Below are 56441 nucleotides of genomic sequence, written 5' to 3'. Positions count from 1 at the left end.
CTTCCTGCGATTCTGAAGACCGGCGCATCCATCGCAACCAAAGCCGGAGCGGTGAATCGGGTCACGCGGGTTGTTCTGGTGGACCGCGTGGCCAGGGTTGGCGTCTCCTGCGGAGCCGGGCGCAGCCTGCGGCAGCGGCTACAGGGGGGGCGTCAGCAGGTGGCTGATGGCGGTCTTGAGTTTCATCGGGCGCACCGGTTTGTGCATCAGGGTGTGGCCCAGTTCGCGCAGTTGCTGTTTGAGGTCGTTGCTGTAGTTGGCGGTGATCATCATCGCTGGGATCGCCAGGGCACGGCGGGCGTTGATTCGTGCCACGGCGTCGATGCCGTTCTGCTGGTGGTCCAGGTGGTAGTCGGCAATCAGCAGGTCGGCGTCGGCGCGGTAGTCGTCGACCTGGCGCGCCAGGTCTTCTTCGGACAAGGCGGTGATCACCTGGCAGCCCCAGCCTTCGAGCAGGGTGCGCATGCCGGCGCAGATCGCCGCGTCGTTATCCAGCACCCAGATCCGCGCGCCGTGCAAACGCTCCAGCAGGGCGTCGCCCAGCTCCGGGCGCGGCGCCGGCAAGGGCGCGCTGGCGCTGATCGGCACCTGCACGCTGAACACCGAACCGCGCCCCGGCCAGGAGCGCACGCCGATGCGGTGCCCGAGGATCCCGGCAATCTTCTCGACGATGGCCAGCCCCAGGCCCAGGCCGCGATCCTGGTCGGGGCGCTGTTCTTCGCCGCGCTTGAATTCCTGGAAGATTTCTTCCAGGCGTTCGGCGGCAATGCCCATGCCGCTGTCCCAGACTTCAATCGACAGCCAGTGCCCCTGGCGCCGGCAGCCCAGCACCACGCGGCCCTGGCGGGTATAGCGGATGGCGTTGCTCAGCAGGTTGCGCAGGATCCGCGCCAGCAGCTGGATGTCGCTGCGCACCAGGGCCGAGCAGGCCACGAAGTGCAGTTCCAGGCCTTCGCTGCGGGCCACCTGGGCGTACTCGGCGGCGAGGTTTTCCAGCAGTTCGCTCAAGGCAAAGGGCGCGATGTCGGCCTTGATCACCCCGGCATCGAGCTTGGAGATGTCCACCAGGGTGCCCAGCAGGTTTTCCACGTCTTCCAGGGAGTTGCTGACATTGCGCACCAGGGCGCTGCTGGCCTGGGGATCGCGACGCTCCAGCAAGGCGCTGGTGAACAGCCGCGCGGCGTTCAGGGGTTGCAGCAGGTCATGGCTGACCGCGGCGAGGAACTTGGTCTTCGACAGGTTGGCCCGTTCAGCCTCGGCCTTGGCCTCGCGCAGCCGCGATTCGACCCGGCTGCGCTCTTCGATCTCGCGCAGCAGTTGCTGGTTGAGGGTGGTCAGTTCGGCGGTGCGTTCGCGTACCCGCAGCTCCAGGTTCTGGTAGGCCTGATGCAGCGCCTCGGCGGTGCGCCGGCGTTCGGTGATGTCGCGGATCAGCACGAAGATCCCCACCACTTCGCCATTGGCCAGGCGGTTGGGCACGTAGGAGCGCAGCATGTAGCGCTCCTGGTTGTTGATGTTGGTTTCGGCGAATTCGAAGGTCACGCTCTCCCCGGCCAGGGCCCGTTCCACATAGCTCTCCAGGCGCTGGTAGTGCTGTTCGCTGTGCACCTCGCGCAGGCTCTGGCCGAGCATCACGCCGCGGGGCCAGCAGTACCATTCCTCGTAGACCTTGTTGGTGAACTCATACACCAGATCGGCATTGAGGTAGGCGATCAGCGCCGGCACATGGTCGGTGATCAGGCGAATCCAGCGCTCGCTCTCGCTCAGGGCCTCGGCGTGCTGGTAGCGCTCGGTGATGTCGGTGAAGGTGTTGACGAAACCGCCGGTGGGTAGCGGATGGGTGCGGATCTCCAGGACCCGGCCGTCGCTCAGGCGCTGCTCGCATTCATGGATCACCCGGCCATTGCCGTCGCGGCTGGCGGGGGTCAGCAGGCTCAGCTCGCTGTCGCCGATGACCTCGGCAAACAAGCGGTGCGCGGCCACCGGGGCCAGCCCGCTGAGTTCCAGGAAGCGCCGGTTCCACAGTTCGAGGATGCCCTCGGCATTGACCATGGCCACGCCCTGGGACAGGTTGTCCACCGCCCGTTGCAGCAGGTGGGACTTCTGCGCCACCGCCTGTTCCCGGCGCAGGGTTTCGCTGTGCTTGACCTCGGTGATGTCGGTGAACAGGATCACCCGCCCGCCTTCCCGGGTCGGCCGCTCGCTGACCTGCAGCCAGCGGCCGTTGTGCAGGCGATACAGCAGTTGTTCGTCGCCAGCGCTGCGCGGTTCCTCGCTGAACAGCCCGGTGCTGGTCATCAGCCGGCGCACTTCCGAGAGGCGCATGCCGGCCATGATCCGCACCCGACTGTGGCTCCAGAAGGCGCGGAAGCGGCTGTTGAACAGGACGATGCGCTGCTCCTGGTCGAACAGCACGAAGGCGTCGGAGATGCTCTCAATGGCGTCGATCAGGTGCTGGTGCGCCGTCTCGGCCCGCAGCCGCGCCTCGCTGAGCAGATGGTTGCCGGCCTTGAGCTCGGCCATGGCCTGGTTCAGGGCGTCGGTGCGTTCGCGCACCTGTTCGGCCAGCACCACCGAATGCTGGAACGCCGCATAAGGGTCGTTGCCGCGGGTGATGCCCGACTCGACCCGTTCGATCAGCGCCGCGTTGATCCGCCGCAGCTTGCGGTTCTCGCGCTGCAGGCAGTCGAGCTGCGCTTGCAGCTCAGCGGCGGGCCGGAGTTCGACTGCGGGCAATGGCGACCCCGGTGAAGGTCTGGTTGATGTGCATGCCATTGAACTGTTCTCCGTAGGTGTTGAAACCCATCACCCGTTGATCCCGCAAAAAGGTCCCGATCTCATCCAGGCTGCCGCGATCCTCCAGCTCCAGGCGGCGCAAAAAGCAGTCGCAGCCGATGGTCAGCAACAGGCTGCCCAGGCGCTGCTGCAAACCGTCGAACAGCTGTTGCAGGTTGGGCAGCAAGGGGCCGGGGGTCATGGCGGTGAGGACGATGCCGTTCTCCACCGCGCAGTAGAAACTCAGGCTCAGGTCCGGATGCACCTGCTGCACCGCGCGCACGTAGTAGTGCTGGTTGATGCGCACCGCCAAGGGGTGGGCGGCGAACACCCGATGGTCGAGCTGCGCCAGGGGCACGCCGATCAGCCGTGCGTACTCCTCGGCGGCCGGTTCCGCGTTCAGTTCATAGACCCGGCGCGAGGCGCTGTCGGCGCCGGTGACCACCAGTTTTTCTTCCCGGGGCTGGATGTGGTGGGTGGTGAACACCTCGAAATCCAGCCAGGTGTTGACCAGCACCACCACCGCCGCGCCGCTGTGGAACTCGCCGCCGTAATACACGTGGGTGTGGGTCAGGTAGTTGTCATCGCCGGCCGAACCGCCGAAATGCGGAATGTCCCCCAGGGCAGCGCTGAGGGCAGCCAGGACCATTTCCTCGCGGCTCGACAGGCCGTCCAGCAGGGTCAGGGCGAAGCTGTTGCCCTTGATCGGCGCCAGGGTGTTGCTGCGGCAGCGGCCCACCAGGCGTTCGACCATCTGCTGGGCGTCGATCAGGCTGAAGTGCTCCATCTGGTCGATCAGCTCGGCGGCGATGGAAAAGTGCCGGTGATCGAAGCCGATGGCGGTCACGCAATTGCGCCCGTAGCCCAGGGGGGTGATTTCCCCGGCGCTGGTGCAACCCACCAGGGGGATGCCGCCAAAGCTCTGTTGCAGGGCCGGGCCGAGGGTGTGCAGGGGGTATTCGGCGGAGCAGAAAAACAGCACGAAGCCCAGGTGCGGATGCAGCAACTGGCTGGCCAGGTCCTGGGCCACCTGCTGCGGATCGACGGCCTGGGACATGGCACTGACCACGCCCTCGCTCTGGGCTTGCTGCATCGTCGCCTCCGGCGCCGGTTATCTGAGCAATGAGTGTACGAAGCCGGCCCCGGGGCACGAATGCTACTTGGGTAGCGGGTAGCCGGTTCCATGGGCGTAGGTGCTGGCTTGCGAGCGAAAGTGTCGGCCAGTTTGGTGCAAGGCTGGCGGGCCGCTTCGCCGGCAAGCCGGCTCCTACGGGACATGCGGGAGATATGGGGAATGGAGGGGGCGCCGGCCCGGGCGCGATGCGCACGCCAGGGCCGGCGCTGGGGTTACCAGGTCAGTACCGCACCCACGGCGAAGGTGTCGGTGTTTTCGTTCTGCGCATTGGTCTGGTGGCCGTCGATCTCGAACTGGTTGTACTCGGCCACCAGCTTGAGGTTGTCGTTGATGTCGTGGAACAGCGCCACGCCCCGGGTCTGGTAATCGGCGCCGCTGCCGACCACGCCGTTGCCGTCGTCCTTTGTCTTGCCGTAGGACAGCGCCAGGCGGTTCTTGCCCAGTTTGTAGGAGCCCTGCAGCAGGTAGCCTTTGCTGTCGACATTGCGCAGGGTGGCCTCGCCGGCATTGTTGGTGAAGAACGGGTTGATGCCCTTGGCCTGGAACCCGGAACCGGTCAGGGACAGGCCGCCCATCTTGGCCTGCAGGCCATAGCCCAGGCCCTTGGAGGTCACCGACTGCACGTTGGGGTCGGTGTTGTCGGAAGTCTGGTAGCTGCCGTTGAGCCAGCTGTAGAACTTGGCCCCGCCCAGGTCGAACTGGTAGGTGACCTCGCTCTCGGTGCGCGGGTTCTTCTGGTAGGCCTTGCCCAGGGCGCTGCTGTCGTTGGTGTCCACCGGGTCGAGGATGCCCACCGCCACCCGCAGGCCGTCCATCACCGGGCTGCGGTAAGTGATCTGCGACGACGGAAAGGGATAGGGGTAACCGCTGCCGATGTTGCCGAACGACACCCCGCCGCCGTCCACCAGCCCCAGGCTGTCGCTGACCTGGCCGTACCCGGCGAGCATTTCATCGAGCAGGATGTTGGAGCGGGCGAACAGGCCGAAGTCCTTGCCGATCAGCACCTCGCCCCACTCCGGGTTGGCCACGGTGCCGTAGAACTGGCGCACGTCGATGGCGGTGTCGGTGCCGTTGGTTTCGCTGTCGTTGATGGTCACCCAGAACGAGGCCCGGGCGCCGAGCTTGAGGTCGTCCACCTGCTTGCCCATGTTGAAGCCCAGGTAGTTGGGCAGAAAGCCCATCTTCACCCGCGCCTGACGGCGGTCGTACTGCTCGCCGGCGCGGTCGACGTCGCTGTTGACGTAGAAGGCGTTGACGTAGCCGTCGGTGGAAAAGGTGGTCTGGTCCTTGTCGTACAGCATGATCTCGGCTTCGGCGACAGTGCCCAGGCCAAGGGTCGACAGGCCGACGAGCAGGGCCGGAATCAGAGGGTACTGGCAGTTCTTATTGTTATGCATGGCGCGCTCCGCAAACGGGGACGAAATGTCGGAGGCGATTATCGAAAGGGCCCCAGGGCACTGACAGGCTGCCTTGGAGGCAGATTGCCAGTGCTTTGGAGGGGCTGGCAGGGAGCGGCAAATCTGATCCACGACCGGACCGCTACCGGGCCCACTACCTGGAGTAACACCAAGGGCTCATGGCCCCGGGTGCGAAGGGATGAAGTCCTTAAGTCGTCGGCCGTTCAGTCGTCGCCCGTCTTATCGTCGCCCGCGAGCGCGCGCAACCGCGCCAGCTCGGCGGTAGCCAGGGGAATGCCGTGCTCCAGCGATTTGGCCCGGGTGCGGTAGCGCCGGTCGCCGGGCATGCGCTCCAGGCCCACGGCTTGCATCTGCCGCACCAGCTCGCCGCTGCGCTGGGCAAAATGCCCGCCGCCCAGATGGTTGGGGTCGATGACGATCAGCAGTTGCCCGGTCCACGGCGTTTGCGCCCCGGGGTGTTGTGACCAGTCGAACTCGAAGGAGAAGTTGCCACCGGTCAGCGCCGCCGCCAGCAGCTCCACCATCATCGACAGCGCCGAGCCCTTGTGCCCGCCAAAGGGCAGCAAGGCGCCGCCGTCGAGAATCGCTGCCGGGTCGCAAGTGGGCTGGCCGTCGCGGTCCACCCCCATGCCCGGCGGCAGCTGCTGGCCCTGGCGCTTGGCGATCTGCACATCGCCGTGGGCGATGGCGCTGGTGGCCAGGTCGAAGACGATGGGCTCGGCGCCCTCGCGGGGGGCGGCGAAGGCAATCGGGTTGGTGCCGAACAGCGGGCGCTGAGCGCCATGGGGCACCACGCAGGTCATGCTGTTGACCAGGCTCAGGGCCACCAGGCCTTCTTCGGCGAAGGGCTCGACATCCGGCCACAGCGCCGCGAAGTGGTGGGAATTGCGAATCGCCAGCACCGCGATCCCGGCGCTGCGGGCCTTGCTCAGCAGCAGCGCGCGGGCCGCGGCCAGGGCCGGCTGGGCAAAGCCGCCTGCGGCGTCCACCGCCACCACGCCGGGGGCCACATCCTCCACTTGCGGCACGGCCTGACCGTTGACCCAGCCACTGGCCAGGGACGACAGGTAACCGGGGATGCGGAACACCCCGTGGCTGTGGGAGCCATCGCGCTCGGCGCGGGCGCAGTTGTCGGCCAGCACCCGGGCCACCTCGGCAGAGGTGCCGTGGCGAAGAAAAATCCGTTGCAGCAAGTCGGTCAAGGCCGGCAGGTCGAGGTACTCGGCATCAGCCTGCGCCACGGTCGCGTGGTTCGCGTCGGTCATTGCAGCTCCATTGGAATTGTTATTGGAAGGGGCCTGACTATCGCGTCACGCCAGTTAACTGTCAAATGTTGACTTCATGACAGAAAACCTTCATTTTCCGTTTCCAGCGGTCAATAAAAACAAGGAGCGGCCATGAGCCAGCCCATCAAACAACGCCTTGAAAGCAGCTTGTCCAGCGCCACCGCGTCGGGCCGGGCAATTGCCAGCTACATGCTGGCCAACCTCTACGAGCTGCCCTTCCAGACCGCCGCCGACATCGCCGAAAAACTCGGCGTCAGCGAATCCAGCGTCGGCCGGTTCTGCCGCGCCATCGGCTACAGCCATTTCAAGGATCTGAAAAACGACCTGAAGAACGACCTCGGCGAAGGCCCGTGGCTGGTGGGCGACCGCCTGCAGGAATTTCGCCAGCAGCCCAACCCGGCGGCCCAGGGCCTACCGCGCAGTTTCGAGCTGGAAGTGGCGGCGCTGGTCAAGGTCTACGAATACAGCCTGACCCCGGCCTGGCAGACCGTGGTCCAGCGCCTGGCCAGCCGGCGCCGGGTGTACGTGGCGGGGTTCCAGACCGAGCGCGGCATCGCCGCCTCCATGGTCCACCTGCTGCAATACCTGCGCGACGGCGTACACCTGGTGGACGGCTCTGCCGGGCATTTCGCCGACGTACTGCTCAGCCCCGCCGAAGACTGCGCCCTGGTGGTGTTCGAGGCCCGGCGCTATTCGCGCCACGCCCTGACCCTGTGCCACAAGGCTCGCGAGGCGGGGATTCCGGTGACCCTGGTCACCGACACCTTCTGCGACTGGGCCGAGCAGAACGCCGACGAGGTGTTCCGCGTGCCCACCGAGTTCAACCTGTTCTGGGAATCCACCGCGGCCATGCTGTCGCTGGTTCACCTCTTGATCAACGAGGTGTGCAAGCACCTGGGCCCCGAGGTGGAAAAACGCCTGGAAGCCACGGCCGCCCTGCATAACGAATTTGTTGGCTACACATCGTCCACCCGCGCAAAACAATAAATAACCGAGGTGCTCCATGAACAACGTCGTCCGCTTCGCCAGTGCCTGCGCCCTGGTCTTCGCCGCCTCCGCGGCCCAGGCCGAAACCCTGAAGATCGCCACCGAAGGCGCCTACCCGCCCTTCAACTACGTGGACTCCAACAACCAGCTGCACGGCTTTGACGTGGACATCGCCAACGCCCTGTGCAAGCAGATGCAGGTCGAATGCCAGATCGTCGCCCAGGACTGGGAAGGCATCATCCCGGCGCTGCTGGCGAAGAAATACGACGCCGTGGTGGCCTCGATGATCGCCACCGACGAGCGCAAGAAAAAGATCGCCTTCAGCAACCACTACTACCGCACCCCGCTGTCGGTGGCCGTGGCCAAGGACTCGGACATCACCGACGCCCAAACCAACTTCAAGGGCCGCACCGTGGGCGCCCAGGCCTCCTCGACCCAGGCCATCTACGCCGAGGACCACTACGGCCCGGCCGGCGCCGACGTGAAGTTCTACCCGACCCTGGACGAAGCCAACAGCGACCTGGCCGCCGGACGCGTGGACGGGGTGATTGCCGACAAGTTCCCGCTGCTGGCCTGGGCCGAAAGCGCCGGCAAGGACTGCTGCAAGATCATCGGTGACGTCAACGGCACCACCGCCGACGCCTCGATCGCCGTACGCAAGGAAGACAACGCCCTGCGCGAGCGCCTGAACAAGGCCCTGGACGCGATCGTCGCCGACGGCACCTACAAGCAGATCTCCAGCCGCTACTTCGCCTTCGACATCTACTGACCGCCCGCCTTTGCCGCTGCCGTTGCCCCCGCGTTCCCTTGAGCGCGGCGGCGCCCTGCACGGTTCAATCCTCCAGAGGGTTCGCGCATGTTCGAACAGCTGTCACTCCTGTCCTTTGCCAGCGGCGGCTGGGGCTCGGCCCTGCTTGCCGGGGCCCTGGTGACCATCGCCCTGGCCTTGGCCTGCGTGCCCATCGGCCTGCCCCTGGGCTTGCTGGTAGCCCTGGCCGCACGCTCGAAAAACCGTTGGTCGCGGGCCTGGGCCACGACCTTTTCCACGGTGTTTCGCGGCCTGCCGGAGCTGTTGACCCTGCTGATCATCTACTACGGCTGCCAGATCGCCGCGCAGAAGATCCTCGGCGCCCTGGGCTACCCCGGTGAAGTGGCGATCAACACCTTTGTCGCCGCGATGATAGCCTTCAGCCTGGTGTTCGCCGCCTTCTCCAGCGAGATCTGGCTGGCCGCGTTCAAGACCCTGCCCAAGGGCCAGTACGAAGCCGCCAGCGCCCTGAGCCTGTCGCGCCGCACCACCTTCAGCCGGGTGCTGCTGCCGCAGCTGACGCGCATCGCCCTGCCGGGACTTTCCAACAACTGGCTGTCGCTGCTCAAGGACACCTCCCTGGTGTCGACCATTTCCCTGGTGGACCTGATGCGCCAGACCAACCTCGCGGTCAGCGTGACCAAGGAACCCATGCTGTTCTACAGCGTGGCGTGCTTGGGCTACCTGTTCTTCTCGGCGCTGTCGGGGCACCTGTTCAGCTTTCTTGAACGGCGCTTCAACCGTGCGCAACGGAGCCTGCAACCATGAGCCTGGATGACCTGCTGAACCTGTTCCTCAATCAGGACCTGCTGGAACGCTACGGCCCGCGCTTTATCGACGGCCTGCTGGTGACCGCCAAGCTGGTGGCGATTTCCTTCAGCCTGGGCGCCGTACTCGGCCTGCTGATCGCCCTCGGGCGGCTGTCCGGCAATCAGTTCCTGCGGCGCTTCACCGGGGCTTATGTGTACTTCTTCCGTGGTTCGCCGCTGCTGGCCCAGCTGTTCATGCTGTATTACGGCCTGGGCTCGTTCAAAGGCTTCTGGCAGGACGTGGGCCTGTGGTGGTTCTTCCGCGACGCCTGGTTCTGCACCCTGCTGGCCTTCACCCTGAACACCGCCGCCTACCAGGCGGAGATCCTGCGCGGCAGCCTGCTGGCCGTGGCCCAGGGCCAGCGCGAAGCCTGCAAGGCCCTGAGCCTGTCGCGCTGGACCGCGTTTCGCAAAGTGATCCTGCCGCAGTCGCTGCTGATCGCCATCGGGCCTCTGGGCAACGAGCTGATCCTGATGATCAAGGCCAGCGCCATTGCCTCCCTGGTGACCATCTACGACCTGATGGGGGTGACCAAACTGGCCTTCTCCCGCAGCTTCGATTTCCAGATCTACCTGTGGGCCGCGGTGCTCTACCTGCTGATCGTCGAAGTGGTACGGCGCAGCCTCAAATACCTGGAAGGCCGCCTGGGCCGGCACCTGAACTGAACCCTTTAGCGGGCCGCCGCGCGGCCCCTGTCATAAGGACCGAAACATGCATTGCCAAACCCTCGTTCTGGGCGCCGGAATCGTCGGCGTCAGCAGCGCCCTGCACCTGCAGGCCCGCGGCCGCCAAGTGGTGCTGCTGGACCGCCAGCCCCCGGGCAACGGCACCAGCCACGGCAACGCCGGGCTGATCGAACGCGCCAGCGTGATTCCCTACGCCTTCCCCCGGGAAGTGACCAAGCTGGTGCGCTACGGCCTCAACCAGCAATCGGACGTGCGCTACAGCCTGCGCCACCTGCCCAAGGCCGGCCCCTGGCTGCTGCAATACTGGCGCCACTCCTCGCCCAAGGGCCTGGCCGCCGCCACCCGCGCCATGCTGCCGCTGATCGAGCGCTGCGTCACCGAACACCTGGCCCTGGCCCGCCCGGCCAACATGCTGGAGCTGATCGCCGACGGCGGCTGGCTCGAAGCCTTCAACGACCAGCAAGCCTTCGACTTCGCCCAGCGCGCCGCCGCCGACCTGCGGGACTACGAACTCAACTACCGGGTACTGGACCGCGCCGAACTCTTGGCCCTGGAACCCGGCCTGCACCCCGACATCGTGGGCGGCCTGCACTGGCTCGACCCCAAGACCGTGAGCGACCCCGGCGGCCTGACCCGCGGCTACGCCGAACTGTTCAAGCAGCGCGGCGGCCAATTCGTCATCGGTGATGCCCTGACCCTGACCCAGGTCGAAGGCGGCTGGCAGGTACAGAGCGAACTCGGCCCGATCACCGCCCAGGAAGTGGTGGTGGCGCTGGGCCCGCAAGCCAGCGGCATCTTCGAGCCCCTGGGCTACCGCATTCCCCTGGCGATCAAGCGCGGCTACCACATGCACTACGCCGCCCTGCCCGGCACCCGCCTGCAGCACCCGATCCTCGACCCGGTGGGCGGCTACGTCCTGGCACCGATGGTGGGCGGCATCCGCCTGACCACCGGCATCGAATTCGCCGACTGTGAAGACCCGATCAACGAAATCCAACTGCGCCGCTGCGAAGCCCTGGCCCGAAACTTCTACCCCCTGGGCGAACGCCTCGACGCCGAACCCTGGCTGGGCCGCCGCCCGTGCCTGCCGGACATGTGCCCCGTGATCGGCCCCGCCCCGCGCCACCCCGGCCTGTGGTTCAACTTCGGCCACGCCCACCACGGCCTGACCCTGGGCCCGGTGAGCGGCCAACTGCTGGCGCAGCTGGTCACCGGCGAAACCCCGTTTACCGACCCCACCCCCTACCGCGCCGAGCGCTTCAACTGACCGACGGAGAACCGCCATGCAGACCCAGACCGCCCCGCTTCCCGCCGCATCCGAAGCGCCTGCCCGCCCCGCTGCCGACCCACGTGAAGTAGTGATCGATATTGCCGGGCTGAACAAGTTCTACGGCGCCTTCCACGTCCTGCACGACATCGACCTCAAGGTGCGCCAGGGCGAACGCATCGTCCTCTGCGGGCCTTCCGGCTCCGGCAAATCCACCCTGATCCGCTGCATCAACCGCCTGGAGATTGCCGAAAAAGGCCGCATCCTGGTGGACCGCACCGACCTCTCGCAAAACACCCGCGAAGCCGCCCAGGTGCGCAGCCAGGTGGGCATGGTGTTCCAGCACTTCAACCTGTTCCCGCACATGAGCGTGCTGGACAACTGCACCCTGGCACCGATCACCGTGCGCGGGTTATCGCGGAAAAAGGCTGAAGAGTTGGCGCGGGGGTTTCTGGCCAAGGTGGGGATTGAGAATCAGGCGGATAAATACCCGAGCCAGCTTTCAGGTGGGCAGCAACAGCGCGTGGCGATTGCACGGGCGTTGTGCATGGAGCCGAAGATTATGTTGTTTGATGAACCGACCTCGGCGCTGGACCCGGAGATGGTGAGTGAGGTGTTGGATGTGATGGTGAAGTTGGCGGGGAGTGGGATGACGATGCTGTGTGTGACCCATGAGATGGGGTTTGCACGGCAGGTGGCGGAGCGGGTGTTGTTTCTCGATGGTGGGCGCATCGTTGAAGACGCGCCGCCGGAGGCGTTTTTTGGGGCGCCGAAGAGTGAGAGGGCTAAGGCGTTTCTTGCGCAGATTGTGCATTGAGTAGATTGGCGCCGTGTACTGTTCGGCGCCTGCTTAGTCTTAGGAGGCGTCTCCATTTCCGCGGTAACGGCGACTTGGCAAGAGCCTGCTAATAGCAAAAAGCAATCAGTCATAAACGGACGTTTCCGCTCCACAGCGGGCAATGAAATCCGTAGTACTTCACACAGAGATTACCAAGCGAATATGAGTTTTTGGCTGTGTTTTGATGTATCAGACCATAAGCCTCGCGTCCCATCAGTACAGTGCTTTCCCATTCATTGCTGTCTTACGAACTAGGTCGACGCCCTAGGCAAGAGTTGCATCCAGCCTACCTTGTATGGACCGGACAAATGCGCACCACACTCCACAGAGGAGAGCACGGCTGCTTTTTTTCAAACCGCGTCAATGTGAAGCTTTTGGGTTACTTCAAATACCTTAAACGACCTATATGTTGGCGATGAAGCCATGAATACGGCCACTCGCTCGAATCGGCCTCGACGGATGGGGAAAGAAAGACAAGAAGCGCAATCAGCCGGCCTCTAAGGTACCCGCTACTGGAAGTTTTAATCGTCTACGGGTGTGCAGGCTTTAGGTTTGGCAGACTGCCACTAATGGTGGCAATCTATACATCTGTAGCCGCCCAGTGCCTAAAGGAGTTAGGTATGCCAGATTTGTCACAAGAAAAAATTGATGAGTTACAGATCACGCTTGAGCGATACCTTGAAAAAAAAAGCGACAGGCGTTGGGAGATCAGTTTTCTTGCCGCTGGTGGATCTGCCGCAGTATTTCGTGGAGTCAATGGTGAGGAAAAGCGAGCTTTTAAAGTTTTCGATCCGCGATTCATTAGCAATGAAGAGGGTTCAAAAGAACAAGAACGCCTAGGACTGCAACGCAGGCTCATAAAACATGATTGCGACCACCTAGTTCAAACATTCTTGATAGAAAACTTTGACGATACCGCTGTCATTGAAATGGAATATGTTGAATGGCCGAGATTAAAAGAGGTACTTAAAGACGTACCTGATGATTCTGTAGAAATACTTATACGTCAGCTCGTAAGTGCCGTTCTTTATCTTGAAGGGCACGGCATAGTACACCGAGATATCAAACCGGAAAACATCCACGTCTCAGAGTGCTGGAAAAAACTAAAACTTTTAGATTTGGGTGTAGTTCGTGAGTTTGATCCAGGTCCCGGCGCAGCCGATACTGACCAAGGTGCTCAAAGGCCATTTCTGGCTACTGCTCAATATAGCTCCCCTGAATATTTGTTTCGTTTGGATGAACCTTCGCGTGAGCTATGGCAGGGGCTAAACATTTATCAAGTAGGCGCAGTTTTACATGACTTGATAATGAAGGAGCCCTTATTCCGAGCTGAAATAGAAGCAGATAATCGCTGGCTCGTCGCAAAAGCGGTGCTTCTAAATCCACCAAACTTTAAAGATGGAAATCCCAGCCGCTTGATTTATTTGAAATCTCTTGCGGCTAAATGCTTGAGCAAAGACCTTCAAGCTAGGTTGACACTTGTCAATTGGCTGGATTTTGAAGTACAGGAGCATAATGTAGGTCTTAATAAACTTCGAGCCCGGTTGAAATCCAGGCCAAACAAGCAGACCGATCCCGAAAGAGCACTAAGTTTTGAACGAGGCCGATTTCAAGAGTCATTAATTGACAAGGTTAAGCTATTACTAATCTCCGCCTGCGGAACCGATCTACCCTTAACCGTATTCAATACAAAAGCCAGCAACAAAGAAGCTTTGATTTTCCAGTTTGCTCATAGTGAGCATATCGTTGTGGAGACTCATATATGCTTTGACTGGAAGGCTGGTCTCTATGCGAGATCCGTCGATATTCTTGCATCAGGATATATATACCAACCGGAATCAGTTATTGCAGTGGAGCTTGAGCATCTTAAGCTCATAGGTAGCATTTCAATGGATGATGCCATAGATGATGCTGGCAGTATTATTGCTGAATCTATAGCGGATATTGTTGAGACAGCCATCAGCGACGTTGAATCATATGATTCAGTAGCTGGATCAATTGAATCACTTTATGGAAAGCAGATCAAAGTTAAAAGGATGAGCGATGAACGGTAATTGGTGGCGAAGCAAAAAGGAAATGGATCAATCGCAAAAAGACTTCATCAGGTTGCCGATAGAAGGACGTTATCTTTTATCTGGCCCGCCAGGCTCTGGAAAGACTAATTTGCTCCTTCTTCGTGCTGAGGTCATGGTGGGGAGTGGAGAAAAAGATATTCTTTTCATAACCTATACCCGTTCTCTTGCTGACTTCATCCGGAGTGGAGCTGTTGCGAAGGGTTTTGTAAGAGCTGAACAAATTAAAACTTTTCACTCTTGGCTTGCTGAATATGTAAACCTGAATCTCGGAAGTAAGGTTAAGTGGAGCGAGGGGGATTTTGATGACAATGCTAGGAATGAAGCATTGCAGAAACTGATAGCTGCGAACGAAGCCAGGCCTTCAGAAAAAATGTACAGCGCTATCTTCGTTGATGAGGCCCAAGATCTTTCTGTTGGTGAGCTCACAGCTTTGTTAGAGCTTTCAGACAAAGTCTGTATATGTGGCGATGACCGTCAAGGTATTTATAATCAGAACGGTATGGCTACTACTGAGGCGCTCGGACTTGAAGCGCATCGTTTGACCCGTCACTTTCGAATTGGGCAAGAAATCGCTAAGGTCGCGGATAAGCTGATGCCTCCCAAGAAGGGAGGGGTAACTTTAGAATCTACCTGCAATTATGATCCAGCCATTCAGGGAACGTCTTCAGCGACTCTGTACCCGTCCCAGTCTCGGACTGAGCAGCTCGATAAAATTCTTGAGTTGATCGAAGTTCAGTTGGATGCGTTTCCTGGTGAAGCAATTGGTATATTCTGCCCTCGACAAGAAGATCGACTTGAAGTAAAAAAATACTTTGAAGCCACTCATTTAAAAGACCAAATTTGCGCTCACGGAGTAGATTCTGACGCGACATTTTCCGGAGAGGCGTTGATTCACATTATGACGCTACATGCCTCAAAAGGAACTGAGTTCAGATGCGTGCACATTTTCGGCGCCGAAGGACTTACGACATTCCCGCTTAGAAGAACGAAATTAATTTATACTGGCGTCACGCGTGCCAAAACAGCTCTGAATATTTATAGATTCGGGGAAACCACTGCTAAAGTAGAAGCGGCATTTGCCAAGCCTGTTTTGTTTGGTCTTGATAACCTCTTCCCGGATGACTAACGATGACAGAGTTAAAGTTCGTATTTTCCTCGCGGGATGATTTGCCGGACGCATTGTTTTCAATGCTGGATAATTCACACATCCCTAAGCACTCTATTGAGGCAGTGAAGGCTATCGGGTTGGGAGCGATTCTTGGGTATCCCAATCAAAGCTTCGAACACGACTACTCATCCCCTTATCTAGTTATTTTACCGCCAGAAAAAAGCTTTGAATTATTTGCGTGGCTCAAAACCTATGCTCCAGAAACTTTTCCCTTAAGCCAGTTTGGCCGAGTAGTTAGTCGAGCTGATTATAATTCTATAAAAAACTCCGTAGGTCGGGGCAAGCTCTATTGGCAGCGTCCAGATCGATGGCCATCCGTAGTACTTGGAGAAATGTTAGCGCAAAGTGACGGAGATAGTTCGGTTACATCGATCCCGCTATCGCGAGCTACTGCCACATACAGTTTTTCGGTGGCAAGAGCGTCGATTGCTCACAAGGACGATTCCGTAACACAGGAGTGCATTAATCGCTTAGATTTTTTATCATCGGACCGGAGATTTGTTGATCGTTTAATTCATATTAAATCCCTACAGCCGCTCTGGGAGCGAGTTGGTATGGCATGGGACGATCACGCTGGAGCCGAGCAGCTTCTTCAAAAAATCCACCCAGAAAATAAGGATTTATTTAGCAATAGAGTTTCGATAACAGATTACATGGGATTATTAAGTGACTCCGCCGAAAACCGTGTTATGGCTTTTAGAAATTTCGCGAAAAACTGGTCAGTTCGATTAGGAGGTTCACGAGGCCATGATAGTCAGGCAGAGTTGGAAATCGCATTAGCTGCCTTCTTGGTGGGACGGGGTACTTCTCATGCTTTCCTATTAAAAGATATTGTGAGAAAGCATCCTTCAATTTATGTTTGGTTCGGCTTAATCGCTGCACTATGTGGGCCAGCTTCTTGGGACCACGCTTGGGCCCGGGCGGTTAAAGGTATTGAAAAATCACTTAAAAGTAGTTTTTCTTGGGAGGAAATTTCTCCTTGCGATATTTCTTGGGCTGAATACCGGTGGCTTGATTCGCTGGATAATGAGAAAGCCTTTCAAGAACTACCAAAACTACTTCCCAAGGTTCTGTCGATGGAAATCGTTCCAGGTGCAGTATGTCAGTTTAGGCTCAAGTCGGCAGGAATCATACGAGACGCAGAGCATAGTGGCACGATCGTAGAGGAACCCGTTAGTACTGTGGAAACTGACATGCTTTACAAATTTGTTAGTGAATTTATGAGGATCGCTGATAAAAACAAACTCAACCTCATCGAAACTATTCCTCCATCCTCGGATGACACCGCCCCTAAGGCGAGACGTACAAGTTCAAGAGGTGGGCGAAAGTAATATCTTGGACATCTAGTTACGTTGGTCAAGTATTTCTGTGCGACTGACCTCTTTGAGCAGATAGAGGTCAGTCGCGAACGTCCTCCACCGGCTGAAAATAGCCCTTGATCGAACGTCTGCTTTTGGCTGTAAGCTAACCTTCAACAAAAGCAAGGGGCGATTCAAGACTTAAGTACATATCTGCATCAACCACTACCACCACGACACACCCACTCAAACATCCCCACAATAAATAGTTGCACCGCTCAAGCGCCCCCCCTATAGTTCGCCCTCGCGGCAAAATCCGCGAACGACCTTGGCCGGTCGAATTGCAACGACGCATCAGCGTCCAAAACACCATTGCAGACGCTTTTTTTGTGCCTGCGATTCTGTGTTATGGCGGCTGTGTGCGGGACACCTTCGGGTGTGCCGGTGTCGTTGTAGCCGGTCGGCCAACCCTCGCACAGCTGCCACCCTCCATTTGCTTGGCCGCAAACGGTGGAAGCTCTACAACGAGTAACGACCATGGACGATCAATCGATTTCCCGCTTCTCCCCCGTCGACACCCACGACGCCAACCAAGCCGTTTTCTACCTCGACACCCAAGCCTCTCTGAGCGATCTGGCCAGCAGTGCGGCCCATCGTTTCACCGTGGTGCGGGATCTGATGGACACGCTGTCCACGCTTAACCTGAAAGACATTGCCGACTGCGACCTGACGCGGGTCACCCGAGGGGTGCATCTGCTCACACGGGAGGGTTGCGCGGTGCTGGAGGTGATTCAGTGGCGAACAGCGCAAGAGGCCTGAAGGCCATTGAACTCAAGAAGCGCGTAAAACGCGCTTGGCTTTGCCCCGGCCTTTGATCTTGCTTTGGCTTTTGATCTGGCTTTTGATCTTGATCTTCCTGCCCCCTCCAGAAGGCCGAACGTAGGCGTTGCGTAGGGGGCAGCTCGGCATGGATGCCGAGCTAGCCGCCATCAGGCCATGGATGGCCTGTGGCGGCGTGCCCCCGGAGCAATGCCGAAGTGAGGGAACGCCGAGCCTAGGCGAGGCGCCGGATGCGGGGGCAGAGAGCCTTTGGTTACTTTGGGCTCCATCCAAAGTGACCCGCTGTAAGAGCGGAACCCTAAGCGGCCGCACCCGCAGCAACGGATATGTACCCCAAACGCCCAGGCACATCCCTCATCCCGATTTCGCCGGCATGGCTGGGGCATGCTGGATATCGATATCGCGCATTACCTGGGCAAGACCGAGAAGGTCAACGTGACCTTGCCGGGTTATGTGATCCAGCAGATCGACCGCTTCGTCCGCGAGCACAACATCAAGTGCCGGTCGTCTTTTCTGGCGGATGCGGCGATGGAAAAACTGGAACGATAAAGACCCTCAACACACCCCACACAGCCCCAGGCTCCAGACCGGCCAACAGGCCGCCGTCACCCACACGCTAGAGAGACGAGGCGTGAACACTGATGTTCCCGTTAATTCAAAGCAATGTTCCTCGACTGCTCGCTGTCAGGTAGTGCTAGCGCCGACCATTCGAAAGCCCATGAGAGAAATCGTTATCTGGACGACCAGAACCAGGCACAGCAATACCGCTGCCATTCCCCAGTCACCATGGTCGGCGATAACCCCCAACGTCGCGATCATTATCGTGGCGCCAATATTGCCGACTAACCAGAAAATTGAGGTCGCCGTCCCCGACCTGGAGAGTCCGGCAGTGTCGGCTATCAGTTGCAGCAGAAGAGGCAACGGAGATAACAGCGCGGCACCGATCACGATCCCTGCCAGACTCAATATCCAAGGGGAACCCGAGGTGAAAAGCAGTACCGTGCCTCCCCCTGCCAACAATGAAACCCCGGACAGAATGCCCCCCACGCTTGCACCGCTGCGCACCAGTAAAGGCATGAACGTCATACCCGCGATACCACCGGCCAACATCAGAACAACGATAAATCCTGAAACCTGGGCATCGATCCCCTGACGCAACAGGATCGGCTCCAGCCATGTCGTAATGGCGGAGAAATAGCCGTTGGTTAAAAAAATCATCAGCAAAACAGCCATGAACGGAGCCGTGCGCAATAAATCGACACCCTCCGCCAGTAAACGGCCGCCGGACTTGGTCGGGGCGGACGTTGTTTGCACAAGAGGGCCATCTCGCGGGACATAAATGAAGGTCAATAGCGCAATCAGCCCCAGGATCGCGACGTCAATCAACAACGAACTGCTGACGTTCCCCTCCTCCGTCAACGGGACAATCATGAACGCGGAGCCTATACCCAGGAAAATCACCGTACTGAACAGCGTCGTGACCCGCACATGTTCATCTTCAGAAAACCAGGTGATCATCAACTTGACGAGCAACGACATGGTCAAGGGTTGAACAAACCCGAACAACAGTTGGCCGGCAAGCAGGTATTCATAATGGGGTTGTAACACCCGGATCAATGCCGCCAACAACATGGCAATGGCGGTGATACGCAAGGCTGTTTGCACCGATATCCGGTCAATCAGGCCACCACTGGGAAGTGCCAGCGGTAATGCAAGTGCCGTCACAGCCAAAGACAATGAACCGACTTCCCCATAAGTAATACCGTACTGGGTGGACACCTGATCCGTGATAGGCGCAAAGCGCATCCACTCATACTGGGTCAACGCCAGCATGCCGGAGTAAATACAAAGAATACGGTAACGTACTGGGATCACTTTAATCTCCCGCAAGAAGACACAAGTGAAGTCCGGGGCGAATGCGCCGGACCTTGAGTTCACACTGTGCAATCAGAACGCCCTCATAGGGCATTGGTTGTCAGCAACCTTAATACTTGATTCCGGTTGCCAGGCTCCAGTCACCGTATTGCGTGCGGGAAACTGTAATATCGCGAAAACCGGCGATCGTCAGCAGCTCCCTTATTTCGGTCTCTGACAATTGCTGACCCTGGGTCCACAGCAACATGTTCGCGTTATAAGCCGCGACATTATGTGGGCCGGTCTTGTCTTTATTAAAAAACATCTCATGAAGAATGATACGGCCGCCGCTGGGCAGTGCATCAAAACTCTTTTTGGCCAGAAACAGACACTTGTCCAGCGGCCAATCATGAAAAATATCACTGTAAAGATGCACATCGGCGGCTGGATACTCAGACGCCCAGATGTCTCCTTTATGGGTTGTGATGCGCCCCGCCATCCGGTACTGCTCGACGTAGGTATCGGCAATATCGCAGACATAGGGAAGATCAAAGATCACGGCATTCAGTTCAGGCCATTTCTCCAGCGCACAAATAGAGTGAACACCCGAACCACCGCCCACATCCAGAAGACAGCTATACCCGGACAGATCAATCCGACCCGACCAGGCCCGAGCCGGTCCTTTGCTTTTACTGTGCATCGCCTTGGTGAAAATTTCGCTGTGTAACTGGTCCTGCGCATTGTTCTCAAACAGATCAGTCTTACCGAACAACCCGGACTCTCCACTGAGCATCGACTCTTTGAAGAATGCATAAGAGAACGCATCTTCTTTGTGGCGTGCGGATTGCAGGACCCCACTGAACGAGGTCTCCGATTTTCGGGTCAGAAACGCTTGCGCCAAAGACGTCAGGCCATAGCACTCCCCACTCTTCTCAAGCAGCCCCTGACTGGTGCACATAGCCACAAGCGCCTGTGCCGCCCGAGGTGCCAGTTCCAATGCCGAGCCGATTTCCCCCAGCCTCAGCGCTTTGCCTTCAAGCAGATCAAACAGTTTTACTTCATCCGCAAAAAACAAGGTGTAGGTATTGATAAACCCGAAGTAGATATCAAATATCTGTTTATCACTGTGATGCTCAGTGTGCCCTGTACTGTCCATGTAGATGCCTATCCCAGTTCAAAAATGCCGTTGAAGACCATCAACGATACCGTGACAATAAAAACCCTCAACAACACGATCAAACGCCTGCCTGGCCTCATGCGAAGCGTTGCCCACCAGGTAACCATGTGAACAGGCCTTCAACATCTCGATGTCATTACAACTGTCCCCGAACGAGATGACTCTGGCGGGGGAAATCTCATGTTTCTTGACGATGAAATCGACCCCCTGCTTCTTTCCGCACCCCGGGTGCATGATGGCTACATCGTAGACATTCTCAGGGTCGCCGGCGGCGGCACTGGCGTAGGTAATTGAGGCCTCAAGACCCACCTGCAAACAGAGTCTATGGATCTGCTCGATGGCGATCGCTTCATTGCCATCGGCCTTCAAGTAATAACCCCGAATGCGTTTTTGCTGGAAAGCCTCCGACTGCAACGTCAACTCAATACCCTCTTGCTCGAACAGGGTGCTCAGCCTTATGACCCGCTCTGGAAAGGTGCCTGCGCCTTGTAACGGCCAACCCTCATCCTCCAGAACACTGTCCGGGTGATTCCAGTACAACTCGGTTCCCAGACTGGTCAGTGCAAAGTCCCAGGGAAACTCGGGGTATCTCTTCATCTTGTCCAGGACCACCGCTTGACTGTTTCCCGTGGCCCAGCCAAACAACAGGTGGTGCTTGCGTTTCAGTTGATTCAAACAGCTTTCCAGTTTGTCTATCCCGGCATCCGCCTCTCGAGATGACAAGACCGGCATGAACGTCTCGTCAAAATCAGAAACTATCAACCAGGTGTCTTTGCTCGTCATACCTGCTCACTCTCTGATGAGTCCCATGGACTGTGAGGATATTTCAATCCGGGAAAACTCCCCGACCGCTCCCTCGGAAAAGGGCGACTGCACACTAAACCCGACGCGCACTTCATCCGGGCAGTTGCTCACATAGAACGCCCGATGAAAAACCACGGCACCCTCAGAGCCACTCAGATAACACGAGAAAACATCCCCACTTCGCGAAATGAACAGCCGCACAGGCTCATCGTTTACCTCGATGCCATTGACTTCATCGCTATAGGGCGATGAATGCACCGATACGATCTTCTTGTTGCTGCCGTACTCTTCAACACCGAACTTCAGCTTGTGCAGCCCGACGTGAAGAAAGAGCCCTGCAGCATCAAACTTGGCCAGGCTGAATAACTTGATGTCAGCGCCAAGGGCAAACTCTCCCGTCACCGACGTGAGCAAAGTGCCCAAGCTGTCCACCGTATGAAGCCCTGGAATATTGAACGAATCACTACCGGGTTCGCTTCGCAGTTTCAGAACCGGCGCTACATAACGCAGCTGCGCGCAATGCTCGGCAGCGAACACACGATCACTGATCCTCAGTACGGTGTTCGGGTCTTTGCGCAAAAGAGGCGTAGTGCCAACGGTGTCATCCATACAGGTTCATTCCGCCATCGACCGACAGGGATTGAGCCGTGATGTCTTCGTTCTCAAGCACCGCCAGACAGAACCGGGCAATGTTTTCCGGGATCTGTGTACGACCCAGCGGGATCAGGCCCTCCATGCGAGCCCACAAGTCATCCAGCGACTCGTTAGGCTCGATGAGGCGGTTCTCCAGGTACTTCCACATATTGGTTTTGACGATGCCGGGGCAAACGCAGTTGACCCGGATATTGTGAGTGGCCAACTCCAGCGCCAAGGCGCCAGAGAAGCCCTGCAACCCGGCTTTCGCGGCGCAGTAGGAAGATATTCCAGGAAAGGCGACTTTTGCGGCAATGGAGCTGATGTTCAGGATCGCGCCGCCCTTGCCTCTCTGGATCAGTGCGCGGGCAGCCTCACGCGACGTCAAGTAAGGTGCTGTAAGGTTGGTTTGCACGATCGCGTCAAACTCGCTCAGCGATGATTCAACCGTGTTGATCAGATGGCTGCTGCCAATGGCGTTGACCAGGCCGTAAAAGTGCTCTGACTCATGGACAACGCCACCTACGGCTTCTATGACCTGGGCTTCAGACGTTGCGTCGACCGCAATGGCCTTTACCGAAAGCCCTTGCTCCACCAGATCCGCCGCCAGCGTGCGAGCCGCCTGATAACCACTGACATCCTGAGTTTGATAGTGGTTGATTGCATTGGGTGTCCGGTCGGTATCAAAGATGTAGACATGAACACCTTCTTTGGCCAGTACTTCAACAATCGCGGAGCCGATGCCTCTGGCACCGCCCACGACGATCATGGTTTTACCGGACAACTTGCCTTGCGCTTTATTTCCCTGCGTCATAAACCACTGCTCCTGAATCCATAGAAAGCCCGCCGAACCCTATACAGGGCTCAGAAAACCAATAAGTAGTTGAAACTGCATTTAAACGTGTGAAGTCTAATTAACTAATGCGTACGGCGGATCAGCCAACAATGCACCCAGTGCTCGAGGTGCAACATTTGCCTGGAAAGTCTCGGTTGTTGGCCACTCGTAGGCATCACTGAAGACCTTGCGAACTCGAACCAGCAACCTGGACTCAATGTATTCAGCCAGGTTGAAGCGACCACTGTTATGTTCTACGACAATAATTTCGGCACATTGGCTCAGCATCTGTTTAACCAACTCAAGATCCGGCCGAACGGACAGGAACCGGATATGCGTGCATCTTTTTGTCGTGGCGACCTGAAAGGCTTCATACGCCATCGACTCCGATGACACTATCAATGAACCGGCGGCAAACTCGGGCTGAAAAATATAGATATCTTCAGACAGCTTCCGGTACTTCTCTCTCAGGGCACACACTCTTTCCATGGGCTGGTCGTACATTAAGTACAGGCCGTTTCCACCCTGTGCTTTCTGCCGATGAATACAGGCCAACAGATCGAGAGGGTCTGTCAGTTCGTATACGGTTTCTTCCGTCAGCAAGCTGAATACGGTTGAGGCGTACGTAGCGCCGCCCCACACACCGTTCTTCCGAGCGCCAATGACATGCAAATTACGACAGGCAATCAAAGCAGAGTGCAGTACATCTATCGCGTTGAGGTAATACTTGTCATCGGTCAGGACAAACTTCAGTTCATCATCCGGGCACCCCATCGCGCAGGTCAGCAACGCTGACTCGGCCAGGCCAGTGTTGCAATAACCGGACAATGACTTAAGGCCAAACCGAGCGGCCAGATCCGCGGTGAATACATGGACAGGTGCCCCTGAGCGAACTTCTTCGATAATGTCGGCCGTTCGACTGCAACTGGAAGCTTTCCTCAGATCATTCTTCTGCTGATCGTCCGTTGACGTCATCAAACTCTGATGGCTGGCACGTTTGAAGGAGTGAACGCCTTTTTCGGTATGACAGATGATCGCGGCCGAGCGATGGTCCTTCTCTGCCTGGCGAATGTGTTCACTGATCGCCTGGGTGTCGTGTCCATCCACTTCATAAACATCAGAGAAGTAGGCGGCCAAATACTCCGGCCTCAACTTCCCGGGAAGTGGGTCAATCCCTCTGCCATTGTTGTCCACTATCAACGTCAGGTTCTTGACCTCAAGTTCGCCAATCAGGCGAATCGCCTCGAAAGACACCCCTTCGTTCAACTCACCGTCACCCGCCACACAGATAACACGTGCATCACGATTGGTATTGGCCCGCCCCAACGCAATGCCCACTCCCTCGCCCAGGCTATGCCGCATGCTGTAGGCAAAACCGTAGTGTTTATTGACAACAGCCGGAATCTTGTCGTGAACCGCAGCCAAAAAAGCCAAAGGCATACCGTTGAGCACATGACGATAAGCATAAAACAATGGCGCAATATGCCCCCTGCCAATCACCAGATCCTGATTGGCCACCCCTGCCGCATTGCAGAGCTCCAATGCAAACAGTGCTTCGGCAATGTTCAGTGACGACAGGCAAGATGCCAGGGTTCCGTAACCGGCAATTTCATGAATCCGCTCCAGGCAGACCCTGACGTCTGAATAGAAAGGCGTAAATTGTCTGGCGATGGCTACCGACAGTTCGTTGATCGTCTGGCACTTCGACGCCTCGGCAATACCGACTTCAACTTCCTCATTGGCACGCACATACTCATCGGCCGTCAGGTACGCCTTCCGTTTATGCACGCTTTGACGAATGCCATGTAACGGCGTCAACAGGCTGGCAACTGGCTCGAGGTCATAACTGACTAATTGATTCATTCAACACCTCGAACACGTCACTTAGCGTTTCTTCTGACATGATGTAGGCGGGCGCCAGGCAAGCCCAATCTTCCTCACCTCGGATAATCAACTTCCTTTCAAAGCACAGCCCACCCAACTTCTTGCCTGCCTGCTCCCCAAGGCTTGAGTCCAGGGTTATGCCGATCAGCAAGCCGTGGGATTCAATGCGGGCGATCCGCTCATTCCCGGCGATTTCCTGACACAGCGCCTGAGTCTTTGTAATGAGTTTTTGTAGCTGCCCTGCGGCCTCTATCTGTTCCAGCACGCGCATCGACGCATTGATGGCCGCGATCGAAACCGGGTTGCTTGCATAGGTATGCGAATAGGAAAACGGGATCCACGGCTCTGGCTTGTCAAACACCGAAGCGATTTTATGGGATGTCGCCATAGCGGATGCCGGGTAATAACCACCGCTGATGCCTTTCCCGAGCGCGACGATATCGGCAGAAACCCCAAACTGATGGGTATTCAAGAACTCTCCGGTTCGAGAGGCGCCGGTCACGATTTCATCGGTAATCATCACAATATCGTAACGGTCACACAGTTCACGAATACCGATCAGGTACTCGCCGGGAGTTTGCCGCATCCCTTTCAAATGGTTGACCGGCTCGAAAATAATGCAAGCGATCTGCTCCGCACCATAATGAAGAATAATATTCTCCACATCCGCCACGCTGTGCATTTCCAACGCCTGACCTTCGTGAACGACAGGGAATGGCGGGTTGATCCGAATCGTGTCGTAACCGCTGCAACGCAGGTCCTTGAAATCGTTCCTGCCGGTAATACTGTGGGCCCCCAAGGTGGCGCCGTGATAGGAGTGCTTGCGGCAGATCACTTTCTTCTTGAACGTATTGCCTTTGCGCTGGTGATATTCCAAGGCCATGGCAATCGACGACTCGATGGCTTCCGAGCCGCTGTTGACATACAGCAAGCCGCCATCTTCCATCTTGGCGCGTTTGAGCAGCAGCTCTGAAGTTTCAAACAGCTCGGACGAATAGAAATGATCCTTGGGGTGGAAAGGCAGATCCGTCAACGTTTTGGAAATATGCTGCTTGATGGGGTCGCACGAATACCCGAACGGTACGTTAAACATGCCCGAAATCGCATCCGTGTAGATGCCACCCTCTGCATGAACACTGACATCTTTAACAGAGCCAACAATTTGATCTTTCACGCGTGACTGATAGACAAACATCCCTTTATGCCCTCTATTGATTAGATCGGATAAACCTGAGAACCAGCGCCCAGCACTTTACTGTGTGGCGGAACCGACTTTGCCACGACAGCACCCGCACCGATAATTGACCCTTTACCCACTGTGACGCCCGGCAAGATTGTTGCGCCGCCGCCAATCCATACATCATCTTCAATGACTACAGGTGCACCCGATTCTATATAACGACGCCGCTGCTCAAGATCCTTGGCATGGTTAGAGGTATAAATACCGACATGAGGCCCGATAAACACCCGGTTCCCGATGTTTATTTCAAACGCATCGAGGAACACCCCATTGGCATTAATAAAAACACCATCACCAATGTTTATGTTCGAACCAAACTCACAAAAGAAATTGCCCCACTGTTCAAACCCCTCACCCACTGATCCGAAAAGGAGTTTATAAAGCGGCTCCCGACCATCAGGGTTATTGCTGATGGAGGAACACAACGCACGGGCGGTGCGCCTACGGGCAACTAAAGCAGGTTCCGCCGCATCGAATGTCATGAACTCACGCATACGCCACCCTGTACACACGGGCGTAACAGAGAGCACTCATGCCGTGCTGATCGGCAAGTAAACGGGGGCAACCAAGACGATCATTAGTTCCGCGCCCGCCACTACCACCAACAAATAACGCCCACACTTCCCCAATAGCCTGATTCCCTTCAGCCATCATCATCTCCATCTACTATTTATTTTTTAAATATACTTCGGCACTTCCTGAAATTTTTCCACCTTCTACACTCGCCACCAGCGCCTTGCAAGTTTGTTATTACGTCAGTCGTATTGTCATGTCACTGTTTTCAGGGCCTGTTACTTCCGTTCTGGATTGAGTGTGACGACGCCGATGGGCTGCCCATTGCGCGTCGCACCTGACCAACGATGCGCAGGTTGATAAAGGACTTGCTGCTACAGCGCATGACGCTCGGCCAGCACCTCTTGATCCTCGCCGCGATGACGCTGCGCAAGTGGATACGAAGCGGACTTCCGCCAAGTAAGTCGCACTTGCCAAGTCACCCTTAGCCGTCTGCGCCAGATCGATGGCAAGACTGTGCGTTCGCCGATCGTGCTGACCAACAAAGGCCTGCCCGCCTGCGCCGGCCACAACCCTATTTTCCCCAAGCCCACCGAAGCACAACCGCAGTCAGCGGAGCGTGCAGCGCTGATCGCGCAGATCGTCGACGCGAGTGTCATCGCGAAAATGCAGCCCGACGCCGAGGATTCCCCTTCGGTCCAGAAAACACTGCTCGACAGATCCATAGCGGAACGCAAACAGCGCCTCGACTTCAGCCTGCCCGATGCCTATTGGACTGAATATCAGCAGAACCTGGAGCAGTTCTCCAATGAGATGAGGGGCACCAAGGCCCGTTCATTGCAGTTGTACAAGGATTACTACACCAACCGTCTGGGCCTGCTCGACACCCCGGCGATCAAGGAACTTTTGCCCAACAGCGAAGCGGCCGACCGTAGCAAGGCGATGTCGACCAATAATGAAATGCTGGAGTACTACTACCGAGCCCAGCAAGCACTGCTGAAGGAAACACTGAGCGCACATCAGGCACGCATGGCCGATCTGGATCAGCGCTTTGAGGTGTGCAAGCGTTTCGCGGCCTGCTGGCAACGTTGAAATGGATATGCCCCCGTCTCTTGTAGCCGCTGCCGCAGGCTGCGCCTGAGGTCGGGGGCGCAGTACATCAGGTGGGTTGTGGCGCCAGGTTTGGCGTCTCCTTCGGAGACGTTCGCAGCCTGTGGCAGCGGCTACAGAAGGTCGACCTTCTTTACCCGAGGAAAGCTCCGCTGGCGCCAGCATCCGCCAACGCAAACAACAACCTCTCCACCGCTTCTCCAGGGGCCGACCCCAGATCAATCTTGACCCTGTACCCCTCCTCCGTGGCCTCCGGGTCCGACACGAAATGCACCACCCCTTGCAGCCCTTCTTCGGTCGGCGAATTCTCGTCTTCCCCATCGAACCACTCAAAGAACCACCCCCGAATAACCTCGCATGCCTGTTCCAGGCTCAAGCCCCGCACCTCCAGCGGCAACCAGTCCCAGCCAAAGGGCAAGATCCCCACCGCCATCTGCTCGATCGCAAACCTCACAGGCTCAAAACCCAGCTCAGCTTCGGCATCGACCTGCACCGGCTCCCCGCTCTCGGCCGCGATCACATCCACCCGACAAGGCGTGCCCATGGCCCCTTCAACCGCCAGCGAACCATCGCTGTTGCGGTACGCGGGCTCGACATGCGCCGCCCCTTCTGCGGCAACACGCGCCAGGGTTTCAACATAGGGTTTACGAATGGCGACAAGCAGTTCGCTGACGGTCATGGATCTGATGACTTCCTTGGCATGAACCCGCCGATGGATCGGCCTTCGACGGGGGGAGATGGGTGACTGAAAATCCGCGGCCATAGTGCAGTGGCGGCAATGGCACGTCCATGAAAAACCGAGGGCACTTTCATGTTGCCTGGCACCGCCCAGCACACCGGCCCCTGCTGAACGACACCCCTTGATACATAACTCCAGACACACAATTCAACCTGCGTTATCATGCGCCTGGAGTTATAAAGCGCCTCTCACCCCGACAAGGAGATGGAGGTGCAAAGCAGACAGTTGATCAAGGAGCTTGAAGCCGCGGGATGGGTGCTGGAGCGAGTCACTGGCAGCCATCATCTGTTCCAGCATCCCTACAGGCCCCACACCGTTCCAGTGCCTCACCCGAAGAAGGATCTGCCCCGGGGAACGGTCAGGGCCATCAGGAAACTGGCCGGGCTGCTTTAGCTCCCATCATTCTTCGCACCTGTATTGAGGAAATCCCCGTGCAATATCCCATCTGCATCGAGTGGGGCGACGAACACACCGCCACCGGCATCCAGATTCCCGACATCCCCGGCGCCGTCACCGCCGGAGACACCTTCGAGGCCGCCTACAGCGCCGCCATCGAGATTGCCCACGTCATGCTCGAAGAACGGGCCCGAGCCGGGCAGGCCATTCCCCTGCCCTCGCCCACCAGCAAACACCGCACCCACCCCGATTTCGCGGGCATGGGCTGGGGCATGCTGGAGATCGACATCACGCCTTACCTGGGCAAGACCGAGAAGGTCAACGTGACCTTGCCGGGGTATGTGATTCAGCAGATCGACCGCTTCGTCCGCGAGCACAACATCAAGAGCCGCTCGTCCTTCCTGGCCGATGCGGCGATGGAAAAGCTCGGGCGCTAAACACAGGCTCAAGCGGGGAACAGGGCCAATGCAGAACGCCGTCAGGTTGGAGAATCGCCCTCAGGCCGCCTGCCGTCAGATGTTGAGTTGATCCGGCCCTGGTTTTGGTTTTGGCTTTTGATCTTCCTGCCCCTTTAGACACGATGGCCGAACGCAGGCAGTGATTCGTGGGTAACCCGGCAGGACGCCGGGTTAGCCGCCATCCGGACAGGGACGGCCTGTGGCGGCGACCCACGGATCAATGCCGGAGTTCGGGCATGCTTCGCTATGCGAGGCACAGAGTGGAGGGGCAGGAGCCCTTTGGTGACTTTGGGCTGGGCCGGCATTCCGGCTTTTCCAAAGTGACTCGCTGTAAGAACGAAACCATAAGTGGCCGTAACCGCAGCAACGGATATGTACGCAGAACCCTATGCAGCCAGGTGAAAAGCATCGGCAGGTTTGGCGAGGACTGCGTCCTCGTGCGCAGCCTCGCTGCGCTCGACAGCGGCTACAGGTTTCGACGGTCAGGGCCATAAGGAAACTGCTTGCTTTTGCGCTGTTCAAAAGTGAGTCGCTGTAAGAGCGAAACCGCCAGCGGCCCTGGCCGCAGCAACGGATATGTCACCCACCCCGCGCCCTCATTGAAGAGCTTCGCTGGCAAGCCAGCTCCTACGAAGGAACCAGACCACCGTAGGGCAAAAAACCGCGCTCAAACCTTGAACCGTGCCACCAGCCGGTTCAACTCAATCGCCAGATTGGCCATCTCCCCACAGGCACTGGCCGTCTGGCTGGCCCCCGCCGAGCTCTGGATCGACAGCTCGCGAATGCTGGTCAGGTTCTGGTCCGCCTCGCGCGCCACCTGGGCCTGCTCTTCCGAGGCGGTGGCAATCAGCAGGTTGCGCTCATTGATCTGGGTGATCGCCTGGGCAATCTGTTTGAGCGACACATCAGCGTTCTGCGCCACCGAAATCGAGCTGTTGGCCATCTCCGCGCTGACATTCATGGCACTCACCGCCTGGGTCGAATCGGCCTGGATCGCGCTGATCATCTGCTCGATTTCCTGGGTCGACTGCTGGGTGCGGTGGGCCAGGGCCCGCACTTCATCGGCCACCACCGCAAAACCCCGGCCCTGCTCACCGGCGCGGGCGGCTTCGATGGCGGCGTTGAGGGCCAGCAGGTTGGTCTGCTCGGCAATCGCGCGAATCACTTCCACCACTTTGCTGATGTCCTGGGCCCTGCCGGACAGCGCCTTGACCTGCTCGCCGGTGCTGGCCACGTTGCCGGCCAGGCCTTCGATGGCCTTCAGGGTCTGGGCCACGTTCTCGATGCCGGAACGGGTGAACTCCATGGACTCGCGGGACGACTGCGCGGCCGCTTCGGCGTTGCGTGCCACCTCGTCCACCGCGGCGCTCATTTCAGTCACCGCGGTGGCTGCCTGGCTGACTTCATCGTTCTGCCGCACCAGCCCGCGGCTGGCGTCTTCGGTCACCGCGGTCATTTCTTCCGAGGCCGAGGCCAGTTGGGTCGAAGAGTCGGCGATGTGGGCGATGGTTTCCCGCAGATTGCTCTGCATCTTGGCCAGGGCGGCCAGCAGGCGACCGGCTTCATCGCGGCCATTGACCCCGATCTCCCGGGACAGGTCGCTGCCGGCGATGCGCTCGGCCACCGCCAGGGCATCGCCGATGGGCGCGGTGATGCTGCGGGTCAGCACGGTGGCCAGCACCACGGTGAGCACCACCGTTACCCCCATCAACACCAGCACCAGCGTCAGGCCGCTGTTGTACACCGACGAAGCGGTGATCCCCGCCTGCCTGGCGCCCTCGTCATTGAAGTCCGAGAGCTTGTCCATCTTCTCCTGCATGGCGTTGGTCATGGGGCTGATGCGGGTGTTGATCAAGGTGATGGCCGCGGCGTTGTCACCGCTGCGCAGCAGCGGCTCCAGCTCGTCCACCAGCTTGAAATAGGCCTGTACATCAGTCGCCACCGCCTGGTACAGCTCACGCTCCGCCGGCCCGGTGATCAGGGGGACGTACTGGCTGATGGTGTTCTGCAGGGTGCTTCGATAACCGCTCAAGGAGGCGATGCGGGTCTGGCGTTGTTGTTCGTCGGTGGTCACGGTGATGCGGATGCTTTCCAGGCGCAGGCGCAAGATGCCGGTCTTCATCTTGCCGATCTCGCGGATGCTGGCCATCCAGTTGGTCTCGACATCCTGCTCGGAGTCTCGCAGCTTGCCCATTTGCAGCACCGCGACCATGCCCAGGGCGAACACCACCAGGACAATGAGCGAGAAAAAGGCGGCAGACCTTGGTGCAAGATTCATTGTCCTGACGTTCATGGTTTATCTCTCTAATAGAATGGTCGGTACTTCCCTGCTGTCATTCCACGCTATCGACTGAGTGTCAGAGAGCTGCAAACAAGCCGACGACTGGGGTAGCGGCCCACCCCGCACGGCAACGTCGATACTCACTCGGGTCAATCCAGGCCTGTCGGGATTGCAGGCCACACTCCGTCCTCCTGCGCCCATGAACCGCCTCCCGGGCGGGTGAGCATCAGTTAAGTCGAATAACGCGGCCCGCGCCGTCTCGATGCTTCGGGGCAATGGCACCTGGTGCCCGGCGTCTATCCACCGGGGGGCCTAACAAGCCATAGCAGATGATGGCATTTTGTCACTGCCGTCGATCCGACCGCTCTTGAAAACCGCTCGGCCAGGTTGCGCCTGAACGGGGCAAAAACCGACTGCCCACTGAAGAATCCAGCCGCTACGGCATACAATCCCGCCCTCAACCGCCTGAAGGATCAGCCATGTCCATCACCAACCCAACAGTCATCGATATCTGGGCAATCCCCAAATCCGCGCCCGACAGCCTGCTGTTGATCATGGTCGACCCTCTCGAATGGGGTGACGAAGCGGCGCACAGCGAGCACCTGCTCCTGCTGCAGGAGAAGATCAACACCTACATCACCTTTATCGAAAGTGAGGAGATCTACCGCGAAATTCCCGATGCCTGCGGCAAGCAGCTGATGATCCGGGTCCTGGGTTTGCACGAGCTGCCCGAGCAGGTCGATTGGTTTTTCAAACGCATTGGCGAGATCCTCAACGAGCGCGGCATTGGCTTTGATTTCGAGCTGAAAGTGACCGAACAGGCTCCCGGCCTGTAGCCCGCCAGCTGCGCGCTGCCCCTCGGTCGAGCAGCGCGCAGCACCACCTTATGCCGGCAGGATCAGCCCCCGGTTAAGCGCAATGAAATCCACATGCCGCTCATGGGAAAAGCCCTCGATCACCTCTTGCAGGTGCACATGCTCCCGCCCATTGAGCGCCATTTCGTTGGCCGCATTGATCAAGAAAACACCCAGCGCCCTGAGTGTGTCCGGCTCGGCGAGAATCGAGATCTCGTCCAGCTGGATGCCCTGCTCACTGCCCACCGCGGTTCCCTGAACGCTAAAGCGTTTCAACGTTGGCAAAGGTCGAACTCCTGTACCCGAAGGTCATGCTCAAATCGAGGTCATGGGCAAGGTTTGACCCATCCCCACTACTGCAAGGGCACATAAATATCCGTCAGCCACTGCTCCAGTGGGGTCTGCGGATAAATACTCAGGTATTCAAAGAACATCGGCTGATCCCGCAGCTCCTCGCCACTGCCCGGCAGCCAATCGCGGTAGATCGGGTAGACGCTTTCACCGATGTGATCCGGCGAGCCCACATGCCGCACCACCGCATAGCGGCCACCGGCAATCTGCATCTCGCCAATACCCGCCTCATTGGCCACCACCGCCTCATGAATCTCGCCGCAGATGGCAAAGCGGAATTCCTGCGGCGCCGTGGTATCGGGGTTGTTGAAGGGAATGCCAAAACTGCGACTCGATGCCACCGGCGACTGCCCGCTCTGCATCCGCCAATCGATAAACCTGCGCACGCTTTCATTGACCAGCTCGGCAGGCCCGCAGTGCTCCAGCGCTGCAACCCGGGTGTCGGCAAAGTCCACGATTCGTACCTGCATGATGATGCTCCTGGAAAAATGAGGGATGGCAAATACCGCATTCCAGACCTGCCAGTTCGGCTGCTTCCTGAACGCACTCGGGCTCATGCCGAACGCCCGCCTGAACGCCCTGGAAAACGCCTCGGGGCTTTCGAAACCAGCGCCGAGCGCGGCCTCCAGCACCGAGTAGTCCGCCCGGGACACCAGGCGATGGGCCGCACCGCGCAAGCGCATCAGTTGCACATAACGTGCAACCGGCACGCCGACGAAAGCGGTGAATTGCCGATGGAAGTGAAACTCGGAGAAGTTCGCCACCCGGCTCAACGTCTTCACCGACAGATCGCCTTCAAGGTTCTCATTGATGTAGGCCAGTACCGCGTTGAAGCGTTTGGCGTAGGCGGCGTTGATCGACAGGTCAGGCACTGGGCAAAGGCTCCGGGAATAACGGTAGGCACAGGATCGGCTATCCCGGCAGGCACGCGCCTAGCCGCTCTTGCTCAAGGTGCACCCGGGTGGTTCGTGGCAGCCGCTCGGGGAAACAGCCTTGAATCACCCCGCGCCGTGATTGTCCTCATCATTCGACAGCAAGCCAATGGCCTGCCGCGCCAGCAACACAAAGGCGCTCCTGTTTGATAATGGCAGCTGCTTCGACCGAGCGGCCGCTTGACCTCACTGGCCGCTACCGCACACCAGGCCGCTCGCATGATGGTTTATGGCGTCGCCGCCAAAGAACGGATATTTTGCAGCCCCCCGTTCAGCGGGAGCATTACTCACACCTCAACACAAGGAGTTGCAATGGGCATCTCGCTCCCCCTCTGGCTCATTCTCACGGCGATTACCGCTTACGCGGCCAGTACACGTGGGCGCTCGGGGCCAAGATGGTTTGCAATCGGGCTGTTCTTTCCGGGTGTCGCCCTGCTTGCCCTGTGGTTGATGCCCCGGCTGGCCAAGACCGGCGTTGACGCGCTGGTGCATGAAGATCTGCGCCCTTGTCCTGCCTGCGGCCAGGACATCAAGGCCAACGCCTCACGATGCAAGCGCTGCGGCGCCGACGTGGAGCCTATTGCCTTGAGGGAACGCAGCGGATGGGTGGCCCGCATCACCCCGCAAACCGATGAAGACTTTGCGCGCATGGCGGCCCAGATGGGGCTCATCGACATCCCCACCATTCTCGATGAACCACCGCACCTTTTTGCCGGCCCGTTCGAAGAAAAGGCCGAGGCACAAAATACCCTCAACTACCTGAAGTCCGAGCATGGCCTGGATGGGCTGGTGACCTGGCGCTCAGTGACCCGGTAAATGGAATGCTTGCCAGCCGACCTCGTTAAGGATCAGACGTGTCCATCACCAATCCCAAAGTCATCGATTTCTGGGCAATTCCCAAAGACCCGCCCGACAGCCTGTTGCTGGTGATGACCGACCACCTCGAATGGGGCAGCAAGGCTGAACAAGGCGAACACCTGCTGTTGCTGCAAGAGAAAATCAACAGCTACATCGCCTTCATCGAAGGTGGCCAGATCTACACCGAGATCCCCGGCGCCTATGGCAAGTACCCGATCATCCAGGTCGTAGGCTTGTATGAACTGCCCGAGCAGGCCGAGTACTTCATGGCCCGGGTTACCGAAACCCTGAATGAGGTGGGCATTGGCTTTGAGTTCGAACTGCGGGCCGACGAACGGATTCGCAACATGTAACTAGGCCGAGCAATGCGCTGCCTCAGGCAGGCTTGATCAGCGCCCGGTTGAGGGCAATCACATCCACATGCGCCTGGTGCGAGAAGTGCTCGATCACGTCTTGCAGGTGCACGTGCTCCAGGCCATCGGCCGCCATGTCAGTTGCAGCCTTGATCAGGAACTCACCCAGCGCCCTGAGCGTGTCCGGCTCGGCGAGAATCGAAATCTCATCCAGTTGAATGCGCCTGTCGCTGCCCACAGCGGTGCCATGCACGGTAAATTTTTTCAGCGTTTTCAACGATTGAATGCCTGTATCCATGGGTCATTTTTGAGGGGTGAGTCCGCAGCGAAAACCAGCGCCTGCAAAGCTATGGTCGGCCCCTTACTGCACCGGCAGAAAATTCATCAGCAACAGACTCTGCGCATAATTGAACCCCACCCGCCGATAGCGCTCATCCAGAATCTGCGTCAGCAAATCCAACCGCGCCACAATCTTGCCAAACTCCACGGCAAAACTCAGGTTGCTGCCCTCCTCGGAAATCTCGTTGGAGAACAGCAACAGCACGCCATTGGCATCCTGGCGCTGGCTCAGCAGCCAGGTGGCTTTTTCAATATTGCGCGCCGCATTGCTGATGAACTGCGGATCGATGGTATCGGTCATGTAGAACTCGGTCCGCCCGCCATGGGCGGTGACCAACATGCTGCCAATGGCATAGATGAAGGCCCCGACCCGATCCCCCTCAAACTCCGGGCTCAAGGAATAACTCAGGGCCGCCAGGTCGCGGCGATCTCCCAGGGCCGGCAGTGGCTGGCGTTTTTCAATGGCGTTGCGGATCTCGCGCTGGGCCGTGGTGCCGTCGGGGAACCCCGACTTGCGCCACTGGCTGGGATTGCGCAGGTAGAGCTTGCCCATCAGCAGGTACAGGCTCTGCAGGTTGTCGCGCATGCCAATGGTGGCCATGCGATCGACACTGGTCTGGAAGAATTCGTCAGGCTTGCCTTCACGAAACTGTTTGGCGATATCGCGCCCTTGCTGCTGGGTGCAGGCCGTGGTGCCAAGCATCAGCAGCGCCACCAGGAACAGGCGCGTAAAGCGGGTTTGCATCATGCAAGAAGAGGGAGCGTAGGCCATCGGCACCGGGTCGAAATTCACGGGCTGCGGCGGGGATCGGCGCGGCCAGGCCTGGTGATAGAACGCAAAACTGTAAAAAAGTGCGATGGCCGCTGCCGACCATCGCCAAATCGCTCACTCAGGAGCGTCGCAACTGACCGGGGGACACGATGATCTTGACGTTGTGTTCCTTGTTGTTGACCAGTTCCTCGAAGCCCTGGCCGACGATCTCTTCCAGCTGGATGCGTCCGGTCACCAGCGGCGCAATGTCCAGCCGGCCATCGGCGATAAAGGCGATCACATCGGCGAACTCACCGTTGTAGGCCAAGGCCCCGAGCACCTGTTTCTCGGTGGCCACCAGTTCGAAGAAGTTGAACTCGCTGGGCTCTTCGAAGATCCCCACCAGCACGCATTTGCCGGCCTTGCGGATCAGGTCGATGGCCAGCTTGGCGGTGTGCTTGTTGCCGATGCACTCGAAGCTGACATCGGCCCCCAGCCCGCCGGTCAGGCGCTTGACCTCGGCCAGGGCGTCGCATTCCTTGGGGTCGAGCACGTGGGTCGCGCCCACTTCCCGAGCCTTGGCCTTGCGCGCGCCGGACATTTCCAGGGCGATCACCTGGGCCGCGCCGGCAGCCTTGGCGCACATGATGGTGCACAGGCCGATGGTGCCGGCGCCGACCACCACCACGTTCTGCCCCAGCAGGCTGCCGGCTTTTTTCACCGCGTGCATGCCCACCGCCAGCGGCTCGATCAAGGCCCCGGCCTCGGCGGGAAAGTTCTCCGGCAAGGCGTACAGCAGGTTGGCCGGCACGTTGACCAATTCGGCGAAGGCGCCGTTGTTCATCAGCCCGGTAAAGGCCAGGTTTTCGCAGATGTTGTACAGCCCATGGGTGCAGTAGTAGCAGGTGCCGCAGTGCTGGCAGGCGTCGGCGGCCACCGGCTGGCCGACACTGAACCCCTGGACCCCTTCGCCCAGGGCGACGATCTCGCCGCAGAACTCGTGGCCGAGGATGCACTGGCCCTTGATCCCGGTCAGCGGGTGCGGCGCGTCCACCGGAATGAACACCGGCCCGGCCACGTATTCGTGCAGGTCGGAACCGCAGATGCCGCACCAGTCGACGCGGATCTGCACCCAGCCGGCGGGCGGCGCGTCGGGCAGCGGTACGTCTTCGACGCGGATATCGTGGCGGCCATGCCAGACCGCGGCGCGCATGCTCGGAACGGACTTGAGGGAAACACTCATCTTGGCTTCTCCTGATTGTTATAGGACTGCGACGGCCCCCTGGCCGCCGCAGCACACCTCAGTGCTGGCGAATGAAGTCGAGGATCAGGCGGTTGACCTGCTCCGCCGCTTCCATCTGCAGCATGTGCCCCTGCCCCGGCAGCACCTCGATCTGCGCCTTGAGATCGGCGCTGTGGCTCGCCGGAATGATCCGGTCGTCGCTGCCCCAGATCACCAGCACCGGCTGCGCGCCGTCCTGCACCACCGGGCGCAGGTCGGCCTGCTGGCGGCCGTCGGCGAACAGCGTGCCGGCCAGTTGCCCGAGGGCGTCCTGCACCCCTTCCAGGCGCTTGTACTTGAGCATGTCGTCGAGCATCTGCCGGTTCACCAGTTCGGCGTTGGAGAACAGCTGCACCAACTGCGGCTTCAGCGCGTTGCGGTTGCTGGCCTCGACAAAGCCTTGCAGGTAGTCGCCGTTGATCTCAGCGCCCAGCCCGGCGCTGCCGATCAGGGACAGGGTGCGCACGCGGTCCGGCGCCAGCCGCGCGGTGTTGAGGGACACCGCGCCGCCCATGGAATGGCCCACCAGATGGGCCACGGGAATCTCCAGGTGATCCAGCAGCGCCAGCAGCACCTCGCTCAACTCACCCAGGTCGCCCCGTTGCAGGGCCTTGGCCGATTCGCCGTGGCCCGGCAGGTCGAGGGCAATCACCCGGCGCCCGGCAGCCAGGGCTTCGTGGTTGAACAGCCAGTTGTTGAGGTCGCCGCCAAAGCCGTGCACCAGCAGCAGCGGCGTACCGCCTTCACCGCGCTCGAAATAGCGGATCAGGCGGCCGCCCAGTTCGACCTTCTGCGGCGCCGGGCCGCTGTCTTCGTCGGCGCTGTCGCCGGGCACGAAGCTGGCCTGGAACTGCGCGATCACCGCGTCGATCTCGGCGTCGCTGGCTTCGCCTTCGACCACGATGCCCAGCAGCGCGCCCACTGCCAGGGTCTCGTCCTGGCGGGCGATCTGCCGGCGCAGGATGCCGGAAAACGGCGCCTCGACGCTGCTGGAGATCTTGTCGGTTTCCACGTCCAGCACTTCATCGCCCTTGCTGATGCTCTGGCCTTCTTCCTTGAGCCAGGCATCGACCCGGCCCTCGGTCATCGACAGGCCCCACTTGGGCATGGTCAGGGTATGGATCTGGCTCATCAGCGGCTCCACTCGATCACGGTGAGCACGGCTTGTTCGATCTTCGCCGCGTCGGGGATGTACAGGTCTTCCAAGGCGTCGGAGAACGGCACCGGCGTGTGGGGCGCGGTGACCATTTCGATCGGTGCCTTGAGGGAGGCGAAGGCTTTCTGCGCCACCAGCGCCGAGATGTCGGTGGCCATGGAGCAGCGCGGGTTGGCTTCGTCGATCACCACCAGGCGCCCGGTCTTCTCCACGCTTTCCAGGATGCTGTCTTCGTCCAGCGGGCTGGTGGTGCGCAGGTCGATGACTTCGCAATCGATGCCGCGCCCGGCCAGGGCACGGGCGGCATCCAGCGCGGTGTTCACCGTGCGCCCGTAGGACACCAGGGTCACGTCCTTGCCGTCGCGCAGGAAGTTGGCCTCGCCGAAGGGAATCGCGTAGGACTCTTCCGGCACATCACCCTGCAGGCTGTAGAGCATTTTGTGCTCGCAGAAGATCACCGGGTCGTTGTCGCGGATCGCCTGGATCAGCAGGCCCTTGGCGTCGTAGGGCGACGACGGGCAGACCACTTTCAGCCCGGGGATGTGGGTCCACAGCGAGGTGAGCATTTGCGAGTGCTGGGCCGCGGCGCGCAGGCCGGCGCCGACCATGGTGCGGATCACCAGCGGGGTCTGGGCCTTGCCGCCGAACATGTAGCGAAACTTCGCCGCCTGGTTGAGGATCTGGTCCAGGCAGCAGCCGGCGAAGTCGACGAACATCAACTCGCACACCGGGCGCACGCCACGGGTGGCAGCCCCCACTGCAGCGCCGACGTAACCGATCTCCGACAGCGGGGTGTCCAGCACCCGTCCGGGGAATTGATGGTAGAGGCCTTTGGTCACCCCGAGCACACCGCCCCAAGCGTCGTTGTCGCCGGGGGCGCCGGCACCGCCCGCCACGTCTTCACCCATGATGAACACGCTGGGGTCGCGCCGCATTTCCTGGGCCAGGGCTTCATTGATGGCCTGCTGGTAACTGATTTTTCTCGCCATGATGGTGGTCTCTTGTTGTTCTGTGGGGCGTTATGGGTAAGCGACGTACACATCGCTCAGCAGATCGGCGGGGCTCGGTTTGGGGTCGGACTTGGCCTTGCGCACCGCGTCTTCGATCAGCGCGTCCACGTCGGCATCGATCTGGTCCAGCTGGCTGGCCTGCACCAGGCCCGAACGGGTGGTGCGCTCGCGGAATTGCATCAGGCAGTCGTTGTGCTCGCGGTAATGCTTGACCTCGTCGGGGGCGCGGTAGGTCTGGGCGTCGCCCTCGAAGTGGCCGTAGTAACGGGTCAGCTTGACCTCGATCAGCGACGGCCCCTCCCCGGCCCGGGCCCGTTCCACGGCGGCGCCGGCGGCTTCGTGCACGGCGAAGAAGTCAAAACCGTCCACCGTCACCCCGGGCATGCCGAAGCCGGCGGCGCGGTCGGCGATGTGGTCGCACGCCACCGACCAGTTGGAGGCCGTGGCCTCTGCGTAGCCGTTGTTCTCGGCGATGAACAGGCACGGCAGGTTCCACACCGAGGCCATGTTCATGGCCTCGAACACCGCGCCTTCGTTGGAGCCGCCGTCGCCGAAGAACACCACCGACACGCCGTCGGTGCCTTGCAGCCGGGCGGCCAGGGCAGCGCCCACCACCAGCGGCGCCCCGGCACCGACGATACCGTTGGCGCCGAGCATGCCCTTCTCGAAATCGGCGATGTGCATGGAGCCGCCCTTGCCCTGGCAGACCCCGGTCTTCTTGCCGTAGATCTCCGCCATCATCCCGTAGACGTCCACGCCCTTGGCGATGCAATGGCCGTGGCCGCGGTGGTTGGAGGCGATGCAGTCGTCGTCGCGCAGGTGGGCCATGACCCCGGCGGCGGAGGCTTCTTCCCCGGCGTAGAGGTGGACGAAACCGGGGATCTCGCCGGTGGCGAATTCCACGTGCAGGCGTTCTTCGAATGCGCGGATGGTGCGCATCACCCGGTAGGCGTGGAGCAACTGGTCAGTGGTCAGGGGTGTCGACATTTTTATTCTCCAGGGTGTCTTCGGACTGAAGGTTCACGGGGTGTTGCCGGTGATGGCGGTCGATGGCCAGCAGGCGCTGGCGCGCCGCGTGGGCCAGGACCGCGTTGACGTCGATGCTCAGCGGGCCGCCGGCATCCAGGGTGACCGTGGGCCGGTCGTGGGGGTTGAATTCGATCTCGCGCTCGCCATCCAGGGCCAGGGTGCCGGCGCTCAGGCACAGCGGCTGGGGCTCATTGGGTTGCAGGTAGCCGGCCTCCAGCACGCCGCAGCCCTGCAGCAGGCCGGGGGCCAGGGGCACCAGCAGCGCTTCGGGGGATTGCGGGTCCAGGCGCATCCAGGCGCCGTGGGGCTCCTGGCGGGTCACCGGCAACCACAGCCCGCAGAGCGCGGAAATGCCGATGGACTGGGGTTCGGCGAAGGTCACGAAGACCTCGGCCAGGTCGCTGCCACGACTGATGGCCCGGGCGCCGACGAAGGCCAGGGGCGACACCGCCACGTCCACCAGGGCCACTTCGCACAGGCCTCGGGCCGGCTCGCGCACCAGCAGGCGCTTGTTGCGCCGCAGGGCGATGTCGGCCGGCACCCGGCCGCTGGCGTAGAGCCCGCCGGCCAGCCCGGCGCTGGTGGCTTCGCGCAGTTCCGGAAAGGCGTTGTTGGTGCCGGTGGACAGGGTCAGGAGCGGGATGTCGCCAACCTCGGCAGCCACCGCCTTGTGGGTGCCGTCGCCGCCAAGCACGGCGATCAGCGCCACCCCGCGCTCGGCCATCCAGCGCGCGGCCTGGCGGGTGTCCTCGACGCTCTGGCGCAGGGTCAGGTCGAGGAACTCCAGGGCCGGCCAGTGCTGCTCCCGGGCCTGGCGGCTGCGGCTGTTCTTCTGCACCGCGGCGGCGATGCCGGTCATGTCGGTGGGCATCAGCACCTGCTCGATGCCGGTGGCGCCAAAGGCCGCCAGCAGACGCTGGATTACCGAGACCTTGTCGGTGCTGGAGAACAGCCCGGCGTTGGCGGTGAGGCGGCGCACATCACGGCCCGAAGCCGGGTTGGCGATGATGCCGACGGTCAGGGGGCGGCGGTTCATGGGCTCACCACGGGCGGAGCACAGGCAGGAGAAAACATCGGGCACCTCGTTCTTATTCTTCGATGGGCCAGTCGACGCGGGTTGCCGGGGACTGGTTGCCAAGGGCCAGAGCAAGGCCGGTGCCAGTTGTCGGAAAATCTCTGAAAAAGGCCGTTCCAGAGCGGCTGACAGGCTTGCTGCGACGCGTTGAAACCAGCCGCCCGTGAGACGTCGCATGTCAGGCTGCACGGGGCCTGGGCGAGACCTTGAGACGTTGCGTCTCACTGCCGTCCCGGCGGCGTTCGGTGCTTGTCCAGGGCGGCGGATCGGCGCTTAATGCGCCGACAACGATAAGAAGCTGCAACCGGAGGCCTTCATGCTTTCCGCACATTCCAAAGCCCATGTGGACTGCGTCAGCCGGGTCCTGAAAAACGCCGCGCACCTGCCCCAGGCGCCGGTGCCGAGCCTGATCCTCGACTCCTGGCGGCGCTCCATGGAGCAGCACCAGCTGGACCCCGGTTCGCTGCAGGGGCCGCGCATCCTCTCGGAAAACGTGCTCAAGGAATGCCGCGAGCGCTCCGAGCTGTTCCTGCGCATTGCCAGCGAAGAAGTGGCGCGCCTGCATGGCCGGGTGCGCGACGCCGACTACTGCGTGCTGCTCACCGACGCCCAGGGCCAGACCATCGACTACCGGGTGGAATCCACCTTGCGCAACGACTGCCGCAAGGCCGGGCTGTACCTGGGCACCTGCTGGTCGGAGGGTGAAGAAGGCACCTGCGGCGTGGCCGCGGTGCTCACCGCGCGCACGCCGATCACCGTGCACAAGCGCGATCATTTTCGTGCCGCCTTCATCGGCCTGACCTGCTCCGCCGCCCCGGTGTTCGATCCCCAGGGCGAGCTGCTGGGGGTGCTGGACGTATCGGCGGTGCGCTCCCCGGATGACCGCCGTTCCCAGCACCTGATCCGGCAGATGGTGGTGCAGAGCGCCCGGGAGATCGAACAGGCGTTCTTCATGAACAGCGCCCAGGGTTACTGGGTGCTGCGGGCCCATGCCAGCCCGGGTTATGTCGACAGCCAGCCGGACTACCTGCTGGCCTGGGACGACGACGGCTGCCTGCGGGCGCTGAACCCGGCGGCGCGTCATTACCTGCTGCGCCGCTATGGCCAGTTGCCGCAGCACATCACCCAGGTGTTCGACCCGCAACTGTTGCAACGCGCTCGGGACGAGGTCCTGTGCCCGCTGTCCGCCGAGCTGCATGGCCGCTTGCAGGCGCCGCGCCGGCCGCCGAGCCGCCCGCGCCTGAGCCTGGCCGGCGAGTCGCTGGACCCGCGAGTGGAACAGAGCCTGCGCCTGGCGGTGCGGGTCAAGGACCGGCATCTGCCGGTGCTGATCCAGGGCGAGACCGGTTCCGGCAAGGAAGTCTTCGCCCGCCAATTGCACCAGGCCAGCCAGCGCCGGGACCGGCCCTTTGTCGCGGTGAACTGCGCGGCGATTCCCGAGAACCTGATCGAGAGCGAGCTGTTCGGCTATGTCGCCGGGGCCTTTACCGGTGCGTCGAACAAGGGCATGCAGGGGCTGCTGCAACAGGCCGATGGCGGCACCCTGTTCCTCGATGAAATCGGCGACATGCCCCTGGCCTTGCAGACCCGCCTGCTGCGGGTGCTGGCCGAGGGTGAAGTGGCGCCGCTGGGGGCCGCGCAACGCAAGGCGGTGGACATCCAGGTGATCTGCGCCACCCACCGCGACCTGGAAGCCCTGGTGGCCGAAGGCAGCTTTCGCGAAGACCTGTATTTCCGCCTCGGTGGCGCGCGCTTTCAACTGCCGCCGCTGCGCGAACGCAGCGACCGGCTGGCACTGATCACCCAGATAGTCGAAGAGGAATCCAAGCGCTGCGGCGCGCCGGTGCAACTGGGCAATGCCGCGCTGGAGTGCCTGCTGGGCTACCGCTGGCCGGGCAACGTGCGGCAACTGCGCCACGTGCTGCGCTACGCCTGCGCCGTGTGCGAAGGGCCGCTGATCCAACTGCATGACTTGCCCGAACAACTGCGCGGCACAGCAGCCGAAGGCGCCCTGCCCGCCCAGGAAAGCGCCACCAGCCCCGAACGCCAGGCCCTGCTGGATGCCCTGGTGCGCCACCGCTGGAAACCCGTGGCGGCGGCCAAGGCCCTGGGCATTTCCCGCGCCACCCTGTACCGCCGCGTGCAGCAGCACGGCATCCAGATGCCCGGCCGCAGCCCGGTCTAACCCCAATGAAAACCTGTAGCCGCTGCTGAGCCCGCGAAGCTGCGCAAAGGTCCGCAGGGCCTTGCCTGGCGACCTCCCGCCGAATCTTCAGCGCCTTCAAAATCCCCGCGTCTCCTGCGGAGCCGTTCGCAGCCTGCGGCAGCGGCTACAGGAACCGCCCCTGCGATCCCTGCGGTCTGTGTAGCCGCTGCTGAGCCTTGGCGAAGCTGCGCAAAGGCCCGCAGGGCCTTGCCCGGCGGTCTCCCGCCGAATCTTCAGCGCCTTCAGAATCCCCGCGTCTCCTGCGGAGCCGTGCGCAGCCCGCGGCAGCGGCTACAGGAACCGCCCCTGCGCCCCCCCTGCGGTCTGTGTAGCCGCTGCTGAGCCTTGGCGAAGCTGCGCAAAGGCCCGCAGGGCCTTGCCCGGCGATCTCCCGCCGAATCTTCAGCGCCTTGGAAGTCCCCCCGCGTCTCCTGCGGAGCCGTTCGCAGCCTGCGGCAGCGGCTACAGGAAGCGGCCCTGCGATCCCTGCGGTCTGTGTAGCCGCTGCTGAGCCTGCGAAGCTGCGCAAAGGTCCGCAGGACCTTGCTTGGCGATCTCCCGCCGAATCTTCAGCGCCTTCAAAATCCCCGCATCTCCTACGGAGCCGTGCGCAGCCTGCGGCAGCGGCTACAGGAAGCGGCCCTGCGATCCCTGCGGTCTGTGTAGCCGCTGCTGAGCCTTGGCGAAGCTGCGCAAAGCTCCGCAGGGCCTTGCTTGGCGGTCTCCAGTCGAATCTTCAGCGCCTTGGAAGTCCCCCGCGTCTCCTGCGGAGCCGTGCGCAGCCTCCGGCAGCGGCTACAGGGTGGGGTTGAGGCGGGCGCGGTAGCGCCCGGGGCTTTCGCCGGTCCATTTCTTGAACGCGCGGTGGAAGGCGCTGGGCTCTTGAAAACCGGTGAGTTCGGCAATCTCGCTGATGCTGACGTGGGTGCGGCGTAGCAGTTCGACGGCGACGCCGCGGCGCACTTCGTCCTTGATCTCCTGGTACGAGCCGCCCTCGCGCTCCAGGCGCCGGCGCAGGGTGCTGGCGCTCATCTGCACTTCGCGGGCGAAGGCTTCCAGGGTCGGCCACTGGCTGTAGTGGCTGCCCCGCAGGCGTTGGTGCACCTGGCGGGTCAGGCCGTGCTGGTTGCGAAAACGGATCACCAGCCATTGCGGGGCGCTGCGCAGGAAGACCTTGAGCGAGGCCAGGTCCTGGACCACCGGTAGGCGCAGGAAGCGGCTGGCGAATTCGATCTCGGTGCGCCCGGCATTCCAGCTCAGGTTGCTGCCCCACAGCAGCGCATCGTCGCTGAGGCTCAGGCGGGAATGGCGAAAGTCGGCGCGGTCGATGGGGATCCGCCGCCCGCCCAGCCAGCACAGCAGGCTGATGATCAGCACCAGCAGGGTTTCTTCGGCGTAGTGACCGCGCAGCGGGTCGGCGCAGTGGCTTTCAACGCTGATCACCGCGCGCTTGCCGCGCACGCTGAGGTGGGCGCCGACGTCCCGTAAAAACAGGCCAAAGTTGTTCAGGCACTGGCGCAGGGCCTTCTCCAGGTTGGGTTCCTGGATCAGTCCGCGGCAGATCAGGGCAAAGGCCCCCGGCGGCATGCCCCGGGAGTCGAGCTGGAAGAATTCGTCCTGCAATTCGCGGATCTGGATCAGCCACAGGGCGGCAAAGGCGCTGCCGGGCACCCGCGCCCGGGGCTGGTCGAGCAGCGCCGGGTCGATGCCGGCCTCCCTCAGCACCGCCGCCAGCCGCTGCGGCTGCTCACGCAGGGCGTGGGTCATCACCCGGACAAAGTAGACCGCGACCGAATCCGTTTCACGCATGTAGAGGCTGTGCTCCCGTAGCAGGACCTATGGCAAAAAACGCCAGCACCCTTGACCGCTTTCGGCATAGGCCGGCCACCGTGTGCGGCTCTAGACTCGCGCTGGATAACGCGCTGGGCAAGGCAACTGCGCCATGCTCCGCGAAGGCCATGAACAAAGGAAGAGCTGAAGATGAATCTTGCGAATATCGGGGTGATCGGCGCCGGCACCATGGGCAACGGCATTGCCCAGGTCTGCGCCCAGGCGGGCTTCGACGTGACCCTGCTGGACATCGCCCAGGGCGCCCTGGAAAAGGCCCTGGCCACCATCGGCAAGAACCTCGACCGGCAGGTGAGCAAGGGCACCCTGAGCGAAGGCGACAAGCTCGCCGCCCTGGGTCGGATCCGCATCAGCACCGACTACAGTGCGCTCAAGGACGCGCAGCTGGTGATCGAAGCCGCCACCGAGAACCTCGACCTCAAGCTCAAGGTGCTGCAGCAGATCGCCGCCCAGGTCAGCGCCGAGTGCGTGATCGCCTCCAACACCTCGTCGCTGTCGATCACCCAGCTGGCCGCCAGCGTCAGCGCGCCGGAGCGTTTCATCGGCTTGCATTTTTTCAATCCGGTGCCGGTGATGGGCCTGATCGAGGTGATCCGCGGCCTGCAGACCAGCGACGCGACCCACGCCCTGGCCATGAATATGGCCGAGCGCCTGGGCAAGACCGCGATCACCGCCGGCAACCGCCCGGGTTTTGTGGTCAACCGCATCCTGGTGCCGATGATCAACGAGGCGATCCTGGTGTTCCAGGAAGGCCTGGCCAGCGCCGAGGACATCGACGCCGGCATGCGCCTGGGCTGCAACCAGCCGATCGGCCCGCTGGCCCTGGCCGACCTGATCGGCCTGGACACCCTGCTGGCGATCCTCGAAGCCTTCTACGACGGCTTCAACGACAGCAAGTACCGCCCCGCGCCGCTGCTCAAGGAAATGGTTGCCGCCGGTTACCTGGGGCGCAAGACCGGTCGGGGTTTCCATCACTATGGCTGAGCGCTGCTCACGCTTTGCCGAAAGCCGCGACAAGGCCCTGGAGCTGTTCGCCAGCAAGGGCTTCGGCCAGGTCGGCATGCGTGAGCTGGCGAGCCATCTGGGGCTGACCCCGGGCTCGCTGTACCACCATTACCCGAGCAAGCAGCACCTGCTGCTGGACCTGATCGAAGAGTTCTTCGATGAGCTGCACAGCACCCTCAAGCGCCTGCAACGGCGCAAGTTGCAGGGCGACTGCCTGCCGGCGCTGATTCGCGCCCACCTGAAGCTGCACCGGGAGTTGCCGCGGCATTTTCGCCTGGTGGAACGTGACAGCGGCTGCCTCAATCCCGACCAGCAACTGCGGGTCGGGCAATTGCGCGAGCGTTACGAGCAACAGCTGCTGCAACTGCTGGGCACCCCGCCCAGCCTTGGCCCGCAAGCCCAGCGCGCCGCCGCCCATGCCCTGGCCAACCTGCTCAACAGCGCCCCCAGCTGGTTCAGCGAGCAACCGCTGGCCGAGCGTGAACGTGAGGCGCTGCTGGAAAACCTGCTCAGCGGCGCCATCGAGCGCCTGCTGGGTGGCGCACCGCTGCACAGCGCGGTGGCCTGAGCCTCAGCGCAGTTGCAGCGGGTCCACCAGGCCGGCGGCAATCGCCATGCCCACCAGTTGCGGCAGGTGCTCGGCCTGCATGCGCTTCATCACCCGTGAGCGGTACAGGTCGATGGTCTTGACGCTGACCCCCAGCTGTTCGGCGATCTCGCGGTTGCTGTAGCCCTGCACCAGAGGCAGCAGCACGTCCTTCTCCCGCGGCGTCAGGCTCTCCAGCAGCGCCTGCACCCGGGCCTGCCCGGCGCTCTGGTGCTGATGACGGTCGGCGCGGCTCAGGGCCTGCTGCACGCTGTCCAGCAGCAGCTGTTCGTTGTAGGGCTTCTCGATGAAATCCACCGCACCGGCCTTGAAGGCACGGACCACGATGGGCACGTCGGCGTGGCCGCTGACAAAAATCAGCGGCAGGTGGATATCGCGCTGGCGCAACTCTTCCTGGACATTCAGCCCGCCCATGCCGGGCATGCGCACATCCAGCAGCACGCAGGCATTGAGGCTGGGGTCGCAGTGTTCGAGAAACTCCCGGCCGCTAGTGAAGGGCACGGCCTTGAGCCCCACCGACTCCAGGAGCCAGACGGTGGAGTCGAGCATGCCCGGGTCGTCGTCAACCACGTACACCAGCTGCTGCGCCTCACTTGTCATTGCCTTGCTCCTGTTGTCGGGTGGGAAGTTGCATCGGGATCGGCCGGGGCCGTGGCCGGCAGGTGGCAGCACATCGTCAAGCCACGCTCCTGGAGCTGAGCCTGCAAGTCGCCACCAAAGCCTTCGACGATGCTGCGGCTCATGGACAGTCCGAGCCCCAGGCCATTGGCCTTGCTGGTGTAGAACGGGGTGAACAGCTGGGGCAACTGCTCGGCAGACACCCCGGGGCCCTGGTCGCTGACGCTGATCCGCACCCCGCCCTCGGCCGCCGCTTCGGCGCCCAGCACAATGTGCGAGCCTTGCTGTGGATGCACTTCGCGATTGGCTTCGATGGCGTTGCGCAGCAGGTTCAGCAGCACCTGTTCCAGCAGCACCCGGTCGGCGTACACCGGCGGCAGATTATCCGCCAGGCGCAGCTCGATCGCCACCTGACAGGACTGGGCTTCCCAGGCACACAGGCGCACGGTTTCCCGGGCCACTTCGGCGATGTCCAGGGCCTGCACCCGGCGCCCGCCTTTGCGCAAGAAGGCCCGCAGGCGCTTGATCACTTCGGCGGCGTGGGTCGCCTGTTCGGCGATTCGCTCCAGGCCCTGGGCGACCTTGCGGACCGCCTCGGGCTGGGTGTCCAGGGCTTGCAGGTAACGTTGGCTGGCATTGGCGTAGTTGACCACTGCGGCCAGCGGCTGGTTGATCTCGTGGGCGATGCCCGAGGCCAGTTCGCCCAGGGTCACCAGCCGCGCGCTGTGGGCCAGTTCGTCCTGGTGATGGCGCTGCTGGGCCTCGCGCAGTTCGCGCTCGCTCTGGTCGTGGGCCACCAGGGAATAGAAGCGCTCGCCACTGGCCGCGCGGTGGGCCAGGAGCATCAGCGACACCGGCACCGAACTGCCGCCCGCCGGCGGTTGCAGGCGTGTCTCGACGCTCCAGCGGCCGCTGCGCTCGGCACAGCTCCAGCCTTCCTGTTGCAGGCTCTGCAGCACTTCCTGGCTGAGGATCGCCGCCAGCTCCGGCATCGCCTGCCCGGCGGCAAGCCCCAGGGTGCGCCGCGCGGCCGGGTTGAGGTAGGTCACCGCGCCGCCGGGCTGGATGAACAGCACCGGGTCGGGGTTGGCCTCTACCACTTCGGCCAGGCGCCGCTTGTTCTCTTCGGCCTGGACCCGGGCGGTGATGTCCCGGGACACCGCCACCACTTCCACCACGGTGCCGGTGTAGGTGTCGCGGATGCCCCGGCAGGCGGTTTCGAACCACAGGTAATGACCGTCGCGATGGCGGATGCGGTAGGTCATGGTGTGGTAGCCGTCTTGCTCCAGGGCGTCGCGGGTGCGCTGCATCAGCCCGGCCAGATCCTGACTGTGGAACAGGCTGCGGGCCAGCAGCCCGCGCAGTTGTTCGGGCCAGTAGCCCAACAGGGTCCAGGAGGCCGGCGAGGCATCGAGGAAGGTGCCGTCCGGGGTGTGCCGGGAAATCAGGTCGGTGGTGTTTTCGGTGATCAGCCGGTACAGGCGCCGGGCCCGGGCCGACTCGCGCTCGGCCTGGACCTGGGCGGTGGCCTCCTGACAGCGCGCCAGCACCCGCTGGTGCAGGGGGTCGGGAATGAAGCTCCAGAGCAGGATGCGTTCGCCCCACTGGGCTTCCACCTGTTCGATGGCACGCTGCTGCTCCAGGCAGGCCCGTACCAGGGCCGGGTGGTTGATCGGCAGCAGGGCCGCGAGATCGCCAGTGGCCGCATCGTCCAGCCATTGGCGCAATGCCGGGTTGAGGTCCAGCGGCTGCGCCTGGGCGTCCAGCAGCAGGCTCGGTTGCGGGTCGTGGCCGAGCCAGGGCGAGTCCGGCAGCTGGCCTTGGCGCTGTAGCTGCAACCAGCGGCTCAGGTGGGTGGAGGTGGGCATGGTCGATCAACCTGTGGGTGGCAACAGCGAAGATTCAATATAGTACAACTACTATACAACTCAGGCAGTACTTCCATATCAATCGACAAACAGTATATAAAAGACCCCGGATAAGTCACCGAGCGCCTGTAAAAAGCCTCGGCCAATAGAGCTAATAATCAGCCACCGGGTACCCGAACCATGTCCATCTACGAGCAAGGCCTCGCGCCGTCTGCCGTCAACCATATCGCCCTCTCCCCCTTGAGCTTCATCGAACGCACCGCTGCGGTTTACCCCGATTATCCGGCGGTGATCCACGGTTCGATCCGCCGCACCTGGGCCCAGACCTACAGCCGCTGCCGGCGTCTGGCCTCGGCCCTGGCCGGGCGCGGTATCGGCAAGAACGACACGGTGGCGGTGATGCTGCCGAATATCCCGGCGATGCTCGAAGCGCATTTTGGCGTGCCGATGATCGGCGCCGTGCTCAATGCCCTCAACGTGCGCCTGGACGCCGAGGCCATCGCCTTCATGCTGGCCCACGGCGAAGCCAAGGTGTTGATCGCCGACCGCGAGTTCCATGAGGTGATCCACGCCGCCGTGGCCATGCTCGACCACCCGCCCCTGGTGATCGACCTTGACGACCCCGAGTACGGCGAAGGCCAGCCGGTCAGCGATCTGGACTACGAGGCCTTTCTCGCCGAGGGCGATCCGGAGTTTGCCTGGCAGTGGCCGGACGACGAGTGGCAGGCCATCGCCCTGAACTACACCTCGGGCACCACCGGCAACCCCAAGGGCGTGGTCTATCACCACCGCGGCGCCTACCTCAATGCCCTGGGCAACCAGATGACCTGGGCCATGGGCAACCACCCGGTGTACCTGTGGACCCTGCCGATGTTCCACTGCAACGGCTGGTGCTACCCCTGGACCGTCACCGCCCTGGCCGGGGTGCATGTGTTCCTGCGCCGGGTCGACCCGCAGAAGATCCTCAACCTGATCCGCGAGCATCAGGTCACTCACCTGTGCGGCGCGCCCATCGTGCTCAATGCCCTGGTGAACATGCCGGATTCGGCCAAGGCGGCCATCGACCACCCGGTCAACGCCATGGTGGCCGGGGCCGCGCCACCGGCCAAGGTGATCGGCGCCGTGGAGGAGATGGGCATCAAGGTCACCCACGTCTACGGCCTGACCGAGGTCTATGGTCCGGTGACCCTGTGTGCCTGGCACGCGGCCTGGGACGAACTGCCGCTGGAGCAGCGGGCGCAGATCAAGTCGCGCCAGGGCGTGCGCTACCCGACCCTGGAAGGGGTGATGGTGGCCGATCCGAAAACCCTCGAACCCATGCCCCGGGACGGCCAGACCATCGGTGAGATCTTCATGCGTGGCAATACCGTGATGAAGGGCTACCTGAAGAACCCCACGGCCACCGCCGAAGCCTTCGAGGGCGGCTGGTTCCACACCGGCGACCTGGGGGTGACCCACCCGGACGGCTACATCGAAATCCGCGACCGGCTCAAGGACATCATCATTTCCGGCGGCGAGAACATCTCCACCATTGAGCTCGAAGGCGTGCTCTATCGCCACCCGGCGGTGCTGGAAGCGGCAGTGGTGGCCCGGCCCGACGAAAAATGGGGCGAAACCCCCTGCGCCTTCATCACCCTCAAGGCCGATCACCAGGACGTGAGCGAAGCCGAGATCATCACCTTCTGCCGCGAACACCTGGCGGGCTTCAAGGTGCCGCGCACCGTGGTCTTCAGCACATTGCCCAAGACCTCCACCGGCAAGATCCAGAAGTTCGTCCTGCGCGACCTGGCGAAAAACCTCTAGCCTGACTGCACCAGACCCAGCTCCCGAGGGAGCTGGCTTGCCAGCGCAAAGCGCTCTGACGGCCCCAACACCCACAGGGGCCGGCTTGCCAGCCAAGGCGCTGGCAGCGACGCCTTCGCCGGTCAGTCGGCTCCTACAATGGGTTGGTGCGGTCATTTTCGATTCATGCGGCCACGGCCGTTCAACCTCCCCTTTTGCCCGAGGTTCCTGCAATGCCCGAATTCAACGCTCCGCTGCGCGATATGCGCTTTGTCCTGCATGAAGTGTTCAACGCGCCCAAGCTCTGGGCCCGTCTGCCGGCCCTGGCCGATACCGTGGACGGTGACACCGCCGACGCCATTCTCGAAGAAGCGGCCAAGGTCACCGGCAATCTGATCGCCCCGCTCAACCGCAGCGGCGACGAGGAAGGCGCCAGCTGGCACGCCGGGCAGGTACGCACCCCGGCCGGTTTCAAGGAGGCCTACAGCACCTATATCCAGGGCGGCTGGGTCGGCCTGAGCGGCAACCCGGCCTACGGCGGCATGGGCATGCCGAAGATGCTCGCGGTGCAGTTCGAAGAGATGCTCTACGCCGCCAACTCCAGCTTCGCCCTGTACTCGGCCCTGAGTTCCGGGGCCTGCCTGGCCATCGACGCCCACGCCAGCGAAGCGCTCAAGCAGCTGTACCTGCCACCGATGTACGAAGGCCGCTGGGCCGGTTCCATGTGCCTGACCGAGGCCCACGCCGGCACCGACCTGGGGATCATCCGCACCCGCGCCGAACCCCAGGCCGACGGCAGCTACCGGATCAGCGGCAGCAAGATCTTCATCACCGGCGGCGAGCAGGACCTGACCGAAAACATCATCCACCTGGTGCTGGCCAAGCTGCCGGACGCCCCGGCCGGGCCCAAGGGCATCTCGCTGTTCCTGGTGCCGAAGATCCATGTCGACGCCAACGGCGTGCTCGGCGCGGCCAACGCGGTGAGCTGCGGTTCCATCGAACACAAGATGGGCATCAAGGCCTCGGCCACCTGCGTGCTGAACTTCGACGGCGCCAGCGGCTGGCTGATCGGCGAGGCCAACAAGGGCCTGGCGGCGATGTTCACCATGATGAACTACGAGCGCCTGTCCATCGGCATCCAGGGCATCGGCTGCGCCGAGAACTCCTACCAGAACGCCCGCACCTACGCCCGCGAACGCATCCAGAGCCGCTCCCCGGCCGGCCCGGTGGCCAAGGACAAGATCGCCGACCCGATCATTGTCCACCCCGATGTGCGGCGCATGCTGCTGACCATGAAGGCCATGACCGAAGGCGGCCGGGCCTTCGCCAGCTACGTCGGCCAGCAGCTGGACCTGGCCAAGTTCGCCGACCAGCCCGTTGAGCGCCAAAACGCCGAAGCCCTGGTGGCGCTGCTGACCCCGGTGGCCAAGGCCTTCTTCACCGACACCGGGCTGGACAGCTGCGTGCTCGGCCAGCAGATCTTCGGCGGCCACGGCTACATTCGCGAATGGGGTCAGGAGCAACTGGTGCGCGATGTGCGCATCGCCCAGATCTACGAAGGCACCAACGGCATCCAGGCCCTGGACCTGTTGGGGCGCAAGGTGGTGGGCAACGGCGGCGTGGCCCTGCGCCTGTTCACCGGCGAGATCCGCGACTACGCCTACCTGCCCGGCGCCGCCTACGCCGCCGAACTGCTGGACGCGGTGCAGCGCCTGGAAGACCTCAGCGACTGGCTGCGCGAGCAGGCGGCGCAGAACCCCAATGCGGTGGGCAGCGCCTGCGTCGAATACCTGCAACTGTTCGGTTACGTGGCCTATGCCTACCTGTGGGCGCGCATGGCCCAGGTAGCCGAGCACAAGCGCTCCGAGGACGACGGTTTCTACGGCGCCAAGCTGGCCACCGCGCGCCTCTACTTCAGCCGCCTGCTGCCGCGCATCCTCAGCCTGGAGCAGAGCATTCGCGCCGGCAGTGACTCGCTGTTCGGCCTGGACGCCGAGCACTTCTGAGGGCCTGGGCAGGGCGCCCGCCGCCCTGCCCCGTGCCGGTAAAAAAGCCGCGCCCGCAGGTGCAAAACCTCGGGCGCCGCTGCATACTCCGCGCACCCGAGCACCGCCCAAGGAAGAAACGTGTTGGCCCCCGCCCTGATCGTCGCCAGCTCAGCCATCGTGCTGCTGCTCGGCAGCCTGCACCTGATCTACACCTTCGCCAGCGACAAATTCCAGCCCCGAGATCCGGCCCTGGCCGAACGCATGCGCCAGGTGTCGCCAATGATCAGCGGCCAGACCAGCCTGTGGCGGGCCTGGGTCGGCTTCAATGCCAGCCATAGCCTGGGGGCGATGTTGTTCGGCCTGGTCTATGGCTACCTGGCCTGGCTGCACCCGGTCCTGCTGCTGGAAGCCCGCGGCCTGCTGCTGATCGGCCTGGGCTTTCTCGCCAGCCTGTGGCTGCTGGCGATCCGTTACTGGTTCCGTATTCCCCTGGCGGGCATCAGCCTCGCCCTGGTGCTGTTCGCGGCTGCCTGCGGTTTGCTGTTCGTCTGAATCCAACCCACCACTCCCCCTCGTCGGTCCTGTCATTTTAGAGTTCCTTCATGTCCCGCCTGTACACCCTCTGGTCCCGGCTCTACTACCCACTGTGCTGGATCGCCGTCGCCGCGCCCCTGGCCAGCATGATCCATTGCAACCTGAACCTGATCGTGCCCCGGGAGGTCGGCGGCACCTTGTTCGGCGGCTCCATGGGCTTTGTGATGTACCTGGGCGGCTGGGCCCTCAGCGTCCTGGGCCTGGTGCTGGCGCTGCTGACCCGGGTGCCCGGCGCGCGTCTGGCCTGGATCGTCGCCGGGCTGGCGCAGTTGCTGCTGGGCCTGTGGTGGCGGATCAACTACCCGGATGATTTCGACGGCAACCTGCTCTTCAGCATCCAGCCCCGAGAGCTGGACTATGTGATGGTCTTCGGCTTCGCCCTGGTCTACAGCGGCGTCTACCTGTTGCGTCAGCAGCGGCTCAAGCCGCGTCCACCCGCCAATGGCAATCTGCTCGCGCTGCGCACCCTGTGGGCCCTGGTGCTGGCGGCGACCTTCATCCTCCCACCGCTGCTGGCCATCACCCGCAAGCCACTGCCCTATTGCGCCTTCGACCGGGCCGGCAATCAGTTGAGCGTGTGCCTGGGCCCGGGCACCCGGGTGATTGTCGACTGAACGGCCCCCTGACTTCATTCCTCCTTTTCTTGACCTTGATGAGTGTGCCCATGTCTCGCCTGTTTACCCTGTGGTTGTGGCTGTACCGCCCCCTGTGCTGGATCGTCGTCGCCATCCCGCTGTCGGTGATGCTGTTGTGCGACGTACAGATGATGCAACCGCGGGATGTCAGCGGCACGCTGTTCGGCGGGGGCATGGGTTTTCAGCTGTACCTGTTTGCCTGGGTGCTGTGCCTGATCGGCCTGGTCCTGGCCCTGCTGACCCGGATGCCCGGCGCGCGCCTGGCGTGGCTGCTGGCCGGGCTGGTGCCCTTGCTGCTGGGGGCCTGGTGGCGGCTCACCTACCCGGATGATGAAGATGGCAGCCGCTCCTTCAGCCCCCAGGACTGGGAACTGGACTACATGATGGGCATCGTGTGCCTGTTCGTTATCAGCGGCCTGTACTTCTACTGGCGCCGACGCCTCGTCTCACGGCCCGCCGCCACCAACGCCGATGTGCTGTTTCTGCAGACCCTGTGGGCGCTGGTCCTGGCGGCGGCGTTCATCCTCCCGCCGCTGAGTTTCATCAAGCAGCAATCCCTGCCCCGCTGCGCGTTCAACAAGGCTGGGGAGCAATTGACCGTGTGCCTGAGCGATGATCCGAACGAGCAGGTCATTGTCGACTGACCCGGCGTTTGCAGCAGCCCGGACAGAAAAAAGCCCCGAACCGATCGGGGCTTTTTTTCTGCCGGCTGCTATCGACGCTGGGTGGCCGGTGCCTCCCTGCGCACCGGCAAGGCGGCGGCAAAGGCCAGGGCTTCTTCCCGGGTGCCAAAAGTGGCGAGCCGGTCACCCGGGGTGCAGACCTTCCAGGGGCCGTGGTTGACGCTCAATACCTGATAACCGTTGATCTGCAACTTGTTCAACAGTGGCGTACTCATGGACACCTCCTTTTTGTCAGCGTGCCTGGGGCTTGGCCGTTTTACCTTACACCCGCAGAACCATCCGGCGACGGCCGCATGTCGGCGCTCGGTCATTTCCTCAGGTTGGCCAGAGGGTCGTAGGCGCGCGAACGCTTGCGCTGATGCTCGGGTTCGGGCTGATCCAGGGGCGCCCTGGCCGGGCCCACCGGATCGACCTGGGGGTCGGCGAGGTCTGGCGAATCGGGGTCGAAACCCGGGTCGTGGTGATTCGAGGCGTGCTCGGACGAGCGCGGCCCCGTGGGGGGCTTGGCAGCCATGGTCAGCTCCTGTGCTAGCCCGCAAAAGGACGGGGACAGCCGTTGGATCGCGATCCGTTCCCAGGGTGCCGGCCAGCGGACCAATGGCCACCGGCAAATTGCATTGCACGGCGCAGCGTCGCAGGATGACGCCCTGATCCACAACCGCTGAAAAGGAAGTGCTGATGACGATTCGTGCCGTGGTTTTCGATTTTGGTGGCGTGCTGTTCGACTGGAGCCCGCACCACCTGTACCGCCAACTGATCCCCGACGACCAGCGTCGCCAGTGGTTCCTCGACACCGTCTGCACCCAGGCCTGGAACACCCAGCAGGACGCCGGCCGGCCCCTGGCCGAAGCGACCCGCAGCCTGGTGGCCGAACATCCCGAGCATGCGCCGTTGATCGAGGCCTATTACGGGCGCTGGCCGGAGATGCTCAAGGGACCGCTGGAGGAAGGCGTGGCCCTGCTGGAGGACCTGCACCAGGCGCAGATGCCGCTGTTCGGGTTGACCAACTGGTCCCAGGAAACCTTTCCCTATGCCTGGGAGAATTACCCGTTTTTGCAGAAGTTTCGCGACATTGTGGTGTCGGGGCAGGAGCGGCAGATCAAGCCCGATGCCGAGATCTATCACACGGCCTTGGGGCGCATTCGTGCGCATTTGCCGGGGGTGGCGCCTGAGGAGTTGGTGTTCATTGATGATCATGCGCCGAACATCGTCGCGGCCAGAGCGTTGGGGTGGCGGGCGATTCATCACATGGCCGCGGGGGAGACGCGGCGGCAGTTGGGGGAGTTGGGGGTGGTTTGAGTC

General features: G+C 61.5%; 53 protein-coding genes and 1 pseudogene. 26 read left to right on the top strand and 28 right to left on the bottom strand.

The annotated features are described in order from the left end of the window. Positions 1 to 138 precede the first annotated feature (138 nt). The 4 genes from nahK to J5M73_RS28290 form a co-directional block, all read right to left on the bottom strand. Entirely contained in the window at positions 139 to 2775 is a 2637-nt protein-coding gene (nahK, locus tag J5M73_RS28305; RefSeq protein ID WP_207816673.1) for a hybrid sensor histidine kinase/response regulator NahK/ErcS', read from the bottom strand. After that, complete coding sequence (gene nosP, locus J5M73_RS28300) at positions 2705 to 3868, bottom strand: nitric oxide-sensing protein NosP (RefSeq protein ID WP_207816664.1); 1164 nt, start codon at positions 3866 to 3868, stop codon at positions 2705 to 2707. Before nosP ends, nahK begins: the two co-directional genes overlap by 71 nt. Before the next feature lie 254 nt (positions 3869 to 4122). Beyond that, entirely contained in the window at positions 4123 to 5307 is a 1185-nt protein-coding gene (locus J5M73_RS28295; protein ID WP_207816662.1) for a porin, read from the bottom strand. 224 nt (positions 5308 to 5531) lie between these two features. Next, positions 5532 to 6593: an Ldh family oxidoreductase gene (locus tag J5M73_RS28290; protein WP_207816660.1), complete on the bottom strand. Its 1062-nt coding sequence runs from the start codon at positions 6591 to 6593 to the stop codon at positions 5532 to 5534. Between the two features lie 132 nt (positions 6594 to 6725). Here J5M73_RS28290 and J5M73_RS28285 point away from each other — a divergent pair, with 132 nt between their 5' ends. From J5M73_RS28285 to J5M73_RS28235, 11 genes and pseudogenes are all read left to right on the top strand, one after another. Continuing rightward, positions 6726 to 7601, top strand: coding sequence for a MurR/RpiR family transcriptional regulator (locus J5M73_RS28285; RefSeq protein WP_060838506.1), 876 nt, complete (start codon positions 6726 to 6728; stop codon positions 7599 to 7601). Between the two features lie 16 nt (positions 7602 to 7617). Continuing rightward, positions 7618 to 8370: a transporter substrate-binding domain-containing protein gene (locus tag J5M73_RS28280; RefSeq protein WP_060838505.1), complete on the top strand. Its 753-nt coding sequence runs from the start codon at positions 7618 to 7620 to the stop codon at positions 8368 to 8370. A gap of 87 nt (positions 8371 to 8457) precedes the next feature. After that, positions 8458 to 9177 (top strand): ABC transporter permease subunit, encoded by a 720-nt coding sequence (locus tag J5M73_RS28275; RefSeq protein WP_207816658.1) that lies wholly within the window; start codon positions 8458 to 8460, stop codon positions 9175 to 9177. Next, positions 9174 to 9884: an ABC transporter permease gene (locus J5M73_RS28270; RefSeq protein WP_207816656.1), complete on the top strand. Its 711-nt coding sequence runs from the start codon at positions 9174 to 9176 to the stop codon at positions 9882 to 9884. The genes J5M73_RS28275 and J5M73_RS28270 overlap by 4 nt, the downstream gene beginning before the upstream one ends. A gap of 46 nt (positions 9885 to 9930) precedes the next feature. Beyond that, a complete protein-coding gene (locus tag J5M73_RS28265) occupies positions 9931 to 11172 on the top strand; it encodes an FAD-binding oxidoreductase (protein ID WP_207816654.1) in 1242 nt (413 codons plus the stop codon). A gap of 16 nt (positions 11173 to 11188) precedes the next feature. Then, positions 11189 to 11989: an amino acid ABC transporter ATP-binding protein gene (locus J5M73_RS28260; protein ID WP_243433967.1), complete on the top strand. Its 801-nt coding sequence runs from the start codon at positions 11189 to 11191 to the stop codon at positions 11987 to 11989. Positions 11990 to 12630: 641 nt separating this feature from the next. Beyond that, positions 12631 to 14064 (top strand): protein kinase, encoded by a 1434-nt coding sequence (locus J5M73_RS28255; RefSeq protein ID WP_207816651.1) that lies wholly within the window; start codon positions 12631 to 12633, stop codon positions 14062 to 14064. Beyond that, a complete protein-coding gene (locus J5M73_RS28250) occupies positions 14054 to 15211 on the top strand; it encodes an ATP-binding domain-containing protein (protein ID WP_207816648.1) in 1158 nt (385 codons plus the stop codon). Before J5M73_RS28255 ends, J5M73_RS28250 begins: the two co-directional genes overlap by 11 nt. Before the next feature lie 2 nt (positions 15212 to 15213). Next, positions 15214 to 16584 (top strand): hypothetical protein, encoded by a 1371-nt coding sequence (locus J5M73_RS28245; protein WP_207816647.1) that lies wholly within the window; start codon positions 15214 to 15216, stop codon positions 16582 to 16584. A 504-nt stretch (positions 16585 to 17088) separates the two neighbouring features. Next, positions 17089 to 17370, top strand: a complete 282-nt coding sequence (locus J5M73_RS28240) for a hypothetical protein (protein WP_060843057.1) — start codon at positions 17089 to 17091, stop codon at positions 17368 to 17370. Between the two features lie 396 nt (positions 17371 to 17766). Next, positions 17767 to 17940, top strand: a pseudogene (locus J5M73_RS28235) (type II toxin-antitoxin system HicB family antitoxin); the annotation flags it as partial. 135 nt (positions 17941 to 18075) lie between these two features. Here the strand turns inward: J5M73_RS28235 and J5M73_RS28230 are convergent. From J5M73_RS28230 to J5M73_RS28195, 8 genes are all read right to left on the bottom strand, one after another. Then, positions 18076 to 19266, bottom strand: a complete 1191-nt coding sequence (locus tag J5M73_RS28230) for an MFS transporter (protein WP_347709996.1) — start codon at positions 19264 to 19266, stop codon at positions 18076 to 18078. A gap of 109 nt (positions 19267 to 19375) precedes the next feature. Then, on the bottom strand, positions 19376 to 20401 hold the full coding sequence (locus J5M73_RS28225; protein WP_207816645.1) for a methyltransferase: 1026 nt from the start codon (positions 20399 to 20401) through the stop codon (positions 19376 to 19378). Between the two features lie 18 nt (positions 20402 to 20419). Continuing rightward, positions 20420 to 21205 (bottom strand): HAD-IIB family hydrolase, encoded by a 786-nt coding sequence (locus tag J5M73_RS28220; protein ID WP_115582030.1) that lies wholly within the window; start codon positions 21203 to 21205, stop codon positions 20420 to 20422. Positions 21206 to 21211: 6 nt separating this feature from the next. Further along, positions 21212 to 21835 (bottom strand): DUF1349 domain-containing protein, encoded by a 624-nt coding sequence (locus J5M73_RS28215; RefSeq protein WP_207816643.1) that lies wholly within the window; start codon positions 21833 to 21835, stop codon positions 21212 to 21214. After that, positions 21828 to 22673, bottom strand: a complete 846-nt coding sequence (locus J5M73_RS28210; RefSeq protein WP_047336269.1) for an SDR family NAD(P)-dependent oxidoreductase — start codon at positions 22671 to 22673, stop codon at positions 21828 to 21830. The genes J5M73_RS28215 and J5M73_RS28210 overlap by 8 nt, the downstream gene beginning before the upstream one ends. A gap of 96 nt (positions 22674 to 22769) precedes the next feature. Beyond that, entirely contained in the window at positions 22770 to 24557 is a 1788-nt protein-coding gene (locus tag J5M73_RS28205) for a 1-deoxy-D-xylulose-5-phosphate synthase N-terminal domain-containing protein (protein ID WP_243433966.1), read from the bottom strand. Then, positions 24535 to 25773 (bottom strand): aminotransferase class III-fold pyridoxal phosphate-dependent enzyme, encoded by a 1239-nt coding sequence (locus J5M73_RS28200; RefSeq protein ID WP_041117182.1) that lies wholly within the window; start codon positions 25771 to 25773, stop codon positions 24535 to 24537. Before J5M73_RS28200 ends, J5M73_RS28205 begins: the two co-directional genes overlap by 23 nt. A gap of 20 nt (positions 25774 to 25793) precedes the next feature. Next, a complete protein-coding gene (locus tag J5M73_RS28195; protein WP_080966932.1) occupies positions 25794 to 26312 on the bottom strand; it encodes a sugar O-acetyltransferase in 519 nt (172 codons plus the stop codon). Between the two features lie 535 nt (positions 26313 to 26847). Between J5M73_RS28195 and J5M73_RS28190 the strand changes: the two genes are divergently transcribed. Beyond that, a complete protein-coding gene (locus J5M73_RS28190) occupies positions 26848 to 27423 on the top strand; it encodes a hypothetical protein (RefSeq protein WP_207816641.1) in 576 nt (191 codons plus the stop codon). Between the two features lie 151 nt (positions 27424 to 27574). Here J5M73_RS28190 and J5M73_RS28185 read toward each other — a convergent pair whose 3' ends face one another. Then, positions 27575 to 28120, bottom strand: coding sequence for a hypothetical protein (locus J5M73_RS28185; RefSeq protein WP_207816639.1), 546 nt, complete (start codon positions 28118 to 28120; stop codon positions 27575 to 27577). A 270-nt stretch (positions 28121 to 28390) separates the two neighbouring features. Between J5M73_RS28185 and J5M73_RS28180 the strand changes: the two genes are divergently transcribed. Together J5M73_RS28180 and J5M73_RS28175 are read left to right on the top strand one after the other, a co-directional pair. After that, a complete protein-coding gene (locus J5M73_RS28180) occupies positions 28391 to 28573 on the top strand; it encodes a type II toxin-antitoxin system HicA family toxin (RefSeq protein WP_042942436.1) in 183 nt (60 codons plus the stop codon). A gap of 38 nt (positions 28574 to 28611) precedes the next feature. Further along, a complete protein-coding gene (locus J5M73_RS28175; RefSeq protein ID WP_060838488.1) occupies positions 28612 to 29013 on the top strand; it encodes a type II toxin-antitoxin system HicB family antitoxin in 402 nt (133 codons plus the stop codon). 688 nt (positions 29014 to 29701) lie between these two features. Here J5M73_RS28175 and J5M73_RS28170 read toward each other — a convergent pair. Continuing rightward, on the bottom strand, positions 29702 to 31327 hold the full coding sequence (locus J5M73_RS28170) for a methyl-accepting chemotaxis protein (RefSeq protein ID WP_060838487.1): 1626 nt from the start codon (positions 31325 to 31327) through the stop codon (positions 29702 to 29704). Positions 31328 to 31794: 467 nt separating this feature from the next. Between J5M73_RS28170 and J5M73_RS28165 the strand changes: the two genes are divergently transcribed. Continuing rightward, a complete protein-coding gene (locus J5M73_RS28165; protein ID WP_207816638.1) occupies positions 31795 to 32151 on the top strand; it encodes a DUF6572 domain-containing protein in 357 nt (118 codons plus the stop codon). A 48-nt stretch (positions 32152 to 32199) separates the two neighbouring features. Here the strand turns inward: J5M73_RS28165 and J5M73_RS28160 are convergent, their stop codons facing one another. Beyond that, entirely contained in the window at positions 32200 to 32415 is a 216-nt protein-coding gene (locus tag J5M73_RS28160; RefSeq protein WP_207816637.1) for a hypothetical protein, read from the bottom strand. Positions 32416 to 32522: 107 nt separating this feature from the next. Next, entirely contained in the window at positions 32523 to 33392 is an 870-nt protein-coding gene (locus tag J5M73_RS28155; protein WP_207816636.1) for an AraC family transcriptional regulator, read from the bottom strand. Between the two features lie 372 nt (positions 33393 to 33764). On the opposite strand from J5M73_RS28155, the gene J5M73_RS28150 reads away from it, so the two are divergent. Together J5M73_RS28150 and J5M73_RS28145 are read left to right on the top strand one after the other, a co-directional pair. Continuing rightward, the gene (locus tag J5M73_RS28150) at positions 33765 to 34268 is read left to right on the top strand and encodes a zinc ribbon domain-containing protein (protein ID WP_207816635.1); all 504 of its coding nucleotides are present in this window, start codon (positions 33765 to 33767) and stop codon (positions 34266 to 34268) included. A 38-nt stretch (positions 34269 to 34306) separates the two neighbouring features. Then, complete coding sequence (locus J5M73_RS28145; protein ID WP_207816634.1) at positions 34307 to 34663, top strand: DUF6572 domain-containing protein; 357 nt, start codon at positions 34307 to 34309, stop codon at positions 34661 to 34663. Positions 34664 to 34685: 22 nt separating this feature from the next. Here the strand turns inward: J5M73_RS28145 and J5M73_RS28140 are convergent, their stop codons facing one another. The 7 genes from J5M73_RS28140 to J5M73_RS28110 all read right to left on the bottom strand — a co-directional run bounded on the left by J5M73_RS28140 (position 34686) and on the right by J5M73_RS28110 (position 41266). Next, a complete protein-coding gene (locus J5M73_RS28140; RefSeq protein ID WP_102861830.1) occupies positions 34686 to 34961 on the bottom strand; it encodes a hypothetical protein in 276 nt (91 codons plus the stop codon). A gap of 63 nt (positions 34962 to 35024) precedes the next feature. Next, positions 35025 to 35747: a hypothetical protein gene (locus J5M73_RS28135; protein WP_243433969.1), complete on the bottom strand. Its 723-nt coding sequence runs from the start codon at positions 35745 to 35747 to the stop codon at positions 35025 to 35027. Positions 35748 to 35892: 145 nt separating this feature from the next. Next, positions 35893 to 36966 carry a 2,3-butanediol dehydrogenase gene (locus J5M73_RS28130; protein WP_242553942.1) on the bottom strand — a complete coding sequence of 358 codons (1074 nt, stop codon included), beginning with the start codon at positions 36964 to 36966 and terminating at the stop codon, positions 35893 to 35895. An 88-nt stretch (positions 36967 to 37054) separates the two neighbouring features. Further along, positions 37055 to 38167, bottom strand: coding sequence for an acetoin dehydrogenase dihydrolipoyllysine-residue acetyltransferase subunit (locus tag J5M73_RS28125; RefSeq protein ID WP_207816632.1), 1113 nt, complete (start codon positions 38165 to 38167; stop codon positions 37055 to 37057). Then, entirely contained in the window at positions 38167 to 39180 is a 1014-nt protein-coding gene (locus J5M73_RS28120) for an alpha-ketoacid dehydrogenase subunit beta (protein ID WP_102861834.1), read from the bottom strand. The genes J5M73_RS28125 and J5M73_RS28120 overlap by 1 nt, the downstream gene beginning before the upstream one ends. Positions 39181 to 39210: 30 nt before the next feature. Beyond that, the gene (locus tag J5M73_RS28115) at positions 39211 to 40188 is read right to left on the bottom strand and encodes a thiamine pyrophosphate-dependent dehydrogenase E1 component subunit alpha (RefSeq protein ID WP_060838476.1); all 978 of its coding nucleotides are present in this window, start codon (positions 40186 to 40188) and stop codon (positions 39211 to 39213) included. Next, complete coding sequence (locus J5M73_RS28110) at positions 40166 to 41266, bottom strand: NAD(+)/NADH kinase (RefSeq protein ID WP_207816631.1); 1101 nt, start codon at positions 41264 to 41266, stop codon at positions 40166 to 40168. Before J5M73_RS28110 ends, J5M73_RS28115 begins: the two co-directional genes overlap by 23 nt. Before the next feature lie 355 nt (positions 41267 to 41621). On the opposite strand from J5M73_RS28110, the gene J5M73_RS28105 reads away from it, so the two are divergent. Continuing rightward, positions 41622 to 43490 carry a sigma-54-dependent Fis family transcriptional regulator gene (locus tag J5M73_RS28105; RefSeq protein WP_060843040.1) on the top strand — a complete coding sequence of 623 codons (1869 nt, stop codon included), beginning with the start codon at positions 41622 to 41624 and terminating at the stop codon, positions 43488 to 43490. Between the two features lie 816 nt (positions 43491 to 44306). Here the strand turns inward: J5M73_RS28105 and J5M73_RS28100 are convergent. Further along, complete coding sequence (locus J5M73_RS28100) at positions 44307 to 45320, bottom strand: AraC family transcriptional regulator (protein ID WP_060838473.1); 1014 nt, start codon at positions 45318 to 45320, stop codon at positions 44307 to 44309. A gap of 171 nt (positions 45321 to 45491) precedes the next feature. Between J5M73_RS28100 and J5M73_RS28095 the strand changes: the two genes are divergently transcribed. Then, positions 45492 to 46343 (top strand): 3-hydroxybutyryl-CoA dehydrogenase, encoded by an 852-nt coding sequence (locus J5M73_RS28095; RefSeq protein WP_060838472.1) that lies wholly within the window; start codon positions 45492 to 45494, stop codon positions 46341 to 46343. Beyond that, on the top strand, positions 46336 to 46932 hold the full coding sequence (locus J5M73_RS28090; RefSeq protein WP_207816629.1) for a TetR/AcrR family transcriptional regulator: 597 nt from the start codon (positions 46336 to 46338) through the stop codon (positions 46930 to 46932). Before J5M73_RS28095 ends, J5M73_RS28090 begins: the two co-directional genes overlap by 8 nt. 3 nt (positions 46933 to 46935) lie before the next feature. Here the strand turns inward: J5M73_RS28090 and J5M73_RS28085 are convergent, their stop codons facing one another. Next, entirely contained in the window at positions 46936 to 47571 is a 636-nt protein-coding gene (locus J5M73_RS28085; protein WP_102861840.1) for a response regulator transcription factor, read from the bottom strand. Further along, complete coding sequence (locus tag J5M73_RS28080) at positions 47568 to 49457, bottom strand: PAS domain S-box protein (protein WP_102861841.1); 1890 nt, start codon at positions 49455 to 49457, stop codon at positions 47568 to 47570. The genes J5M73_RS28085 and J5M73_RS28080 overlap by 4 nt, the downstream gene beginning before the upstream one ends. 180 nt (positions 49458 to 49637) lie before the next feature. Between J5M73_RS28080 and J5M73_RS28075 the strand changes: the two genes are divergently transcribed. From J5M73_RS28075 to J5M73_RS28055, 5 genes are all read left to right on the top strand, one after another. After that, on the top strand, positions 49638 to 51260 hold the full coding sequence (locus tag J5M73_RS28075) for an acyl-CoA synthetase (RefSeq protein WP_207816627.1): 1623 nt from the start codon (positions 49638 to 49640) through the stop codon (positions 51258 to 51260). A 212-nt stretch (positions 51261 to 51472) separates the two neighbouring features. Continuing rightward, positions 51473 to 53245 carry an acyl-CoA dehydrogenase C-terminal domain-containing protein gene (locus J5M73_RS28070; RefSeq protein ID WP_207816625.1) on the top strand — a complete coding sequence of 591 codons (1773 nt, stop codon included), beginning with the start codon at positions 51473 to 51475 and terminating at the stop codon, positions 53243 to 53245. Between the two features lie 120 nt (positions 53246 to 53365). Then, on the top strand, positions 53366 to 53779 hold the full coding sequence (locus tag J5M73_RS28065) for a hypothetical protein (RefSeq protein ID WP_115582011.1): 414 nt from the start codon (positions 53366 to 53368) through the stop codon (positions 53777 to 53779). Positions 53780 to 53829: 50 nt separating this feature from the next. Next, positions 53830 to 54435, top strand: coding sequence for a hypothetical protein (locus J5M73_RS28060; protein WP_207816624.1), 606 nt, complete (start codon positions 53830 to 53832; stop codon positions 54433 to 54435). A gap of 50 nt (positions 54436 to 54485) precedes the next feature. After that, a complete protein-coding gene (locus J5M73_RS28055; RefSeq protein WP_207816622.1) occupies positions 54486 to 55100 on the top strand; it encodes a hypothetical protein in 615 nt (204 codons plus the stop codon). A 68-nt stretch (positions 55101 to 55168) separates the two neighbouring features. Here J5M73_RS28055 and J5M73_RS28050 read toward each other — a convergent pair whose 3' ends face one another. Together J5M73_RS28050 and J5M73_RS28045 are read right to left on the bottom strand one after the other, a co-directional pair. Next, positions 55169 to 55354 (bottom strand): DUF2188 domain-containing protein, encoded by a 186-nt coding sequence (locus J5M73_RS28050; RefSeq protein WP_207167366.1) that lies wholly within the window; start codon positions 55352 to 55354, stop codon positions 55169 to 55171. Positions 55355 to 55446: 92 nt separating this feature from the next. Beyond that, the gene (locus tag J5M73_RS28045) at positions 55447 to 55653 is read right to left on the bottom strand and encodes a DUF6021 family protein (RefSeq protein ID WP_207816620.1); all 207 of its coding nucleotides are present in this window, start codon (positions 55651 to 55653) and stop codon (positions 55447 to 55449) included. Between the two features lie 164 nt (positions 55654 to 55817). Here J5M73_RS28045 and J5M73_RS28040 point away from each other — a divergent pair, with 164 nt between their 5' ends. After that, positions 55818 to 56438 carry an HAD family phosphatase gene (locus tag J5M73_RS28040; RefSeq protein ID WP_207816619.1) on the top strand — a complete coding sequence of 207 codons (621 nt, stop codon included), beginning with the start codon at positions 55818 to 55820 and terminating at the stop codon, positions 56436 to 56438. Positions 56439 to 56441 lie beyond the last annotated feature (3 nt).

Source organism: Pseudomonas sp. 50_B (assembly GCF_017491625.1).
Classification (GTDB): Bacteria; Pseudomonadota; Gammaproteobacteria; order Pseudomonadales; family Pseudomonadaceae; genus Aquipseudomonas; species Aquipseudomonas danubii.
This window is presented reverse-complemented; position numbering and strand designations above follow the sequence as displayed.

Bases quoted from the DNA above. Each gene is read 5' to 3' on its own strand.
- nahK (WP_207816673.1), bottom strand. From the start codon at position 2,775: ATGGCATGCACATCAACCAGACCTTCACCGGGGTCGCCATTGCCCGCA.
- nosP (WP_207816664.1), bottom strand. From the start codon at position 3,868: ATGCAGCAAGCCCAGAGCGAGGGCGTGGTCAGTGCCATGTCCCAGGCC.
- J5M73_RS28295 (WP_207816662.1), bottom strand. From the start codon at position 5,307: ATGCATAACAATAAGAACTGCCAGTACCCTCTGATTCCGGCCCTGCTC.
- J5M73_RS28290 (WP_207816660.1), bottom strand. From the start codon at position 6,593: ATGACCGACGCGAACCACGCGACCGTGGCGCAGGCTGATGCCGAGTAC.
- J5M73_RS28285 (WP_060838506.1), top strand. From the start codon at position 6,726: ATGAGCCAGCCCATCAAACAACGCCTTGAAAGCAGCTTGTCCAGCGCC.
- J5M73_RS28280 (WP_060838505.1), top strand. From the start codon at position 7,618: ATGAACAACGTCGTCCGCTTCGCCAGTGCCTGCGCCCTGGTCTTCGCC.
- J5M73_RS28275 (WP_207816658.1), top strand. From the start codon at position 8,458: ATGTTCGAACAGCTGTCACTCCTGTCCTTTGCCAGCGGCGGCTGGGGC.
- J5M73_RS28270 (WP_207816656.1), top strand. From the start codon at position 9,174: ATGAGCCTGGATGACCTGCTGAACCTGTTCCTCAATCAGGACCTGCTG.
- J5M73_RS28265 (WP_207816654.1), top strand. From the start codon at position 9,931: ATGCATTGCCAAACCCTCGTTCTGGGCGCCGGAATCGTCGGCGTCAGC.
- J5M73_RS28260 (WP_243433967.1), top strand. From the start codon at position 11,189: ATGCAGACCCAGACCGCCCCGCTTCCCGCCGCATCCGAAGCGCCTGCC.
- J5M73_RS28255 (WP_207816651.1), top strand. From the start codon at position 12,631: ATGCCAGATTTGTCACAAGAAAAAATTGATGAGTTACAGATCACGCTT.
- J5M73_RS28250 (WP_207816648.1), top strand. From the start codon at position 14,054: ATGAACGGTAATTGGTGGCGAAGCAAAAAGGAAATGGATCAATCGCAA.
- J5M73_RS28245 (WP_207816647.1), top strand. From the start codon at position 15,214: ATGACAGAGTTAAAGTTCGTATTTTCCTCGCGGGATGATTTGCCGGAC.
- J5M73_RS28240 (WP_060843057.1), top strand. From the start codon at position 17,089: ATGGACGATCAATCGATTTCCCGCTTCTCCCCCGTCGACACCCACGAC.
- J5M73_RS28225 (WP_207816645.1), bottom strand. From the start codon at position 20,401: ATGGACAGTACAGGGCACACTGAGCATCACAGTGATAAACAGATATTT.
- J5M73_RS28220 (WP_115582030.1), bottom strand. From the start codon at position 21,205: ATGACGAGCAAAGACACCTGGTTGATAGTTTCTGATTTTGACGAGACG.
- J5M73_RS28215 (WP_207816643.1), bottom strand. From the start codon at position 21,835: ATGGATGACACCGTTGGCACTACGCCTCTTTTGCGCAAAGACCCGAAC.
- J5M73_RS28210 (WP_047336269.1), bottom strand. From the start codon at position 22,673: ATGACGCAGGGAAATAAAGCGCAAGGCAAGTTGTCCGGTAAAACCATG.
- J5M73_RS28205 (WP_243433966.1), bottom strand. From the start codon at position 24,557: ATGAATCAATTAGTCAGTTATGACCTCGAGCCAGTTGCCAGCCTGTTG.
- J5M73_RS28200 (WP_041117182.1), bottom strand. From the start codon at position 25,773: ATGTTTGTCTATCAGTCACGCGTGAAAGATCAAATTGTTGGCTCTGTT.
- J5M73_RS28195 (WP_080966932.1), bottom strand. From the start codon at position 26,312: ATGCGTGAGTTCATGACATTCGATGCGGCGGAACCTGCTTTAGTTGCC.
- J5M73_RS28185 (WP_207816639.1), bottom strand. From the start codon at position 28,120: ATGACCGTCAGCGAACTGCTTGTCGCCATTCGTAAACCCTATGTTGAA.
- J5M73_RS28170 (WP_060838487.1), bottom strand. From the start codon at position 31,327: ATGAACGTCAGGACAATGAATCTTGCACCAAGGTCTGCCGCCTTTTTC.
- J5M73_RS28165 (WP_207816638.1), top strand. From the start codon at position 31,795: ATGTCCATCACCAACCCAACAGTCATCGATATCTGGGCAATCCCCAAA.
- J5M73_RS28150 (WP_207816635.1), top strand. From the start codon at position 33,765: ATGGGCATCTCGCTCCCCCTCTGGCTCATTCTCACGGCGATTACCGCT.
- J5M73_RS28140 (WP_102861830.1), bottom strand. From the start codon at position 34,961: ATGGATACAGGCATTCAATCGTTGAAAACGCTGAAAAAATTTACCGTG.
- J5M73_RS28135 (WP_243433969.1), bottom strand. From the start codon at position 35,747: ATGCAAACCCGCTTTACGCGCCTGTTCCTGGTGGCGCTGCTGATGCTT.
- J5M73_RS28130 (WP_242553942.1), bottom strand. From the start codon at position 36,966: ATGCGCGCCGCGGTCTGGCATGGCCGCCACGATATCCGCGTCGAAGAC.
- J5M73_RS28125 (WP_207816632.1), bottom strand. From the start codon at position 38,167: ATGAGCCAGATCCATACCCTGACCATGCCCAAGTGGGGCCTGTCGATG.
- J5M73_RS28120 (WP_102861834.1), bottom strand. From the start codon at position 39,180: ATGGCGAGAAAAATCAGTTACCAGCAGGCCATCAATGAAGCCCTGGCC.
- J5M73_RS28115 (WP_060838476.1), bottom strand. From the start codon at position 40,188: ATGTCGACACCCCTGACCACTGACCAGTTGCTCCACGCCTACCGGGTG.
- J5M73_RS28110 (WP_207816631.1), bottom strand. From the start codon at position 41,266: ATGAACCGCCGCCCCCTGACCGTCGGCATCATCGCCAACCCGGCTTCG.
- J5M73_RS28105 (WP_060843040.1), top strand. From the start codon at position 41,622: ATGCTTTCCGCACATTCCAAAGCCCATGTGGACTGCGTCAGCCGGGTC.
- J5M73_RS28100 (WP_060838473.1), bottom strand. From the start codon at position 45,320: ATGCGTGAAACGGATTCGGTCGCGGTCTACTTTGTCCGGGTGATGACC.
- J5M73_RS28095 (WP_060838472.1), top strand. From the start codon at position 45,492: ATGAATCTTGCGAATATCGGGGTGATCGGCGCCGGCACCATGGGCAAC.
- J5M73_RS28090 (WP_207816629.1), top strand. From the start codon at position 46,336: ATGGCTGAGCGCTGCTCACGCTTTGCCGAAAGCCGCGACAAGGCCCTG.
- J5M73_RS28085 (WP_102861840.1), bottom strand. From the start codon at position 47,571: ATGACAAGTGAGGCGCAGCAGCTGGTGTACGTGGTTGACGACGACCCG.
- J5M73_RS28080 (WP_102861841.1), bottom strand. From the start codon at position 49,457: ATGCCCACCTCCACCCACCTGAGCCGCTGGTTGCAGCTACAGCGCCAA.
- J5M73_RS28075 (WP_207816627.1), top strand. From the start codon at position 49,638: ATGTCCATCTACGAGCAAGGCCTCGCGCCGTCTGCCGTCAACCATATC.
- J5M73_RS28070 (WP_207816625.1), top strand. From the start codon at position 51,473: ATGCCCGAATTCAACGCTCCGCTGCGCGATATGCGCTTTGTCCTGCAT.
- J5M73_RS28060 (WP_207816624.1), top strand. From the start codon at position 53,830: ATGTCCCGCCTGTACACCCTCTGGTCCCGGCTCTACTACCCACTGTGC.
- J5M73_RS28055 (WP_207816622.1), top strand. From the start codon at position 54,486: ATGTCTCGCCTGTTTACCCTGTGGTTGTGGCTGTACCGCCCCCTGTGC.
- J5M73_RS28050 (WP_207167366.1), bottom strand. From the start codon at position 55,354: ATGAGTACGCCACTGTTGAACAAGTTGCAGATCAACGGTTATCAGGTA.
- J5M73_RS28045 (WP_207816620.1), bottom strand. From the start codon at position 55,653: ATGGCTGCCAAGCCCCCCACGGGGCCGCGCTCGTCCGAGCACGCCTCG.
- J5M73_RS28040 (WP_207816619.1), top strand. From the start codon at position 55,818: ATGACGATTCGTGCCGTGGTTTTCGATTTTGGTGGCGTGCTGTTCGAC.